Below are 56,241 nucleotides of genomic sequence, written 5' to 3'. Positions count from 1 at the left end.
GCCGTACTCGGCCGGGGAGCGGGTGGCCATCACCAGCCGGACCACGTAGTCGGCGACCAGCTGGTGCACCGAGACCTGGTCGGCCGCGGCCTGCAGCGCGGCCAGCCGCGCCGGGTCGAGCACCGCCCTGGGAACGGGAGGGGCCACGCTCATCCGGTGGAGGATCTCCAGTTCCTCGTGGGCGGTGGGGTGGATGACGCGGATCCTGAACAGGAACCGGTCGCGCTGGACCTCGGGGAGCGGATAGACGCCCTCCGACTCGATCGGGTTCTGGGTGGCCAGCACGATGAACGGCTTCGGCAGCGGGTGGGTCCGCCCGGCCAGCGTCACCTGGCGCTCGGCCATGACCTCCAGCAGCGCCGACTGCACCTTGGCCGGGGCGCGGTTGATCTCGTCGGCGAGCAGGAAGTTGACGAACACCGGCCCGAGCTCGACGTCGAAGGCCTCGCGGGAGGGATGGTAGACCCGGGTTCCCACGATGTCGCTGGGAACGAGGTCCGGGGTGAACTGGATGCGGGCGAAGTCGCCGCCGACCACCGTGGCCAGCGTCGAGGCCGCCAGGGTCTTGGCGACGCCCGGCACGCCCTCGAGCAGGCAGTGACCGCGCGCGAGCAACGCCACGAGCAGCCGCTCCACCATGTGCTCCTGGCCCACGATGACCCGCCGGACCTCGGCCAGGGCCTCGCGCAGCAGTCCGGTGTCGATCTCGCTCGGTAGTTCTTCGGCGACGGTCATGTTGATATTCCACCAAATGAAATGCCGGGTCGCACGGCTGGTCGGGTGCGCATTTCCTGTTCGTACCCACAACGGTGTGTCCGCGGACGGGGCCCGATCCCCGCCGTGTGCTTTCATGGCAGGCGTGGCCAGTCCGCTCCAGTACGGTGATCCGCCCCAGCTGGGGCCCTTCGTCCTGCGGGGCCGCCTGAGGGTGGGGCCCGCGGGGCTGGTCTACCTCGGGCAGGCGCCCGACGGCAGGGCGGTCTCGGTCGCGGTGCTCACCAAGGGGGCCGCGACCGACCCGGCCGCCCGCGACCGGTTCGTCACCGGCATCCGCGAGGCGGCGGCGAGCCGCTCCGGCGTGCGCGGCTGGATGGCCAGGGCCGCGCGCGGCCGTACGGCGGTGGCCGACGCGCCGCCGCAGGTGCTGGCCATGGACGGCGGGAGCGCGCCGTGGGTGGCCACGCCGTACGAACCGGACAGGGCGGGAGCCGAGCGGTTCCTGGAGCCGGTGCTGGTGAGCGGCACGCTGATCGGCGAGCGGCACGGCCCGGACTTCGCGCCGCACTGGGTGAGCGACCGCTCCCCTGCGCTGCCCGCCCCGCCCCGGGCCGCGCCGCCGCCCGTCGAGCCCCGCCGGTCGGTGGTCGTCGCCGGGGCCGCGCTGACCGTGCTGCTGGTGCTGCTGGCCGTGATGGTCTGGCTGCTGCTGCACCGGGAGGAGGAGGGGGCGCCGCCGCCGAGACCGCTGCCGCAGACGACGTTCGTGCCGACCCCGCCGCCGGTCCCGGCGACCACGGAGCCGGGGCGGCCGACCCCCTCGCCGTCTCCCTCGGGCGGCGGGACGGGAAGTCCGGGCCCGAGACAGGGCGACGAGGACGACGGCGCCCCCATCTGACCTTCCGCGCGGCGGGTGACTAGCGGCAGACCCGGGCGTCGGCGATCCTCACCGGGAGGACGGGCTTGCCGTCCACCGGCGGCGTGGGGCCGTCCGGGGAGGGCTGGATGCCGCCGGCGGCGATGCGGTCCAGGGTGGCGAGCCCGGCGGCGTCGACGGTCCCGAAGACCGTGTAGTTGGGGGCCAGCCCGGAGTCGCCGTAGACCAGGAAGAACTGGCTGCCGTTGGTGTCGGGGCCGGCGTTGGCCATGGCCAGCACCCCGCGCGCGTACGTCTTGCGCGTCCCGGTGGTGTCGCCCGGCCACGGCGGCAGATCGGTGGGCAGCTCGTCCTTGTAGCGGTAGCCCGGCCCGCCCTCACCGGTGAACTTGGGGTCGCCGCACTGCAGTACCTTCAGCCGGTCGTAGGCGGTCAGCCGGTGGCACGCGGTGACGTCGTAGAACCCGTGCTGGATCAGGTGCACGAAGCTCTGCACCGTGCACGGCGCCTTGGCCGCGTCGAGGGTGAGCCCGATGGTGCCGTGGTTGGTCTTCAGGACCGCGGAGGTCCGCCGGGTGGGAGTGCGGCGCGGGTCCGGCGGCAGCGGCACCTTGCGGGCGGCCGGGTCGTCGGGGGTCTCGGTGTACTGGCACGGCCCCTTCGTCGTCCTCGGAGGCCTGTCCCCGGCCGCGTCCGTGGCCGCCGAGACGGGCGCGGCTCCCAACGCGGTCAGCGAACACACCGTCACCGTCGCCACCGCGGCGCGTGCCGCGAGGCGTAACAACGAGCTGTCAGACATGCTGCTCTCCCTGGGGGGTGATCAACGGGCTCCCTGTGGTCTAATCGATCTGACCGGTGCCGTCAAGAGCGCGGCGCGCGGCCGTGCCGTGCGGCCGGAGACGGGCCGCGCGCGCCGCCGGGATTCCGCCGCGAACCGCCGGCCGTCGCCGTGCGTGGCGGACCGGGGGGCGGGCAGGGCACGGATAGGGGCACGGACAGGCCGGGGGACGGGTTTCCGGATGACTGAAACGGCTCTACGCTAACGAATCAGACCAGAGCGACCCCGTGGGCGCGGGCTGGAATGAGGACGCATGGAGTCAGCGCTGTCGGTGCGCTTGTTCGGGCCGCTCGAGGTCACCGACGCCGGTGGCCGCCCGGTGGAGATCGGCACCCCCAAGCAGCGGGCCGTACTGGCCATGCTGGCGCTCGATCCGGGACGGATCGTCTCCCTGGACCGGCTGATGGACGAACTGTGGGAGGGGGAGGCCCCCTCCAGCGCCACGGGAACGCTCCAGGCCTACATCTCGCTGCTGCGGCGGGCGCTGGAGCCCGAACGCGCGCCCCGCGCGCCGTCCAAGGTCCTGCTGACCCGCGCGCCCGGCTACCTGCTGGCCGTCGCGCCGGTCCAGGTCGATCTCGTCCGCTTCCGCACCTGGGCCGAGGACGGCCGCCGCGAGCTCGCCCAGGGCCGGTACGGCGCCGCGATCCGGCTCCTGGAGCAGGCGCTGACCACCTGGCGCGGGGAACCGCTGGCGGAGTTCACCGGATACGAGTTCGCCCAGCCGGTCGTCGCCCGTCTCACCGAGCTGCGCGCCCAGGCCGTCGAGGACCTGTTCGAGGCGAGGCTCGCGCTCGGCGACGGCGGGGCCTGCGTCGCCGACCTGGAGGGCCTGGTCGAGGCCCACCCCTACCGGGAGCGCCTGTGGGGGCTGCTGGTGCGGGCCCTGTACCGGGCGGGACGGCAGGCCGACGCCCTCGCCGCGCTGCGCAGGGTGCGCGCCGTACTCGCCGAGGAGCTCGGCATCGAGCCCGGCGCCGAGCTGCGCAGGCTGGAGCAGGCGGTGTTCGACCAGTCGCCCGAGCTCGACCCGGCGGTCCCGGTCCCGGTCGCCGAGCGCGATGCGCCCGAGACGGCGCGGGGCGAGTACCGCGGCGACCTGGTCGCCAGGCAGGCGCAGATGCGCCGGATCGGGGAGCGGCTGGCCGGCGTACGGCGGGGCAGGGGCGGGGTGCTGCTCGTCACCGGGGAGGCCGGGGTCGGTAAGACCAGGTTGGCCCAGGCCGCCGCGGAGGAGGCGGCGGCACGCGGGCTGGCCGTCGCCTGGGGCCGCTGCGCCGAGGACACCGGCGCTCCCGCGTTCTGGCCGTGGCTGCAGGTGCTGCGCGACCTGGAAGGCGCGGTGGGCACGGTAGGCGCGGTGGGCGCGGTGGGCGCCCGGACCGCGACCCCGGCCGGTTCGCCCGCCGGTACGGCCGTCGCGGGCGCGCTGCGGATGCTCACCGGTCAGGAACTGCCCGCGAACGACGATCCGGGAGCGGCCCTGTTCGAGCTGCACGAGCGGGTCGTCGCGGGCCTGACGTCCGGAGACGTCCCCGCGCTGGTCGTGCTGGACGACCTGCACTGGGCCGACGCGTCCTCGCTGCGCCTGCTCGCCTTCGCCGCCGCCGAGCTGTCCCGCAGGCCGATGCTGGTGCTGGTGACCATGCGGCCCGAGCCCGGCGACGAACCCGAGCAGCTGAACGCCACCCTCGCCACCCTGTCGCGCGAGCCCACGACGGAGCGGATGCCGCTGCGGCCGTTCACCCGCGAGGAGGTCTCCTCCTACCTGTCCCGGCACGACCTGGCCGGTGCCGGTCCCGACCTGGCGGGGGTGCTGCACGAGCGGTCCGGCGGCAACCCCTTCTATCTCGGCGAGCTGCTGCGGCTGCTGGGCAGCGAGCACCGGCTCGACGGCACCGCCCTCGGGATTCCCGAAGGGGTGCGGGAGGTGGTGGGCAGACGCCTGGCGAGGCTGCCCGAGCCCACCGGGGAGCTGCTGCGCTCGGCCGCCGTGCTCGGCCGCGACATCGGTTTCGACGCGCTGGAGGCGATGACGGGGACACCGGCCGAGGAGGTCCTGTTCCGGCTGGAACCGGCCGTCGTGACCGGGCTGGTCGTCGAGGTCCCCGGCGGTTTCGACTACCGCTTCTCCCACGCGCTGGTGCGCGACACCCTCTACGCCGGGCTGGGGCGCCTGGAACAGGCCAGGCTCCACCTGCGGGCCGGTGAGGCGCTGGAGTCCCTGCCCGGCGGGGAGAACACGGCCAGGCTCACGAGCCTGGCCCACCACTTCGCGATGGCGGCCAGGGTCGGCGGCGCCGCCAAGGCCGTGCGCTACGCCGCCGCGGCCGCCGGGGAGGCGACCGCGCGCCGCGCCTACGACGAGGCGGTCCGCCTCTGGGAGCGGGCGCTGGCGCTGGCCCCCGAGGACCGCTGCGAACTGCTCATCGGGTACGGCAGGGCCCTGCGCGACGTGGGCGACCTGCAGCGGGCGCGCGAGGCGCTGGAGGAGGCGATCGACCTGGCGGCACGGACCGGGAACCGGTCGGCCATGGTCGAGGCGGTCGCCGTGTTCGGCTGCCTGAGCGTCTGGAACTGGCAGCCCTACGGCGTGGTGGACACCCGGATGGTCGCGTTCCTGGACGATCTGCTGAGGGAGCCGCTCGACGCCGCGGACCGGGTCGTGGTGCTCGGCACCCTCGCCGTCGAGGTCAACTACGGTCCCCGGCGGGCCGAGGGCGAGCGGATGGCGGCCGAGGCGGTCGAGCTCGCCCGGGAGATCGGCGACCCCGTGCTCCTGGCCCGCGCGCTCAACAACTACCTGGTCTCCGCCTGGGTGGCCGAGTGTGAGGACGAGCGCCGCCAGGCGGCCGAGGAGATGCTCGCGCTGCCGGACCTGCCCGCTCCGACGGAGATCGTGGCACGGGTGTTCCGCATGATCGCGCTGTTCAGGCTGGGCGAGCTGCAGGAGTGGGAGCGCGACCTCGAGCGCGCCGAGCGCCTGCTGCAGGAGGTCCGCAGGCCCGAGCTGGAGGCGATGGTGCGGGTCGCGGAGGCCTCCAGGCGCGTCCTGGACCGCGACTGGGAGCGGGCCGAACGGCTGACGGAGGAGTACGGCGGCCTGCTCGACAAGTCCACCATGTGGGGGATGGAGTACGCCCGCCAGATGACGCTGTTCGCCTGCCGCAGGGGACAGGGCCGGGTCCCGGAGATCCTGCCCGGACTGGTGGCCGCCGCGGGCATGCCGTACATGGAGCCGCTGCGTCCCGTCGCGGTCCTGGCCGCGCTCGACGCGGGGGATCCCGAGCTGGCCCGCACGCTGATGCGGCGCTGGGGGACCGTGATCCGCGACGACTGGTCGGCGGAGTTCGTCACCGTCGTGTGGGCCCACGTCTCGGTCAGGCTGGGCGTTCCCGAGCCCGGCGCCCTGTACGACCGGCTCGCGCCCTACGGCGACCGGCTCATCGGTAACGGCTCGGGGATGCTCGGCTGGGGAACGGTCCACCTGGTCCTGGCCGAGTTGTGCCGGGCGATGGGGGACCCGGTCCGGAGCAGGGAGCACGCGGAGGCGGCGCACCGGGCGCATCTGCGGCTCGGCCTCGCGCACTGGGCGGGCGAGAGCGCCCGGCTGCTGGCCGAACTGGACGACGCCCCCGCGGGTGTCCGGAGTGACATGAAGCGCGACGGCGGGGGAAGGGAGGCCGTTGACAGGTGAGATGAGGTGATTTCGAAATGCCGGTACAGGAAGAACTGCCGTCGACCCTGCGCCGTTCCTCGGAGAAGGCGCAGAAAACGTGGATCAAGGCCCACGACTCCGCCGTGGAGACCTACGGTGAGGGACAGCGGGCGCACCGCACGGCTTTCGCCGCGCTGAAGCACTCCTTCGAGAAGGTCGGCGACCACTGGGAGCCGAAGGGCCGCAAGGGGCCCTCCGACGCTCAGGCGGCCAAGCGGACCCCGAAGGCGGGCAAGACCGCCGGGGGAGTCGACGCCAACGCGTCCAAGCAGCATCTGTACGACGTGGCCAGGCGCCTGGAGATCGAGGGGCGCTCGTCGATGACGAAGGACGAGCTGGTCGAGGCCATCAGGAAGGCCAACCGGCGGGCGACCGCGAAGAAGACCTCTTCGAAGGGGGCTTCGAAGGGAGCGGGGAAGAAGTCGGACAGGGTCACCGCGGCGTCCAGGTGACCCCTCGCCGCGTCACCGGCCGGTTCCGTCCCGGTTTCCGGCCGGGACGCGGTTTCCCCGTTCTCCGGCGTTCTCCGGCCGGCAGGTGACCTCGTCCTCGGGGTCCTCGGGGTCCTCGGGGCTCTCGGGGCTCTCGGGGCTCTCGGGGGTTCTCCGGGTCCTCCGGCCGGGGACGGCCGCGCCCCGGGGACCGGCGGTTGTTCAGGAGACCTTCCTTCTTGCGGAGATCTTTTCCCTATGGGCTATAAGGCGCTTCATGTCGGATATGGACACGTGTGTGCCGGGTATCCGGCACGCCGGAAGTGACCCGCCGTACGGAAGGAAGCGTCGACCATGACGGACGTGTCGAGCAAGGGGGCGCAGCGGGATGACGAGCGCCCGGTGCTGACCAATCGGCAGGGACACCAGGTCTACGACAATCAGAACCAGCGCACGGTCGGGGCCCGGGGCCCGGCGACGCTGGAGAACTACCAGTTCCTGGAGAAGATCAGCCACTTCGACCGGGAACGCATCCCCGAGCGGGTGGTCCACGCCAGGGGTGTCACCGCCTACGGATACTTCGAGGCGTACGGCAAGCTGGGCGAGGAGCCGATCGGCCGCTACACCAGGGCGAAGCTGTTCCAGGAGGCGGGCAAACGGACCGACCTCGCCGTGCGCTTCTCCACGGTGATCGGGGGCAGGGACTCCTCCGAGGCGGCGCGTGACCCGCGCGGGTTCGCGGTGAAGTTCTACACGGAGGACGGCAACTGGGACCTCGTCGGCAACAACCTGGCCGTCTTCTTCATCAGGGACGCCATCAAGTTCCCCGATGTGATCCACTCGCTCAAGCCCGATCCGGTGACGTTCCGGCAGGAGCCGGGGCGGATCTTCGACTTCATGTCGCAGACGCCGGAGAGCATGCACATGCTGGTCAACCTCTTCAGCCCGCGAGGCATCCCGGCCGACTACCGGCACATGCAGGGCTTCGGGGTCAACACCTACAAGTGGGTGAACGATCAGGGCGTGACCCATCTGGTGAAGTACCACTGGATGCCGAAGCAGGGCGTGCGGAGCATGACCGCCGAGGACGCTGCGGTCGTACAGGGGCGGGAGCTCGGGCACGCGACCAAGGACCTGCACGAGGCGATCGACCGGGGCAACTTCCCCGAGTGGGAGTTCCTGGTGCAGATCATGACCGACGACGAGCATCTCGAGCTGGACTTCGACCCGCTGGACGACACCAAGGTGTGGCCGGAGAACGAGTTCCCGCCGCTGCCGATCGGCCGGATGGTCCTCGACCGCAACGTGGCCAACAACTTCGCGGAGAACGAGCAGATCTCCTTCGGCACCGGTGTCCTGGTCGACGGGCTCGACTTCTCCGACGACAAGATGCTGGTCGGGCGGACGTTCTCCTACAGCGACACCCAGCGTCACCGGGTGGGGCCGAACTACCTGCAGCTGCCGGTCAACCAGGCCAAGCACGCCGAGATCCGGACCAACCAGCGCGACGGCCAGATGGCCTACCTCGTCGACGGCACCGGAGAGAGCCCGCACGTGAACTACGAGCCGTCCATCACCGGAGGGCTGCGCGAGGGGCACTACCCCACCCACGACGAGCAGGGGCCGATCATCTCGGGGCGGCTGACCCGCAGGCGCATCCCCAGGACCAACGACTACCGGCAGGCCGGGCAGCGCTACCTGCTGATGGAGCAGTGGGAGCGCGACGACCTCGTGCTCAACCTCGTCACCCTGCTGTCGCAGGCGGCGCGCCCCGTGCAGGAGCGCATGGTCTGGCACTTCCTGCTGGTCGAGGACGAACTCGGCGGGCGTGTCGGCGAGGGGCTCGGGATCGCTCCCGAGGACGTCGCCCACCTGGAGCCGCTGGCGGGCCAGGACCTGACCGATGAGGATCGTGAGCGGCTGTCCAACCTGGGCAAGAACGGGCCGCGCGACGTGTCCGGGCTGAAGATGACCCACTGCGTCCCCGACGGGCGGGCACGGATGGCGGCCGCGGGCTGACTCTCCGTCCCACGGAGAACGGGCGGGCCCGGACCGGCTGGGGGGCACGGTCCGGGCCGCCGGAAGAAGATCGGAGGGGCCCCGGTCCCTCCGCTTCCGCCGCCCTTCGCCGGTGCGCGCATGCCCGCTTGTCCGCTCGGAAGGGAAACCCCAGGTCAAAACGCCCTGATTTTTCGCCCGAAAAGGTATGAATGTACTTTCTGCGGGCACCCGATCCAGAAGCCGAGCCGCCAACCGTCGAGCCTCTTCACCGCCATTGGATCGCCTATGTCTATTCAGGGCAACGTCATCCCCATCATTCACTGGTCACGCCGCTCCTCCTGTCTCACCGAGGATCCCGAGCTCTTCTTTCCCGTCTCCGCGGAGGGGCCGGGGCGTGAGCAGTACGAGCGGGCCAAGGCCGTGTGCCGCCGCTGCCCGGTGCAGCGGCGCTGCCTGGAGTACGCCCTGAACACCCACCAGATGTACGGAGTGTGGGGCGGGACCACCCCTGACGAGCGCAGGGTGGCCATGTCGGAGATGAGACGCAGGGCCAGATGATCTCCACGCGGACCGGAACGCTCCCGGGCGGCCCGGTCCGGCCGGAGCCGTGCCCGGCCGCCGGAGGGCCGCCGGAGCCCGCCGGGGCGGCGATCCCGGCGATCCCGGCGATCCCGGCGGACCTCGCGGAACTCAGGCGGATATCCGGTGGACGGGGCGGCCGTGGTGGCGGTGCGCGGCGACCGCCTCGGCGAAGGCCGAGGTGAAGCCGTCCAGGTCTCCGCCGTCGCCCGCGCCGTCGGTGACCACCCCCTGCGGCGAGCCCGCCTCGACTCCCACCGCCTCCAGCAGTCCCGTCCCGGCGCCCAGGGCGCCGACGGCCTTGCCGTGCTTGAACGCCTCGGAGACGAAGTGCAGGGCGTCGCCGTCCTCGGACAGCGTCTGGACGCTCTGCTTGCCGCCGGGGACCAGCACCGCGTCGTACAGCACCGAGGCCACGGTGGGCAGCGCGCGGGTGACCTCCAGCTGCTCGCCGTTCTCCCCGCGGACGAGGCCGTCCCGCGCGGCGAGCACCTCGCAGGTGGCGCCCAGCCCGTTGAGCGCGTCGCGCACGGTCCTGGCCTGGGCGACGTCCACGCCGTCCGCGGCGAGGATGGCGATCTTCCTGGTGGCGACGCTCCGTACCGGGTCGTTGTCCTGGCTGAGGGCGGGGGAGCTGCGGCCGTGGTTGGGCGTGGCGGGCCGGCCCGGAGGCTCGACGCCGATGCCCTCGGCGACCAGTACGGCCAGCTCGTGGTCGACGTTGTTGATGTTGCGGACCACGCCCTCGCGGACGTGGACGTGCTCGACCTTGCCCAGCTCGAAGCGGAAGGCGGCGACGATGTGCTCCTTCTCCCAGTCGGCCATGCTGTTCCAGAACAGGGTGGCCTGACTGTAGTGGTCGGCGAAGCTCTCGCTGCGCTTGCGGATCTTGTCGCCGTCCACCCGCTCCTGGTAGTGCGTGTAGGCGCCCTCGCCGCCGGGCGCCGGGTAGCCGCCGCTCAGGGAGTTGGGGTTGTAGCTCGTACGGCCCCTGGCGATGACCGACTGGTGGTAACCGTCGCGCTGGTTGTTGCGCACCTCGGCGATCGGCCGGTTGACCGGGATCTGCGGGAAGTTGGGCCCGCCGAGCCTGATCAGCTGGGTGTCGAGGTAGGAGAACAGCCGGGCCTGCAGCAGCGGGTCGTTGCTGAAGTCGATGCCCGGGACGACGTTGCCGATGCAGAAGGCGACCTGCTCGGTCTCGGCGAAGAAGTTGTCGGGGTTGCGGTCCAGCACCAGGCGCCCGACGGGCCGCACCGGCACCTGCTCCTCAGGAATGATCTTGGTGGCGTCGAGCAGGTCGAAGTCGAACGAGCGCTCGTCCTCCTCGGGCACGAGCTGCACGCCCAGCTCCCACTCGGGGAAGTCGCCGTCCGCGATCGCCTCCCACAGGTCCCTGCGGTTGAAGTCGGGGTCCTTGCCCGCGATCTTCTGGGTCTCGTCCCAGACCAGCGAGTGCACGCCGAGCCTGGGCTTCCAGTGGAACTTCACGAACGTGCCCCGCCCCGAGGCGTTCACGAGACGGAAGGTGTGCACACCGAAGCCCTGCATCATCCGGTAGCTGCGGGGCAGCGCCCGGTCCGACATCAGCCACATCATCATGTGGGTGGTCTCCGGCTGGAGCTGTACGAAGTCCCACAGCGTGTCGTGCGCGGAGGACGCCTGCGGGATCTCGTTGTGCGGCTCGGGCTTCACCGCGTGCACGAAGTCGGGGAACTTCACGCCGTCCTGGATGAAGAAGACCGGCATGTTGTTGCCGACGAGGTCGAAGTTGCCCTGCCGGGTGTAGAACTTGGTGGCGAAGCCGCGCACGTCCCGCACGGTGTCCGCCGAGCCGCGCGACCCGGCGACGGTGGAGAAGCGGACGAACACCGGGGTCCGCAGGTCCGGCGAGGTGAGGAACTCCGCGGTGGTGCGGTCGGCCAGCGAGTCGTCGTAGGCCTCGAAGTAGCCGTAGGCCCCCGCGCCGCGGGCGTGCACGACCCGCTCGGGGATCCGTTCGTGGTCGAAGTGGGTGATCTTCTCTCTGAAGTGGAAGTCCTCCATCAGCGTCGGGCCACGCTCGCCCGCCTTGAGTGAGTTGTCGGTGTCGTCCACCCGGATGCCCTGGTCGGTGGTCAGGGCGGTGTCCTGGTAGTCGACCCGGACCTCGTCCAGTTGCCGGTCCTTGTCCGTACGGTTGTCGCCGGTCATGAGTCCTCCCGTTGAGGCGCCGGGCCTGAGATGCCTCGGCGCAGGGCGGCTATACCCGACAAATCCCACCAAAGCGGTAAAGCGTCGGCATTTCCTTGTTTTTTGCGGTGGCTTTGACGGGGGTCCCCGGGCCGCCCCGGCGGCCGTTCACGGCCAGGTCCCGGCCCCGGTCGCCACCTCGCGCAACCGGGCCGGCCCGCCGGTCTCCGGGGAGAGCGGAGGGGTGTCCATGCCCGCCGACGCGCGAAGACCCTCCAGCAGCTCCCGCAGGGCGTCGACCGCCGTGTGACGGGGCTGCCAGCCCAGCTCGGCGCGGGCGCGCGTGACGTCCATGACCGGCATCCTGAGCACCAGGTCGACCAGCCCCGGGGACGCCGGGACCAGGCGAAGGTGCCAGGCCGCGGCGGCGGCGCTCCTGAGCGCCCAGCCGGAGACCGGCACCAGGCGGGCGCCGAGCAACTCGGCCAGCACCGGCGGATCGATCACGGGATCGGCGGCGACGTTGAAGGCGCCCGGCACCGGGCGGGTGACCGCCAGACGGTAGGCCTCGCCGATGTCGTCGGCGTGGACCGCCTGGAACCTGAGGCCCGGCGTGTCGGGGACGAAGGGGATCAGGGCGGACCGTACCAGCCGCTGGGGCACGAGGGGGCCGCCGAAGAGCCGACGCTGCTCGGTCGCGGCCTCCCGCTTGAAGACGAAGCCGGGGCGGAGCCGTACGACCTGGGTGGCGGGGTTGTCCCGCTCGAATATGTCGAGCAGCCGTTCCACGTACGCCTTCTCCCTGCCGTAGGCGGCGCCCGGCCAGCCGTCGGTGGGCCAGTCCTCGCCGACGGGCCGGTCCTTCGGCCCCGAGGAGTAGGCGCCCACGGAGGAGGCGTACACCAGGACGGGGACGTGCTGCCCGGCCACCGCCTCGAAGACGCGGGAGCTGCCCAGGACGTTGGTCCGCCAGGTCGTCGCCGGATCACGTGTCGGCTGGAACAGCCATGCCAGGTGCACGACCGCGTCGGCCCCGGCGAAGTGCGACGCCAGGTCCCCCGTCGTGACGTCCACGGTGCGCCAGGTGGTCTTGGCGGGACGCCAGTCGGGGCGCCTGCGGGCCAGGCCGAGGACGGAGGTGACGTTCTGGTCGGCCACGAGGGCGGACACCACGCTCGTGCCCACGTTTCCGGTGGCGCCGACGACTACTACGCGCATGTGTACCGCCTGCCCCGGGCGGGGCGGGCGAACCCTGGCCCGGATATGGCTTTGCCGTACGGTGGCCTGACATGACACGGCCTGACACGGCACGGGGCGGGCCGGCGCGGTGCGGCGGGGCCGGAGGGCGGCCGATCCTCGCCGGAGCGGGCACAAAGGATCATGCTTCGAAACTTTGTGAAGTGTGAAGGTTTTTGCCCTTTTGCTTATTAAAGTTCCGGTGATGGGGGCAACAAGTGCGGACGCACGAGTATGGAGTGAACTACGGATTTCCTCCGCGCCGAAGGTGTCGGTCTCGATATCGCCGAATCTGACGGCGCTGGCCGTGATAGCGGATGCGCTGGCCGGACGGCGGCGGGGGCTGCCGGAACCGTGGCGGAACGTGGTGCGGGAGGCGGTGAGCGTCCCGGGCAGGGAGGCCGTCCGCCCGCTGGGGGCCAGGGGCTACTCGGTCGTGCCCGACAGCGTGGTGCCGCAGGCTCCGATCGGGGACGTCTCGGTGGAGTCGCAGGTGGCCATGCTGCGCGAGGTGCCCGAGGAGCGCCTGATCGCCGACCTCGAGCAGGCGTTCGGCGATGATCGGGTGCCGGAGCACTGGCGCCCCGCGGCGGACCGGCCGCGGCGATGGCTCGCCGGGTACGCCTCGGCGCTGGAGGACGTGTGGGGGACGGTCGGCCCGCTGTGGGAGCGGGCCGGGCCGCTGCTCGACCGGGAGGTCGAACGCGTCGGGACGGCGGTGGTCCGAGGCGGCCTGGACGTGCTGCTGAGCTCGCTGAGCGAGCGGATCAGGTACGGCGAGGACGGGTTGCTGATCGGCGACCTGGAGGCGAGCCGGTACGACCTCGGCGACCGCCGTATGATCCTGGTCCCGATGCTGGCCGGGCGCGACGCCGTGATCGTGAACCTGGACCATCCGGATGTGGTGTGGATCGCCTACCCGGTGCCGGGGGCCGAGGCCCTGTGGCGGGGATCGGGAGTGCGGGCGAGCGACGAGCTGTCGGCGCTGGTGGGGCCGGTCCGCGCGGCGCTGCTGCACTCCCTGGGACGGCCGATGACGATGAGCGCGCTGGCGGCCGGGGCGGGGATGGTGCCCAGCGCGATCACCTACCACTGCGAACGGCTGGTCGCGGCCGGGCTGGTCAGACGCGAACGGCGGGGACGCGAGGTGTGGATCGTCCGCACCCGCAGGGGTGACGAACTGCTGGACCTGTTCCGGTCCGCCGGCCCCGTGTGACGGGGAGAGCAGGCGGGCGGTTGGTCACCGGCGCCGCGCCGTGCGAGCCTTGGCCCATGGCTACTGCGCGCTGGAAAGGCGAGGTCATCGCGGAAAGCGACGACACCGTGATCGTGGAGGGCAACCACTACTTCCCGATCGACTCGGTCCCCTCCCGATACCTGAGGCCGTCCGAGACGACCACGTCCTGCCACTGGAAGGGGACGGCGAACTACTACACGCTGCACGTCGGGGGCGAGGACAACCCCGACGCCGTCTGGTACTACGCGGACCCTGAACCGGAGGCGGCCCAGATCAAGGGACGGGTGGCCTTCTGGAAGGGCGTCGAGGTCACCGGCTGAACCGGCCGGGGGCGGCCGCCGGGCCGCCCCCGCGCACCGGCGGCCACGACCACCGTCCCCGCCCGGGGAGCGTTCCCCGGGCGGCCCGGCGGGCGGCCGATCAGCCGACCAGGTCGGCCTCGACCTCATGGCCGTACAGCCAGGCGTTCTGCGTGAGCGGGTCGCCGTCGGCGAAGGCCGCGTCGCGCTCACGCTGGGCGGGGCCGTCCGGCAGATGGTTCTGCACCTCGCGGCCCCGGCTCATCAGCTGGACCTGGGACGCCCTGGGCCGGCGGATCTCCTCGTAGCGCAGCAGCGCGGCAGCCGCGGTGCGGGGCGTGGCCTCCTCCAGGCACCGCGCCAGGACCGACGCGTCCTCGATCGCCTGGCAGGCCCCCTGCCCGAGGAAGGGCAGCATCGCGTGGGCGGCGTCCCCGAGCAGGGTGATCCGGCCGTCGGTCCAGCGCTCCAGGGGACTGCGGTCGTACAGGGCCCAGCGTTTGGTCCCGGCCGCGGCGCCGATCAGCCGCCCGAGCACCGGGTCCCAGGTCTCGAACTCCCGGGCCAGGTCCTCGAGCCGCCCGTCGGCCGTCCACGACTCGAGCCGCCAGTCCTCGGAGGGCACGATCGCGACGACGTTGACCAGCCGCCCCCCGCTGATCGGATAGTGCACGAAGTGCCTGCCGGGCCCCAGCCAGATCGTCTGCACCGGCCGGACCATCAGCTCGGGCGCCTCGTCGGCCGGGACCAGGCACCGGTAGGCGCACAGGCCGGAGAAGCGCGGCGGGGCCTCGGTCACGATCGAGGGCCGCACGGTGGAGTGGATCCCGTCGGCGCCGACGACCACGTCCGCGAGCACCGTGCTCTCCTGCGCACCCTCCTGGCCGCCGGCGAAGGTCAGCTCGACCTCCCGCTCGTCCTGCCGCAGCCCGGTCAGCCGCCGGTTCAGCCGCACGGCGTCCGGCGGCAGCGCCTCCACCAGCATGGCGAGCAGGTCGGCCCGGTGCGCGACGTAGCAGTCGACGCCGTAGAGACGACGGCACTCGGCCCCCATCCGCTGGGAGAACAGCACCCGCCCGTCCTGCCAGCGCCGCAGCTCCCAGGCGGCCTCCAGCCGTACGGCGAAGTCGGCCAGCCGATCGCCGAGACCGGCCCGCGTCAGGGGGCGGACCATGTTGGGGGCGACGATGATGCCGGCTCCGACCTCCCGCAGCTCGGCGGCCTGCTCGTAGACGACGGCCTCGATGCCCGCCTGTCTCAGCAGCAGCGCGGTGGCCAGGCCGCCGAGGCCTCCGCCGATGATGGCGACTCTCACGCGTCGTTCCCTTCCGCCCGCTCCGGCCGTACCAGGCGGCCGACGGCGCCGTCGATCCTGAAACGCGCGGGCCCGTCGTCGAAGAACAGCGGTAACTCGTCGTTGTGCCAGTTACGCACGGGCACCAGGCCCGGCTCCAGCAGCTCGAACCCGTCGAACAGCGCGAGCACCTCGTCATGCGTGCGGAAGGTGCTCTGGACGGGGGTGCCGGTCGTCGCGACCGCCAGCTGGGTGCGTACCTCGGGGATGCTGTCGGCCATCAGGTGGGAGATCACCAGGTGGCTGCCCTCCGCCATCCTGCGGGCGAACGCGGCGACGATGCCCGCGGGGTCCTCGTCGTCGGTGACGAAGTGCAGCACCCCGGCCATCAGCAGGCCGACCGGCTGGGAGAAGTCGATCAGCCGGACGACCTCGGGGTCGTCCAGGACTGCGCCGGGCCTGCGGATGTCCGCCAGGACGCTCGCCACGTGCTTGTCACCGGCCAGCAGCACCTCGGCGTGCAGGCTCACGACGGGGTCGTGGTCGACGTACACCACCGGGGCCGTCGGATCGGCCTCGTGCGCGACCTGGTGCACGCTGGGGGCGGTCGGCATGCCGGTGCCCAGTTCGATGAACTGCCGGACGCCCAGTTTTGCCAGGAGCCGGACGGCTCTGATCAGGAAGTCACGGTTGGCCCTGGCGGCCGGACGGGCGTCGGGGGCCACCGTCAGCAGCCGTTCGGCGAAGGCACGGTCGACCGCGAGGTTGTCCTTTCCCCCCAGGAGGTAGTCGTAGACGCGAGCGGAACTGGGCACGCTCGGATCGACCCCCGGGGGGACACGTTCCAACTCCGTCACCGCGACTCCTCCGTCGACGAAGGCCAGCGCGTTGATCATACTGGGCAGTCCTCTACGTAGGGAGGCATATACGGACCCACCGTCCGTTCTCGGGTGTCGTTTCCGGCGGGAGACGGGCTTCCCTTTTCCGGGCTGTTCGGGCCGGGAGTACGGCCGTGCCCACCGCAGGCGGCGGCACGGCCGTACGGGGAGGAACGGGGCCGGGACGTCGGTGCGCCTCGGCCCGGATATCGACGATCCGGGACCGGGACACGCGGGTGGGGGAGGCGCTTCCCGCGAGCCCCGGAGCCCGGAGGGGGGTGGAGCCGACTTCGGTCATGACGTGATCTCTGTGGAACGTGCGTACGGCGTTCGCCGGTACCGGGGCGGCGCGGGCGGTGGTGCCTCGTCTTCCGGCACTCGTGCGTGATTCCTGAGCTGTCGGCGGACGTCGTGGGGGACCTGCCTTCCATCGGGTCCGCACCGGGGTTGCGGCCTTCGGCGGTCGGGGGCGTGACGAGGATCCGGGCCGTGACGGAACGGGATCGGCACCGTGTGCGCGCCGGAGTCCGTCGTTCCCCGTCGGGAGACGGCGCCGGTGAGGTCTACGTCGCAGACCAGCGCATTTATGTATAGGAAACTTTCCTTAAAGAAAAGATAATCCGGTCACCGGGGACCGTCAACATCCGGCCGGGGGCCGTATGGAAACCGTCTCTCCGATGGTTCCGGACCGTCTTTCGGCGGGACACTCCCTGAGCCGGATCCGCCCGGGGCCTCTGCGGCGGAGGGGGCGGGACCGCGCCGAAGACCGTTCAGGGCCGGATCCGGTAGTGGTAGGTGTGCGAGTGGGTGAAACCCGCCCGGGTGTAGAGCCGGACGGCGGCCTCGTTGTCCCTCTCCACCTGGAGGTACAGCCGCGCGGCCCCCTGGTCGCGCGCCCAGCGGGCGCCGGCTCCGAGCACGGCGGTCGCCACGCCCCGGCGCCGCTCCCCCGGGGCGGTCGCCATGCAGAAGACGCCCGCCCACCCACGCTCGGCCACGAACAGTCCCATTCCGCGGGGCCGGCCGTCGAGGACGACGCTCAGGAAGGCGGCGGGGGAGGCGATGCGGGAGAGGACCTCCTCGCCCACGGCCGCGCTGTCGTCGTGACCGTCCAGCTCGGCGAAGACGCCGAGCCAGGGGCCGGGGGTCCCGGTCAGGCCGACCTGGACGGACGCCGCCGCCCGGACGGACGCCGCCGCGGCGACGTCCTCGGTCGCGGCCGTGAGAACGGAGGTTTCACCGGTGCGCCGGTAACCCCGGGAGGCCAGGGAGGCGTCCAACTCACCGTGGTACTCCGCCGGGCTGACCTGAATCCGTGTCGGCATGTCGCGTTCGCCGTAGAAGCGCTCGACCCGCTCGACGCCGCCGACGTACGGAACCGGCGGCAGCGCGGAGTTGCAGCGCTGCCGGCCCACGCCCGGACTGTGCCGGAGCAGCCAGCCTCCGCACTCCTCGGTGATCGACGCGGGCCACGCGGCGGCGGCCCGCCGTTCGATCTGCCGGATCGACGGGGGCGGCTCCTGCCGGTGCGCCGCTTCGACGGCCATCACTTCGTACGATCCCCCGTCCCATCAGCCGTCCGCTCCACCACCCGCTCCTCCGTTCCCACGCGGAGCGGGCGCGGGGCCGGGCAGGACGGTCCGCGGCGCGTTACGGCTGGACCGGCCCTGGTCGGCCCGGGTGGCACAGGCCAGGGTAGCGGCTGTCACACCGGGGGCGGACCGGACAATGACCGTATTACGGTCACCCGTTTTGGGGCATTCCCATTGCGGGGAAAGGGAGGCCGGCGAGATGAAAATCATCAGCATACCGGCCTTACCTGGGACGTTACTAAAAAGCTGCCCATATTGTGAAGTTATAGAAAACTGTAGGGTACAAACCCACCCTCGCTCGGTGTCAGCTTTGGTCCAGTCCAGGCTGCCAGGTTCGGAACCGGTCGCCCGCAACGGCGTCGCACAGCGCCGGCTTTCGCCGGCCCCGTCGACACCGGACGCGATCGACAGGGCCGGCCGGGCACGACCCCCCGAAGGCCAAGGAGGCCATTGTGGACGCCGAGAACACCCCCGTCGAGGAATTCGACGAAGAGAATGACGCCAGGGGCATCAGCCGCAAGACGCTGCTGAAGGCCGCCATCATAGGCGCCCCGATCCCGCTGCTCATGGGCCAGGTCCCCGCCCTGGCCCGTGACGCGCGGCAGGAGGGCAAGCTGCTCGACCCCACGCCGTTCTGTGGCAGCAGCGACCCCGCGACGATCGCTCAGACGGAGGGGCCGTACTTCAAGCCCGGCTCTCCGCTGCGTGACACGCTGCCCGGCTCCGGCACCGCGCTGACCGTGAGCGGTTACGTGTTCAACCGCTCGTGCCAGCCGGTCGCCAACGCGCTGATGGACTTCTGGCAGGCCGACAACGCCGGTAACTACGACAACAGCGGCTTCACCTTCCGCGGGCACCAGTTCACCAACGCCCAGGGTTTCTACAAGCTGACCACGATCGTGCCCGGCCTGTACCCCGGCCGTACCCGGCACATCCACGTGAAGGTGCAGGCCCCCGGCAAGGGAATCCTGACCACCCAGCTGTACTTCCCGGGTGAGCCGCGCAACAGCAGCGACACGATCTACGACTCGCGTCTGCTGATGAACGTCAAGACGGTCGGTTCCGGAAGGGAGGGGACGTACGACTTCGTGCTCAACTTCACCGGCACGCCGACGCCGACCCCCACCGTCACCCCCACGAACACGCCGACCAACACGCCCACCTCGAACCCCGGTGGCACCTGGGCGGCGGGTACGAGCTACAAGGCCGGTGACGTCGTCTCCTACGGTGGCTCCAACTACCGGTGCGTCCAGGCGCACACGGCCTACCCCGGCTGGGAGCCGCCGAACGTCCCCGCTCTGTGGCAGCGCATCTGACGCGCCTGCCCTTCGGCACCGGCATCCGCTGACCGCGGGTGCCGGAAGCTCCGGTCTGCGCACCGTGGGGCCGGTGCCACGCGGACCGGAACGCGGGGCGGCACGCCGCCCCGCCGCGACACCGGCCCCTGCTTCGCCGTACGGAACCTCGCCGCCATCGTGCCCCGCGGACGCTCATCCGCGATCCGCGCGTGCTCATCCCGGTGGCCGGGCCGCTCATCCCGGTGGCCGGGCGAGGAGACGGACCGGCGGGCAGGGGCCGGTGTCATATACGCCGACGGAGACGTCGGGCGCCGGTATGACACCGGGCCGGTCTGTGCCGCTTTCATGCCGCTTACGTGCGGTTCCCCGTGTCGTTCGTGCGCCGGGTGAGACGCGTGGCCCCTCAGACGGTTCGAACCTCTCTGCCGAGGAACTGTCGGAGGTATGGATGAACTCACGCGCATCGACATGTACTGGCGGGCGGCGAACTATCTGTCGGTGGGGCAGATCTACCTGCTGGACAATCCGCTGCTGAGTGAGCCGCTGGCTCCGGAGCACATCAAGCCGAGGCTGCTGGGGCACTGGGGCACGACGCCGGGCCTGAACTTCTGTTTCGTGCATCTGAACCGGGTCATCGCCGAGCGTGATCAGGACATGATGTACGTGGCGGGTCCGGGGCACGGCGGGCCGGCGGCGGTGGCGCACGCCTGGCTGGAGGGGTCCTACAGCGAGACCTACCCGCACGTCAGCCGGGACGCGGTGGGGATGCGGCGGTTGTTCCGGCAGTTCTCCTTTCCCGGCGGGGTGCCCAGTCATGTGGCGCCCGAGACGCCCGGTTCGATTCACGAGGGCGGTGAGCTGGGCTACAGCCTGGCGCACGCGTTCGGGGCGGCGTTCGACAACCCTCACCTGGTGGTGGCGTGTGTGGTGGGGGACGGGGAGGCCGAGACGGGGCCGCTGGCCGCCTCCTGGCACTCGAACAAGTTCCTGGATCCGGTCCGGGACGGGGTGGTGCTGCCGATCCTGCACCTGAACGGCTACAAGATCGCCAACCCCACGGTTCTGGCCCGCATCCCCGAGGCCGAGCTGGTCAAGCTCCTGGAGGGCTACGGGTACCGGGTGCATGCGGTGGCCGGGGACGATCCGGCGGTGATGCACCCTTTGATGGCCGAGACCCTGGATACCGTCTTCGACGAGATCGCCGACTACAAGGCCGGCAGGGACGGCCGCCTGCCGATGATCGTGCTGCGGACGCCGAAGGGGTGGACGGGCCCGAAGGTGGTGGACGGGGTGGCGGTGGAGGGCACCTGGCGGGCTCATCAGGTGCCGCTGGCGGGGGTGCGCGACAACGCCGAGCACCGGGCGATGCTGGCCGGGTGGATGGAGTCGTACCGGCCGCGGGAGTTGTTCGACGCCGCCGGGCGGCCGGTGCCGGAGATCACCGCGACGGTTCCGGCGGGGCCGCGGCGGATGAGCGCCAATCCGCACGCCAACGGCGGGTCGCTGCTGAAGCCGTTGGCGCTGCCGGACTTCCGGGAGTACGCGGTGCAGGTGAAGGCCCCGGCGGGCGAGTCGTCGGAGCCGACCCGGGTGCTGGGGGTGTGGCTGCGGGATGTGATCGCGGCCAATCCGGAGACGTTCCGGCTGCTGGGGCCGGACGAGACGGCGTCGAATCGGTTGTCGGCGGTGTTCGAGGTCACCGATCGGGCGTGGAACGCCGAGGTCTTGCCGGTCGATGAGCATCTGGCCCGGGGTGGGCGGGTGATGGAGGTGCTCAGTGAGCATCTGTGCCAGGGGTGGCTGGAGGGGTATCTGCTGACCGGCCGGCACGGGCTGTTCAACTGCTACGAGGCCTTCATCCACATTGTGGATGCGATGTTCAACCAGCACGCCAAGTGGCTGGAGGCGTCGAAGAAGATCGCCTGGCGGCGCCCGGTGGCCTCGCTGAACTACCTGCTGTCGTCGCACGTGTGGCGTCAGGACCACAACGGCTTCTCCCACCAGGACCCGGGTTTCCTGGACGTGGTGGTCAACAAGAAGGCCGAGGTGGTGCGGGTGTATCTGCCGCCGGACGCCAACACGCTGCTGTCGACGGCCGATCACTGCCTGCGCTCGCGCGACTACGTGAACGTGATCGTGGCCGGCAAACAGCCGGTGCTGGATCTGTTCACCATGGACGAGGCGATCGCGCACTGCACCCGGGGGCTGGGCATCCTGCCGTGGGCCGGAACCGAGACCGGCGAGGGCGAGCCGGATGTGGTGCTGGCCTGCGCGGGGGACGTGCCGACGCTGGAGACGCTGGCCGCGGCCGCGCTGCTGCGCGAACACCTGCCCGAGCTGAAGGTCCGCGTCGTCAACGTGGTGGACCTGATGCGGCTGCAGCCGCCCACCGAGCACCCGCACGGGATGGCGGACGCGGAGTTCGACGCGTTGTTCACCACCGGCAAGCCGGTGATCTTCAACTTCCACGGTTACCCGTGGCTGATCCACCGGCTGACCTACCGGCGCCACGGTCACGACAACATCCACGTGCGGGGTTACAAGGAGGAGGGGACGACGACCACGCCGTTCGACATGGCGATGCTCAACGACATCGACCGCTTCCACCTGGTGATGGACGTGATCGACCGGGTTCCGGGGCTGGCGGTGCGGGCGGCGGGGGTGCGGCAGGAGATGGTGGACGCGCGGTTGCGGGCGCGGGCGTACACGCGGGAGTTCGGTGAGGACGTTCCCGGGATCCGCGACTGGACCTGGCCCTGCTGAACGACCGACCTCGGCCCCGCAGGGAGGGCGGGGGGCCGCGCCGGAGACCGGAACGAGGCCCCCGGTACGGACCGTCGCCGTTTGAGCCAGTCAAGATGGGTATGGAGGACGTCTGTGCAGCTCACGACCTAGGGGATGAGGACGGCCGGGTTCGGCTTCCACACCGAGGAGGTCCTGCCCGGGTGCACGGACCCACGCATGCGTGCGGTACCCGGCGGGCCCGCCCCGGTGCGGCGCGGGCCCGTCCCGGCGTCGGCAAGGCGTCCGGATCGTTCCCGTCACCCGGACAGGAGAAGACCATGAAGGCTCTCACCTGGCACGGCAAACGCGACGTACGGGTCGAGGAGGTTCAGGATCCCGCGATCAAGGAGCCGACCGACGCGATCGTCAGGCTGACCACCACCGCGATCTGCGGCTCCGACCTGCATCTCTACGAGGTCCTCGGTCCCTTCATCGCCGAGGGCGACATCCTCGGCCACGAGCCGATGGGCGTCGTCGAGGAGGTCGGCGCGGAGGTCACCCACATCAAACCGGGAGACCGGGTCGTCATCCCGTTCAACATCGCCTGTGGGCACTGCCACATGTGCGGGTTGCAGCTGTTCGCCCAGTGCGAGACCACCCAGGTCCGCGACCACGGCATGGGCGCCGCCCTGTTCGGCTACACCAAGCTGTACGGCGAGGTGCCGGGAGCCCAGGCCGAGTATCTCAGGGTTCCGCAGGCCCAGTTCGGTCCGATCAAGGTCCCGGAGGGGCCGCCGGACGAGAGGTTCGTCTACCTGTCGGACGTGCTGCCGACCGCCTGGCAGGCGGTCCGGTACGCCGACGTCCCCGACGGCGGAACCATCGCGATCTTCGGCCTGGGACCGATCGGCCAGATGGCCGCCAGGATCGCCAAGCACCTGGGCTACCGGGTGATCGGCGTCGACGGCATCCAGGAGCGGCTCGCCATGGCGCGCAGGCACGGCGCGGAGGTGCTGGACGCCTCGGTGACCCACAACGTGCCGGAGGCGGTCCGGGAGCTGACCGGCGGGCGGGGTCCCGACTCGGTCATCGACGCGGTCGGCATGGAGGCGCACGGCTCACCGGTCGCCAAGTTCGCCCAGACCGTCACCGGCGTCCTGCCGGACATGATCGCCGCCCCGCTGATGTCCGCCGCGGGCGTCGACCGGCTGGCGGCCCTGCAGCAGTCCATCGAGACGGTACGGCGCGGCGGCACGATCTCCGTCATCGGCGTGTACGGCGGCATGACGGACCCGCTGCCGATGCTGAGGATGTTCGACAAGGGCATCACGCTGCGGATGGGGCAGGCCCACGTCAAGAGGTGGATCGGCGACCTGATGCCGCTGGTCACCGACGACTCCGACCCCCTCGGGGTCATGGACCTGGCGACCCACCGGCTCCCGCTGGACCAGGCCCCGCACGGTTACGAGATCTTCCAGAAGAAGCAGGACGGGGCCGTCAAGGTCCTGCTCACCCCGTAGAACCACGTGTCCGGGCACGGGGACCGCGCCCCGGCCCGGAGCGGGAGACGGGCCCCGGCCGTTGACGGCCGGGGCCCGGACGGAGGTTCACGCCTCCATCGGCGGCTCCCACGGAGGCTCTGATGGCGGCTCTGTCGGTGGTTCTGTCGGTGGTTCTCAGGGGTGCTGCTCGGTGACGAGGAACGCCACCGCTCCTCCCTCGTCGATGTCGGCGTCCAGGGCCTTGTCGTCGAGCATGTCGGCGGCCGCCTGATCCAGGAAGATCCGCGCCCCCTCCGCCTCGACCACCTTGTCGTTCGTCTCCGGGCCGGGCACAACCGACAGCAGCAGCGAGCCCGTACCGTCGGGTTGCGACGAGATGCGGACGCCGGGGTCGGCCGAGTCCGCCACCTGGGAACTGAGATCCCGGATCACTTGAGCAGCGGTGTCCGTCAATGTGAGCATTGTGACTCCTTGTCGGGATCAGGGTTGGATTCTTCGCCCTTGCCCGCTCAGGACCCGCCCAATCGTGCTCCCCTCTGATATTTCCCGCACCCGCCGGAACCGCTTTCCGTACCCGCCGGAACCGGGGCCACGCGGCCGGGCCCGCCGGACGGATCCGCGGGACGGGTCATCGGGGGCGCAGCGCGCGGGCGGCCACCGCCACGAAGGCGGCCAGCAGGACGGGGACGAACAACGCGCGCGGCAGGCCGACCACTTCGGCGATGCCGCCGATCAACACCGGGCCGCAGAGAAAGCCCGCGTAGGACAGGCTCGCCACCCGGGCCAGCGCCTGTCCAGTCCTGGCCGGGTCGAGGCGCCCCGCCGCGGAGAAGACCTGCGGGACGATGCAGGACAGGCCCGCGCCGAAGCAGCCGAAGCCGGCGACCGCCGCCACGGGGTGACCGGCCAGCAGCGCGATCCCGAAACCGGCCGCGGCCAGCGCGCCGCAGCCGCGCACCAGCGTCACCGGTCCCAGCCGGGCCGCCAGCCGGTCTCCGGCCAGGCGGCCCGCGGTCATCGTCACCGAGAACGCGGCGTAGGCCGCCGCGGCGAATCCGGCGGAACTGCCGAGATCGTCGCGCAGATAGACCGAGCTCCAGTCCGCCGCAGCCCCTTCGCCGATCGCGCAGCAGCCGCCGAGCACGCCCAGCAGCAGCAGGCCGCGGGAGCCGGGGGAGGCGCCGGCCGGACCGCTCTCCCGCTCGCGGGCCGCGCCCCCGCCGAACGCCCAGCGGGCGGCCCACAGCGCCAGGATCGCGATGACGGCCGCCACGACGAGAAAGGTGGCGGCGGGGGTGAACCCGGCGTGCGCGAACAGCCCGCCCGCGGCGGCGCCGAGGAAACCGCCGACGCTGAACACCGCGTGGAAGGAGGACATGAGCGGTCTGCCCGCGGCCTGTTCTACCTCGACGGCGTTGGCGTTCATCGCCACGTCGAGCGTGCCGTGCACCGCGCCGAAGGCGAACAGGGCCAGCGCCAGTCCCGCCAGGTTCGGCATGTAGGCGGGAAGGACCAGGACCGCGCTCTGCGCGAACGCCATCGGCAGCATCACCCTGACGCTGCCGTGGCGGTCGATCAGCCGGCCGACCACCTGCATGCCGGTGAGAGCTCCGGCCGCGATGCCGAGCAGCGCGAGGCTGAGCCGGCCGTCGCCCAGCTCCAGCTCCTGCTTGATCGACGGGATCCGCGCCGTCCAGGTGCCGATCGCGACGCCGGAGAGCAGGAAGAGCAGGCAGACCGCGACCCGGCCGCGGACGAGCGCCGGTCTCCCCGAGGCGGTGACGTGCATGGGGGCCTCCAGTCGGATGACACGCCCGCGATGTGCTGGGAGGGCGGGGTCGGACGGTGTGTTTCAGACCGTGCGGACGACGACGCCCGCCGCCGTGAGGGCGTCGTGCTCGGCCTGGGGGATCGCGGTGTCGGTGACGACCATGTCGAGGCGGTCGACGGGGCAGACGGCACCGAAGGCGGTACGGGCGAACTTGCCGGAGTCGGCGGCGGCGATGACGCGCCTGGCCGAGGCGATCGCCGCCTGTTTGACGGCGACGTCGGCCAGGTCGTGGCTGGTGATCCCGTGCTCGGCGGACAGACCGCAGCAGCCGATGATCGCGGTGTCGAAGCGCAGGGACCGGATCGCGTTCTCGGTCATCGGGCCGATGAGGCTGAGCTCTCCGGGACGGACCTCGCCGCCGGGGAGCACGAGGCGGATCCGCGGGGCCGTGCCGAGCTCGTGGGCGGACTGCAGGGAGAGCGGCAGGACCGTCATGCGGCGGTCGTGGATCGCCCTGGCGATCTCCAGGCCGGTGGTGCCGCCGTCGAGCAGCACCGCCTCGCCGTCGGCGAGCAGCGCCGAGACCTCGGCGGCGATCCGGCGTTTCGCCTCGACCGCCTCGCGTTCGCGGACCCCGAACGGGGGTTCCTCCCCGCGCAGCAGCAGGCTCACCGCGCCGCCGCGCACCCTTCTCACCACGCCCTGCCGGGCCAGCTCGTCGAGATCGCGGCGGATGGTCATCTCCGAGACCGCGTGCTCGACGGCGAGCTCCGCCACCGAGACGGCGTCGCTGACGCGCAGCGCGGACATGATCGCCCGTATTCGATCAGAACCCTCCATATGTTCATATGAACATGATTGATGTTAGTTTGGCAATATGCGGGACAATGACCGCTATGCGTGCGAGTCGTCTGCTGTCACTGCTGCTGCTCCTGCAGACCCGGGGGCGGATGACGGCCCCGGAGCTGGCGGCGGAGCTGGAGGTGTCGATCCGCACGGTCTACCGGGACGTCGAGGCCCTGTCGTCCGCGGGCGTCCCGGTGTACGCCGACCGGGGGCCCGCGGGGGGATACCGGCTGCTGGACGGCTACCGCACCCGCCTGAACGGCCTGACCTCCGAGGAGGCGTCCTCGCTGTTCCTCGCGGGCCTGCCCGGTCCGGCCGCCGAGCTGGGGCTGGGGGAGGTGGTGGCCAACGCCGAGCTGAAGCTGCTCGCCGCGCTGCCGCCGGAACCGCGCTCCCACGCCGCCCGGATGCGCGAGCGCTTCCACCTGGACGTTCCCGGGTGGTACCGCGAGGCCGACGAGATCCCCTTCCTCGGCGACGTCGCCGAGGCGGTGTGGGAGCAGCGTCCGATGCGCATGACCTACCGCCGCTGGGGGCCGCGTGAGGTCGAACGCCTGGCGCACCCCTACGGCCTGGTTCTCAAGGGCGGGACCTGGTACCTCGTGGCCGCCGCGGACGGTGGAGCGCCGCGCACCTACCGGGTCTCACGGATCTCGGCCGCCGAGCTTCTCGACGGACGCTTCGAACGGCCCGGCGACTTCGACCTGGCCGCCTACTGGGAGGAGTACGCGGCGGGCTTCCGGGCGCGGATGCACACCGGCGAGGCCCTGGTGCGGGTGGCGCCCGGCGCGGAGGGGATGCTCCGTTACGCCGTGGGGGCGGAGATCCTCGACGCGGCCCTGGCCGAGGCGGGGCCGCCCGACGAGCACGGCTGGACCGTGGTGCGCCTGCCGACGGAGTCGACCAGGCACGCGCAGTGGCTGCTGCTGCGCCTGGGCGCCGACGTCGAGGTCCTGGAACCGCCCGAGCTGCGCGACCTGATGGCCGCCACGGCCGCGGAGCTCTCCGGGCTGTACGGCACCCCCCTCGATCGGGGCCACGCGGGAGGGTGAGAGCGGTCCCGGCCGTTCCGCCACACCGGTTGATCGATTGCCGGGGCCGGGGGCGCCGGGCACGATGACGAGATGTTCCTCCTCGCCTTCATCGGCTCGTGCTTCCTGGTCGCCATGATCCCCGGCGCCGGCACCGCGGTGATCCTGAGACAGACCCTGCGCGCGGGACGGGGGTCCGGCATGCTGCTGATCGGCCTTGACTTCCTCGGTTGATTTACAATGTAAAGGCGTCTGGCCTGGATCCGGCGAAATCCCCGAGAACACCGGCCAGCGCCTGCGGCACGGAGGTCGCGGGACGGCCGAGCAGCCGCTCGAGGTCGCCGCTCTGGGCCTCCAGCGCGCCCGCCCGCACCTGGGCGTTGAGCCAGCGCAGGGGACCGGCGCTCTCGTCCGGTCCCTCGCGGTAGGCGACCGCGGTGCCGGAGATCTCGGTGAGGGCCCGGGCGAGCCGGGGGTAGGTCCACAGCGGGCCGGTCAGGTCGTAGCCGCGCCCCAGATGTCCCTCACCGGTCAGCGCGTTGGCCGCGGCCTCGGCCAGGTCGGTCCTGAAGGCGGTGTTGAGGCCACGCCCGCCGGTGACGTCGACCAGCTCGCCCGCGGCCACGGCGGAGCGGAGCGCGGGGTTGAGGAACGCCTCGCTGTAGTAGGGGTTCCGCAGCACGATGTACGGCAGGCCGCTGCCGGCGATGGCCTTCTCGGTGGCGTGATGAGCCTCGGTGACGCCCTCGCCCGAGGTGTCCGCGCCCAGGAAACTGGTGTAGGCGACGGCACCGACACCCGCGCTCACGGCCGCCTCGACGGCGGCCAGGTGCTGCGAGACGCGGCGGCCCGGGTCCAGCTCCGGGGAGGAGATCAGCAGCAGCCTGCGGGCGCCGTCGAACGCCTCGCGCAGGCTTCCCGGGTCGTCGTAGTCGCCGCGGCGCACCTCGACCCCGCGCGCCGCGAGATCGGCGGCGGCGACGGGATCGCGTACGGCGGCCACGATCGGTTCGCGCGGCGCCCGGGCGAGCAGGTGGCCGATGACCAGGCGTCCGAGGGCGCCGGTCGCGGCGGATATCACGATCACGGGGTTCTCCAGGTGGCGGGAGGGATGACCGAACCTATCGGGGAGGTCCAGTCCGCCCAACAGGTTTTCCGCGGGCGCTCCGCGCCGGTACCGCCGCTCGGAGCCTTGCTCGCCGGTGTCCTCCGGTGCCCGACGGCGGGCGGGTAGGGTGATCCCCGCATCCCCGCATCCCCGGCGCCCTGCGGATGCAGACGCGTCGGCTCCCGGCTCCTTCGGCGCCTACGTCGTCACCGACACCCCCGACGAGCTCTTCGCCAGGGCGTCCGCCGCGGGGGCGCGGCCGGTTCGAGAGCCGTACGACACCGACTACGGATCACGCGACTTCACGGTCCTCGACCCCGAGGGCAACCGCCGGTCGTTCGGCACCTATCGGGGGCACCCCCGCGCGGACCGGTAGCGCCTCGCCTGGGACCGGCATCCCCCGCCCGGGGGATGCCGGTGGAACCCCGTTCCGGTGGGATGTGGCCGCCCGCGGCCGAATCCTACGGTGAAGGAAATTCCCCCCTTCCACCGTGAGGAGCGACCATGGGTTCGCACAACAGCGTCACCGAACTCAACGAGTTGTTCGTCGAGGCGATGAACGCCGGCGACCTCGACCTGGCAGTGTCCTGCTGGGACGAGAACACCGTCTTCCAGACCGCGCCGGGAACGGAGCCCGTCCGCGGGCTGCCCGCCCTGCGGGAGGCGCTCCAGCAGTTCATCGACACCAAGCCCCACCTGACGGTCGAGGAGCTGCACCGGGTCGAGGCGGGCGACGTCGCCCTGGTCGCGCTCAGGTGGCACCTGGTCGGGACCGGGCCGGACGGGGAGCCGATCGAGATGGGCGCCGTGGACAGCAACGTCTTCTGCCGTCAGGCCGACGGCACGTGGCGCATCCGCATCGACAACCCGTTCCACTCCCAGCACATCGGCTTCTGAGGTGACCGCGACCGAAGCCGTGACCGAGCGGCTCACGCTGAGCGCGCCTCAGCCCCTGCTCATCGGCGGCCGGGAGATCCCGGCCGGCCGGTCGTTCCCCGCCGTCGACCCCAGCACCGGCCGTGTCTGGGCGCAGATCGCGGAGGGTACGGCCGACGACGTGGACCGCGCGGTCACGGCCGCCCGGAGCGCGTTCGAGACCTGGCGGCAGACCTCGCTCGACACCCGGCAGGCCCTGCTGTGGGCCGTGGCCGAGCGGCTGACCCAGGACGCGGGGCGGTGGCCGGCCCTGCTCGCCACCGAGAACGGCCGGGCCGTCCGTGAGGGCGGGCTGATCGACGTGCCGACGGCCGCGGAGATCTTCCGCTTCTTCTCCGGCGTCGTCCGTGACCTGCACGGGCGGACCCTGCCCTGCGGGCCGGGCGCCCACGTCTCCACCACGCAGCGTCCGATCGGCGTCGTCGCCGCGATCGTCCCGTGGAACTCGCCGCTGATCTCGGTCGCGCACAAGCTGGCGCCCGCCCTGGCGGCGGGCAACACAGTCGTGGTGAAGCCGTCCGAACTCGCCTCGGTCAGCACGGTCGAGTTCGTCCGGCTCGTACAGGACCTGTTCCCGCCCGGCGTCGTCAACGTCGTCACCGGGTTCGGTCACGACGCCGGGCGCGCGCTGGTGTCGCACCCGGGCGTCGACAAGGTGAGCTTCACCGGGGGCACCCAGACCGGGCGCCGCATCCTCGGCGACGTCTCGGACCGGCTGGTCCCCGCCCTCATGGAACTGGGCGGGAAGGGGGCCATGGTGGTGTGCCCGGACGCCGACCTGGACACCGTGACCGAGGACGTGCTCACCGGCATCTTCGCCGCCAACGGCGAGGTGTGCTTCGCCTCCTCACGGCTCATGGTGCACCGCGACCGGTACGACGAGCTGCTGGAGCGGGTCACCGCACGCGCCGACGCGATCGTCGTCGGCGACGCCCTCGACCCGGCGACCCAGCTCGGCCCGCTGGTGACGGCCCAGCACCGCGACGCGGTCGCCGCACGGGTCCAGGCCGCGCTGGCCGAGGGAGCCGAACTCCGGGCCGGCGGGCACGTGCCCGAGATGCCCGGGGAGCTGGCCGGCGGCAGCTACTATCGCCCCACCGTCCTGGCCTCCCCCGGCGGGACGACCAGCGCCTCGTGCGAGGAGTTCTTCGGCCCCGTTCTCACCGTCGAGGCGTGGACCTCCGAGGACGAGGTGGTCGAACGGGTCAACCGGGTCGCGTTCGGGCTGGCCAACGGGGTGTGGAGCGCCGACCTCGCCCAGGCGTACCGGCTCGCGGACCGTCTCGACTCCGGGATGGTCTGGGTCAACACCTGGTTCGCGACACCGCTCGGCCAGCCGCAGGGCGGCATCAAGGCCAGCGGTTTCGGCCGAGAGGGAGCCACCGCGACCCTCCTCGAGTACACCGCGACCAAAGTCGTCCACGCCAGCCTCGACACCGCGCGCCCTCCGATGTGGACCTGAGGGCACCAGTACCCCGACGACCAGGAAGAGACAGGCATCATGCACTTCGAACTCGACGAACACAGCCGGCAGCTGGCCGAGCTGGGCGCTCGGCTCGCCGCCGAGTTCGCCCCCCACGCCCGGGAACACGACCGTGACCGCAGCATCGCCACGGAGAACTTCGCGAAGCTGCGCGAGGCCGGGCTGTACGGCGTCGCGCTCCCGCGCGACCTCGGCGGTCTGGGGGCCCGGACCACCCAGTGGCTCGCCACCGTCGAGGCGCTCGCCAAGGGCGACGCCTCGACCGCGCTGGGCTTCAACATGCACTACGTGGCGACACGGATCATCGCCACACTCGACGCCGTACCGGCCGACGTGAAGAAGCGGGTCGCCGACCTGGTGGTGCGGGACGGCGCGCTGATCTGCGCGCCGCTCTCCGAGCCGTCCGCGTCGAGCCTGCTGCCGGCCACCTACATGCCGACCCTCTCGGCGCGCCGGGTGCCCGGCGGCCTCGAGATCAGCGGCACGAAGATGTTCGCGTCCCTGTGGGAGGCCAGTGACTACGCCTTCATGTTCGCCCACCCGGAGTGGGCGGACGACCCGACCCACGTGGTCGGCTTCCTGATGCCGACACGCCAGGACGGCGCGATCACGGTCACCGACGACTGGGACACCCTGGGCATGCGTTCGACCCGCAGCAACCAGGTGCGGATCACCGGTGCGTTCGTGCCCGACGAACTGATCCTGTGCGAGTTCGACGACTTCCTGGGCAACTGGATCGTGGCTCAGGCGCACATCGCCTGGGGCGGATACACGGGCTGCTACCTGGGCGTCGCCGAGGGGATGGCGGAGTGGCTGCAGGGCGCCCTGGGGACCCGTACGGCCAAGGGCCATGCCCAGCCGATGGGTTACCACCCGACGATCAGCAGCGCGATGGGACACATCGCCGCCCAGGTCGAGGCGGCCCGGCTGATGATGTACCACGCGGCGTGGGAGGCCGACGAGAACAGCGGGCCGAGCCTGCAGACCTGCGCCGCGTTCCTGCGGGCGAAGCTGATGGTCGGCACGGTGATCCACACGATCTCCACGCTCGGCACCACCGCCGGTGGGCTCAGCTCGCTGATGCGTGCGCGGGGCTACGAGCTGATGCTGCGTGACGCCATGACCGGTCCGATCATGCCGCCCAACGCGCTGGCGTGCGCGGAGATGGCCGGTCTGATCTCGATGGGGCTCGATCCGGGCCAGGCACCGGCACTGCGCACGGCGTCATGACCCCGACCACCTCGTGTGAGCCGTTCCTGGAGCCGACGCCGATGCCGATGCCCGCCCCCGACGCCTTCCGGTCGGCGTGCGCCCAGTTCCCCACCGGGGTCGTGGTCGTCACCACGGCCGCGGACGGGAAGCCGTACGGCAGCACCGTCAACGCCTTCACCTCCCTCACCCTGGAACCGCCCCAGGTGCTGGTCTGCCTGGCGGCGACGTCTCGCACGTGGTCGGCGATCGAACGGTCCGGAGTGTTCGCGGTGAACGTGCTCGCCTCCGACCAGGCGTCCACGGCCCGGTTGTTCGCCTCGAAGGATCCCGACAAGTTCGCGCACGTGGACCACGTCCCCGGCGCGGTCGGGGCTCCGCTGCTGACCGGGACCACGGCGCGGTTCGAGTGCGAGCTCGCCGGGACGCTGCGCAACAACTCGCACTGGATGCTGATCGGGCGCGTGGTCTCGCTGGCCTCCGATCCGAGTCGTGAACCGTTGCTCTTCGTCCGCGGACGCCTGACCGGATGACGGCTCCGTGCCGGCCGGCGGCCCGCCCGCTCGCGCAAGCGGGTGGGCCGCCGGCGCTTCGGAGCCGTCATCAGGCGGGAACCGGCCGACGCGAACGACGCCCCGCCCGGGTACCGCCACCGGTCCGACCTGCGCCGGGTCCGCTCAGCGGACCCGGCGGTTGGCGTCCGGCGCCGTCTTCCTGGAGGGTGGGGGCGGAGCTAGTCTGGGCGGACGCCTCGGTGCGGGACTGCCCGGCCGAGCGCATCCAGAGTGGAGCACGTCATGGGGAATCCCCTCATTGATCCGGTCCGGTCGTTGCCGCCCACGATCGTCGCCGAACTGGTCACCTCACCCTCCGTCGAACGACTGCTGAACCGCTTCCTCGACGAGGCGCCGAGCCGCCTCGCCTCCTTCGCCGCCGGCGTCTACGTGCACGATCACGCCACCGGGCGCCCCGCCGCCGCGGAGGTGCGGGGCCTGGGCAACTACTACGTGCGCAGTTACGAACGTCACGGCCGCGACCGAGATCCCGTCGTCCAGAACGCCCTGCGCGAGCGCAGGGTCTGTGACAGCGACTCACTGATGCCGCGGGAGGAGTGGCTGAGACTCCCGGTCGTGAACGACGTGTTCGCCCCCCACGCCATGGCGCGGGTACTGTGCGCCCCGTTCGTCGTCGGCGACGAGGTGGCCGGCACGCTGAACCTGGCCCGGCGGGACGGCCAGCCGGAGTTCACCGAGGAGGACCGCGTCGCGGCCCACATGGCGGCCACGGTGCTCGGCATCGCCGTGTCCGCGGTACGTGAGCGCGGCTCGGTCGAGCGCGAGCGCACCCAGCTGGCCGAGGCGCTGGACCGGTGCGGCACCCCGGTGGTGCTGACCGACCTGGGGCTGGCGCGGCGTCACCTCAACGCGCCCGCGGCCGCCCTGTTCGACCGGCTCGGGGAGGCCCGCCCGGAGGTCGAACGGCTGCTCGACTGCGACGACGAGGGAGCGGTGGCCTCCTGGAGTTCCGACGGCGGCCAGGGGGCCGGACTGCGGCTCACGATCACCTCACAGCGGCTGCCGAGCCAGCCGGACGTGATCATGTCGGTCATCGCCGCGCGGAACGAGGCGTCGCGCGCGATCTCGCCGACCCGCCTGGCGCTGCTCACCCCGCGCGAGATCGAGATCGCCACGCGTGCGCTCACCGGCCGCCGGGACGGCGAGATCGCAGCCGATCTGTTCATCAGCCAGCACACGGTCAAGCACCATCTCAAGTCGATCTACGCGAAACTCGGCGTGCACACGCGCGCGGAACTGCTCGACCGGCTGCTGCTGTGACCCCTGTCTCGGATCCGAGAGCCTTCCTCACACCGGCGGCGCCCTCCCTCAAAGGGGGCGCCGCCGTCATGAGGCCTCAGGGGGCGTCCGCCCCCGTCACGAGGCGGGGTGAGCGGCGACCAGGGCGGTGTCGGCGCCCACCTCGCCGATCCTCCCCGCGCCGCCCGGGTCGCCGAGGGGCCGGTCACGGCCCGGCAGCGGCTGCCCGAAGAAAACGAGGGAGTCCTCCAGGTGGGCGTTCAACGTCTCGTCCCTGCGGGCGACACGGTCCACGACGATCGCCGAGACGGGGCACTCGACCTCGCAGGCGCCGCAGTCGATGCACTCGTTGACGTTGATGTAGCTCTTCCGTTCGCCGACGTAGATGCAGTCGACGGGGCAGACCTCGACGCAGGAGCGGTCGAGGACGTCGATGCAGCCGGCGCCGATCACGTAACCCATGGTTGTCCTTTCCGGGGTGGGGGGGTGCCCGCGAGGGCGGGGGTCAGGGGCCGTCGGTGGAATGGCCGGGGAACAGGCTGAGCCCGGGATCGAGGTCGACGGCCACGTGGTTCACGGCGGTGGCGACCTCACCGAAACCGACGGACATCAGCTTCACCTTGCCCTCGTAGCCGGCGAGGTCGCCGGCGGCGTACACGCGGGGCAGGTTGGTCCGCATCGACCGGTCGACGGCGACCGACCTCGCCCGGAGTTCGAGGCCCCAGTCCCGCAGCGGGCCCAGGTCGCTGACGAAGCCGAGCGCGGCGATCACGTGGTCGGCCGCGACCACCGTCTCGTCACCGGATCCCGACCGCAGCGTCACCTTCGCGAGGCGGCCGGCGGCCGGGTCTCCGGCGAACGCGACCACGCGGGTGTCGGTGTGGATCCGGGTCCGCCCGGCCCGGACGCGCGCAAGGGTGCCCGCGTGCCCGCGGAAGGCGGCCCGGCGGTGCACGAGGGTGACGGACCGGGCGATCGGATCGAGCGCGTCCGCCCAGTCCAGGGCGCTGTCGCCGCCGCCCACGATGACCACGTCCCGATCGGCGTGCACCCCGGGGTCCGTCACGAAGTACGACAGGGCCGTGCCGAGCCACTCCTGGCCGCATTCCAGGGGACGCGGGGTCGGGGTGCCGATGCCGGAGGTCAGCACGACGGCGCGGGCGTGGACGACCGTGCCGTCGTCCAGCGTCACGACGGGCTCGCCGCCGCGGTGCTCGAGCGTCACCGCCTGCCGGCCCAGAAGGTACGCCGGGGCGAAGGCCGACGCCTGCTCCACGAGGGCGGAGACGAAGTCGCGGCCCCTGATCGCGGGGATCGCGGCGACGTCGCGGATCTCCTTCTCCGGATACAGGGCCGTCACCTGGCCGCCGGCCTGCGGCAGGACGTCGACGACGACGGTGGCGAGGCCGCGGAAACCGGCGCAGTAGGCGCCGTACAGGCCTGCCGGTCCGGCACCGACGATAAGGACGTCGGCCGACACGGCCGACACGGTCTCGGACGTGGTCACCACGGGCCTCCTGGGGGTTGGGCGGTGCGCTTCGCCGTCGAATGTAGGAACGGACACCCCGCGCGGTCCTCCCGCCGGGACCGCTCACCGGAACCGCCGGCGAAATTCCTCCGCTGTCCGCGCCGCGGGCCGCCGCGTTCCGCTGGCCGAACCGGACTCCTTGTTCACGCCCGCGGCCGGATGGTCTGCTCTCGGCACCGGCTACGGCGATCCCGATCGCGGCCGGAGACGCCGGAGACGCCGCCGTGAGGACCCGTGGAGCAGAGACATGACCGAGACCGTGAACTCCCAGCCCGTGCCCGCCCAGACGAGGTCCACCGCGGACGGGCCGGTCCGGAGACACCGCGCGGGCAGGTTGCCGGGCCGCCAGGACTGGTCGAGCTGGCCGCACTACCGGGCCGCCGAGGCGGGCTTCCGGGGGTACTGGTACCCCGTCTGCTTCTCCTCACAGGTCGGAGAGAGACCCCGTGCCGTCACCCTGCTCGGCGAGCGCCTGTTCGTCATCCGCGACAGGGGCAGGATCTACGGCATGAAGGACCGGTGCCCCCACCGGGGGGTGCCGCTGAGCCTCGGCGACAAGCAGTTCCCCGGTACGGTCTCGTGCGTCTACCACGGCTGGACCTTCGACCTGGAGACAGGTGAGCTCAAGGCCGCGATCACCGACGGGCCGCTCTCCCCGATCTGCGGCAAGGTCACCCAGCCGACCTACGACGTCGAGGAGCGCCTCGGCCTGGTCTGGGTGTACGTCGGCGACGGCGAGGAACCGCACCCGATCGACGAGCAACTGCCCGAGGAACTGGTCGGCAACCCGGCGGTCGTGGGCCAGCGGATCCAGGCGCGCACCGGCAACTGGCGCTTCGCCTGCGAGAACGGCTACGACGAGGGGCACGCCAAGTACCTCCACCGCACGGCGCTGTGGCGGCTGTTCAAGCCGATGCCGGTCTGGAACACCACCAAGATCGTCAAGCGTGGCCGCTGGATCTACCGGGTGCAGCGGGAGCAGCACTGGGAGGCGGACTTCCCGGGGCTCGGCAGGTGGTCGGGAACGGCCTGGTACAAGGCCCGTCCCCCGAAGAAGGTCGAGAACATCGGCAACACCGCCTCGCACCGCGCGGTCAACCCGACGATCGCGGCCCAGGAGTTCCCCGGCTTCGCCTCCGTCAGCATGCCGGGCGTTCTGCGGATCGCGTATCCGACCTTCATCCACTACGAGTTCTACGTGCCGGTGGACGCCGGCAACCACCTGTACGTCGGCATGATGGCCGCCTTCGAGAAAGGCGTCAGGACGCTGCCGTTCTACGCCAAGTACCTCGGCGCGGTGCGGTGGCTCTTCCACGGTCAGTTCTCCGGACAGGACAAGTGGATGGTCGAGGTCACCGACGCGCCGCCGGAGAAGCTCTACCGTCCCGACGACTCGCTCCTGCAGTGGCGCAAGCTCGCCGAGGACACCACCGAGGAACGGCTGGAGCGGCTGCGCGCCCAGGGCATCGAGCCCGCCGACGCCACCGCGGACTGAGCCGCGGTCCCACAAGGAACGGAGCCAGACAACCCGATGTCCGACATCGTGCTCGGGGTGGGGGCGTCCCACTCAACCCTGATGAACACCCACTGGGACCAGGTCGTGCACACCGACCGCGCCGAGGCCTTCCGCGCCGCCCTGGGCACCGCCCGGCGGCGCGTCGCGGAGGCACGCCCGGACACGGTGGTGATCGTCGGGTCGAACCACTTCCGCGGGTTCTGGCTCGACCTGATCCCCGCCTTCACCGTGGGCGTCGGCGAGGTCGTCGCCGCCGGCGAGGCGGGGACGCCCAAGGGCCCGCAGCGGACGGATCCCGCGTTCGCGCAGGCCCTGGCGGCCGACCTCGTCGAGGCCGGCACCGAGGTGGCGATCTCGGCCCGGCTGCAGATCGATCACGGGCAGTCACACGCGATCCAGTACCTGCTCGACGGGCTGGACGTGCCGGTGGTGCCGCTGGTCGTCAACGTCTTCGCCAGGCCGCTGCCCACGCTGGCGCGCTGCGTCCGGCTCGGCGAGAACCTCGCCGCGGCCGTCGGGCGGATCGCGGGGGACCGGCGCGTGGTCGTGATCGCCTCGGGTGGGCTGTCCCACCGGCTTCCCTGGCCGAGCGACTGGACGGATCCCCAGGGCGACGACGAGGCCTTCCTCGTGGACGCCTGGATCAACGGGCGGGGCGAGTGGGAGCGTTACGACAGGCGGCGCCGGGAGATCATCGTGGCCGCCCGCCCGACGATCTCCCCCGAGTTCGACCGGGCGTTCCTCGACGACCTCGAGCACGGCCGCCTGCGCCGCTACGCGTCGATGACGACCGCCGAGGTGGAGTCCGCGGCCGGGAACGGCGGCCAGGAGCTGCGCACCTGGCTGGTGATGGCGGCCGCCCTCGGTTTCACGCCGGGCACCCCGCTGGTCTACGCGCCCATGCCCGAGTGGCTCACCGGGATGGGCGTGGCCGTACTCGATCCCGCCTCCGCCGCGACCCCAGGAGACCACCGATGACCACCGTGCCCGCCCGGCTCCCCTCGGCCCCGGCCGGCGCCGCGCCCGAGAGCCGGTTCGCCGACGTCGGCGATGTCACGTACCACTTCCACGAGCTCGGCGAGGGCCCTGACACGATCTTCCTGCACGGCGGCGGCCCCGGGTGCACCGGCTGGAGCGACTTCGGCCCCGTCGCGCCGTACTTCTCCGCCGACCGGCACTGCCTGATCGTGGACATCCTCCAGTACGGCAGATCCAGCAAATGCCGTATCAGCGGGCCGATGTGGGACTTCCACGCCGCCAAGACCGTCGCGCTCATGGACACCCTCGGCGTGGAACGAGCCGACTTCATCTGCAACTCCTGGGGCGGCACCATCGCGCTGTGCCTGGCGGCCCGGTATCCCGACCGCGTCCGCTCCCTCGTGGTGACCGGCAGCATGCCGGTCTTCTACGGGCCGCTCGCGCCCCTGCCCGAACGCGGCCACCGCGGCCGCTCCGCCCGCGACGTCTACTACGGCGGCGAAGGGCCCACCCGCGAGAAGATGCGAAACCTGATCACCCGGCTGGAGTGGTACGACGCCGGCCGCCTGCCCGAGGAGACCGTCGACATGCGATGGCGGCAGAGCCTCGACCCGGGAGAGCGGGAGCTCGCCGCGATGTCGGACTCACCGCGCGGCGACTGGCAGGACCTCACCGACGAGCTCGGGCGGATCGAGGCGCCGGTGCTCTTCGTGTGGGGACGCGAGGACGCCTTTCTCACCCCGGACTACCCGCTCATGCTGTCGCGGATGGTCAGGCGCGGAAACCTGCACGTCATGGACCACGTCTCCCACCACCTGCAGGAGGAGAGGCCCGCCGCCTACCACGCGGTCGTCGACGGGTTCCTCCGCTCCGCCGGCCACCCGTGACCCGGCCCGTCCCGGAAGGGCCCCGCGTGACCCGGCCCGTCCGGGAGAGCCCCGCCGTCCCGGCCCGTCCGGGGAGAGTCCCCACGGGCGAGCCGCTGATCCTCCCCGCGGCGCCTGCCCCGGCCCGCGCGCCGCGGAAGGCGCCCGCCCGGAACGGCACCCGGGCGCACCACGTCAACCGGAACCGCCGAACGCCGGGAACCGCCCGGCCCCTCGACCACTGGAGCACCCCATGACCTCCACCGCCCTCGTTCACACCGTCTGGACCGAACTGGCCGGCCTCGACTTCCAGGTCACCACCGTCGACGCCGGAGGGGTGCCGACCCGCTCCCTCCGGGCGGGTACCGGCGAACCGGTGATCTTTCTCCACGGCACCAGCGGCCACCTGGAGGCCTTCGCCCGCAACATCGGCGATCACGCCGGGCGGTACGCCTGTCACGCCGTCGACATGCTCGGTCACGGATACACCGGCAAGCCGGACTTTCCCTATGAGATCCCCCGCTACCGCGATCACCTGCTCGCCTACATGGACGCCGTGGGAATCGAGGCCGCCCACATCGTCGGGGAGTCGCTCGGCGGATGGGTCGGCGCCCGTACGGCGATCGACGCGCCGGAGCGGGTCGCCTCCCTCCAACTGCTCTGCGCCGGGGGAACCGTGGCCAACCCGCGGGTCATGGAGCGCATCCGCACCTCCACCCGGCAGGCGGTCGCCAGGGACGACGCCGAGCTGACCCGGGCGCGGATGCGGCTGCTGATGGCCGACGCCGAGGACGCGACCGAGGAACTGGTCGCGATCAGGCACGCCATCTACCACCGGCCCGACTTCGTCGCCAACATCGACAACCTGCTGTGCCTGCAGGACATGGAGGTCCGGCTGCGCAACATCCTTCGCCCGGAGGAGCTCGCCCGGATCACCGCGCCCACCCTGATCGTGTGGGGCCGTGACAACCCGTTCGGCGAGGTCCCGGAGGCGGCCGCGATGCACGAGGCCGTCGCGGGTTCGGAGCTGGTGCTGTTCGACGAGTGCGGCCACTGGCCCCAGCACGAGCAGGCCGCGCGGTACAACGAGCTGAGCCTCGCCTTCCTCGCCAAGCACCCGGCGTCCGGGTGAGGAACGGGCCCGGGCGGCGGGCGGTCAGCCCGTCGCCTGGAGCGCGCGGGAGACGCCGAGCGCCGCGGTGCGCAGCGCGACCGTGAACCGGCCGTGGTTCGCGTGGTTCAGCCGGAAGGTGGGCGCCGTGATCGACAGCGCGCCGGCCAGCGCGCCGGTGTCCCCGAAGACGGGTACGGCCACGCTCGTGTAGCCGAGCCTGGTCTCCTCGACCTCGACCGCGAGGCTTTCGGCCCGGATCCTGTCGAGCTGGGCCCGGAGCAGTCCGGGCTGGGTGACCGTCCGGTGGGTCAGGGGGGTGAGGCCGCGCCTGAGGACCTCGTGGAAGAGCGCCGGGGCCGAGAAGGCGAGGATCACCTTCCCGGTGGCGGTGCAGAACAGGGGAAGCCGCCCGGCGACCCGGGACTGCTTGCTCACCCCCCGGTGCACCATGAGCTTTTCGACGTACAGCACCTCGAGGCCGTCGTGGATGGCGAAGTGGACCGTCTCCTGCGTGGCCAGCAGCAGGTCCTCCATGTAGGGCAGGGCCGCCTCACGCAGGATCCGCTGCCGGGGCACCCGCTGGCCGATCTCGAAGAGCCGCAGGCCGAGGCGGTAGCGGTTCCCGGCCCGCTCCAGCACCCCCCAGCCGAGCAGTTCCTGGGCGAGCCGGTGCACGCTGGCCTTCGCCACCCCGGTGCGCCGGACGAGCTCCGCGAGCGAGAGGGCGTCGTCCTCCGCGGTGAAGGCCTCGATGATCAGACGCGCCTTGCCCAGGACGGAGTTCATCGCCTCGGCGTTGCCGGTTCCCGCCGGAGCGGCGGACGTCGTCGACTCAGGACGGGCGGACGAGAGCACTGTCATGACAGGGACCTCCCAGATGGTTCGGAGACCTGTGAAGAGTTTGGTGCGTTCCACGGAAGAACACCAGGCCTCCGGAGCCGGTCCTCACACCTGATCCGGCCCGCGGGCACGGACGCCCGCCGGGGCGCCCGCCGCTCCCGGCGGTCATATCCCCACCTCCGACCGGGACCGGGTGACCGTGGTGACGGCGGTGCGGATCAGGTGGCGGGTGAGCCGTTCCATCTCCCGGACGTCGGCGGTGTTCATCCCCATGGAGAAGTCGATCTCGAACGGCGCGTCGGTGACCTTGGGCATGCCGATCCGCACGGTCGGGATTCCCCGGCTCCGCAGGATGTTGGCGTCGGTGGCGCCGCTGTTGCCGCGGATCACCTCGTGCGGGCGCCCCTCCAGGGCCTCCCAGGCGGCCGTGGCACTGCGGACCACCCAGCTCCGCGGGTCGGAGGCTGTGCCGGGGATGGCGAGCACCATCTCGAACGTCACCGCGGTACCGGGCAGTTCCGCGCGGATCCTCTCGATCGCGGCGCCGAACTCCCGTTTGGCCTCCATGGGAGTCGTGCGCGGGCTCAGGCGCAGGTCCACGAGCAGCCTGCACGCCGCCGGGGTGACGGCCGCCATGCGCGGCCAGCCGCCCTCCACGGCGGCGACGATGCCCTGGGGGGCGACCGTCTCGCCGGTGTGCCGGTCGGCGTACTCGGCGAACCACTCCTCAAGCCGCACGGCGACCTCACCTGCCCGGGCGATCGCGTTCTCGTACGGCAGGCGGTGCCGTGAGCCGACATAGGTGTGGACACCGTGGACGGTGACCTCGAACCAGGCCAGCCCCACCTCCTCCCGGGAGACCGTCCAGCCGGGCTTGGCGATCACCGCGAAGTCCGCCCAGATCCCCTGTTCGAGGAGGAACGAACACCCGACGCCCTGCCCGATGTTGCGCCGCTCCCCGCCGGGCGGCGCGTTGGTGGGCATGCCGCCGGCCCCGAAGGCGACCAGCAGGTCCCCGGTCAGCGGCAGCCCGGCGCGGTGGACGGCCTCGGCGGCCATCAGCACGCAGGCGGCGTGGCCCTTCGGGTTGCCGGCGCCGAGCCCGATCACCAGGTCGCCCTGGACGCGGGCGGACGGCCGCATGTCGGGGCGGAGTTCGGGACCGATCCACGGGACGTCCTCGTCCTCGCGGCCGGTGGTCAGCGTGTCGATCGGCGCGTACAACATGAGGTCGGGGCCGCTGCCGTCGCCGCGCAGCCGTCCCCACACGTTGGCCTGCCGGTCGTCGAGCGGCTGCGTCGCCGCCGTGACGCCGGTGGCCGTGAGGGTGTCCCTGATGTGCTCGGCGAGGGGGCGTTCGCCGCCGGTCGGGCTGGGGATGTCCACCAGGCCGCAGAGCAGTTCTCGCAGCCGGGCCGCGGTGACGTGCCGCCAGGCCGCCGCGACCTGGTCGCGGCGGTGGCGGTCGAGTCCGGCCAGTCCGTCCGGAGTGCTCACTGATTGATCCGGTGGACCTGGGTGTTGGCGGTCCGGGCGAGCAGGCGCCACAGCGGCGGTACCGCCGCCGCGAGGGTGCCGCAGACCAGCAGGATCAGCAGAACGCGTGGCATGGGATCTCCTCGGGTGTCGCTCTCCCCTCCCGTCAGGCGGGGGAGCTTCGGCCATGCCGTGATGATCGGCCGGGCGGAGGGGTCTTGCCCATGGAAACGTCCCGCTCAGCGAAACGGCGTCCGGGCCGGTCGCGTCCACGGACACGGCGCCCGTCCGTGCCGGTCGGCTTCGCGCCCGCCGGCCGACCGCCCGGGCTCCGGCGATCCCGGGGTGCTCACCGGGCGGGGCGCAGGGCGGCGGCCGCGGCGGCCATGAACGCGGCCAGGAGGACGGGGATGCCCAGGGCTGCGGGCAGGCCGACGAGCTCGGCGGCACCGCCGATGATGGCGGGCCCGGCGACGAGACCGGCGTAGCCGATGGTGGCCACCTGGGCGATGGCCTCTCCCGAGCGGGCCGGGTCGTGGTTGCCCGCTGCGGAGAAGACCTGGGGAACGATGGCGGCCAGGCCGAGGCCGAACAGGGCGAAGCCGGCGACGGCGACGGGAACCCGGCCGGCGAGCAGCGCCGCGCCCAGTCCCGCGGCGGCCAGGAGCCCGGAGTGGCGGACCAGGCGGACGGGACCCAGGAGCAGGGCCAGGCGGTCTCCGGCGAAGCGGCCGACGGTCATGGCGATCGAGAAGGCGGCGAAACCGGCGGCGGCGACGCCCTGCGAGGCGCCGAGGTCCTCGAAGAGATAGACGGCCGTCCAGTCGACGGCCGCCCCCTCGCCGACGAGCCCGGCGAAGGCGACGACGCCGATCAGGACGATCCATCCGGACCAGCGGGCACGGGTGGTCCCGCGGTGGGGCCGCCCGGCGGGCGGAGCGCCGGGCAGGAGGCGGCGCGCGACCCACGGGGAGGCCAGGGCCAGGGGAAGGCCGGTGGCTGCCAGGGTGATCCCCGCGCCGAGGCCGAGCCAGGCGAACAGGCCGCCGACGCCCGCGCCGATCAGGCCACCGACGCTGTACATGCCGTGGAAGGAGGACATGAGGGGGCGGCCGTGGGCCCGTTCGACCTCGACGCCGTGGGCGTTCATGGAGACGTCGAGCGAGGCGTTGACGAGGCCGTACAGGAAGAGGGAGACGACGAGGAGGGGGAGGGTGGGGGCGTAGCCGGGCGGGATGACGGCCAGGCAGGTGGCGACGGCGGCCGGGGCGATGACGCGGGCGCTGCCGAGACGGTCGGTGAGGCGCCCGGCGAAGCGCATGCCGACGACGAGCCCGGTGGTGAGGGCGAGCAGGCCGTAGGCGAGCTGCCCGTTGCCGAGATGGAGATCGTTCTTGACGGCCGGGATCCGGGCGGCCCAGGCGCCGGAGACGGTGCCCAGCAGCACGAAGAAGAAGGACACGGCTCTGCGGGCGTCGACGGCCCGCTGGGTGGTCGTCGTGCCGTTCATGGCGCCCCCGGATCTCCGCTCTCGGGGCGTATTCAACCACGGGCGCCCACAGTGGACTCCTCAGTGGACGGAGAAGCCTCCGTCCACGCAGACGGTCTGGCCGGTGAGATAGGCGCAGGCCTGGCTCGCGAGCAGTACGGCGACGCCCGCGAAGTCCTCGGGGACGCCGTTGCGGCCGGTCATGGAGCGGGCGGCGAGGGCCTCGACGCGGCCGGGGACGGCCTGGGCCGGTTCGGTGAGGGGGGTCAGCACGAAGCCGGGGACGACGGTGTTGCTGCAGACGCCCCGGGCCGACCAGGCCTCGGCCTGGGAGCGGCTCAGCCCGGCGATGGCGGCCTTGGAGACGCCGTAGGCGCCGCTGTCGCCGAAGGCGCTGATGGACTGCTGGGAGCCGATGTTGATGATGCGGCCCCAGCCGCGCTCGGCCATGCGGGGGCCGAAGTGCTGACCGAGGAGGTAGGGGGCGGTGATGTTGACGGCCATGGTCCGCTCGTAGTCGTCGGATGTGAGCCGCTCCATGGGCAGGCGGATGTTGTTGGCGGCGTCGTTGACGAGGATGTCGACGTCGCCGAAGAAGGTGGGAGCCTCCTCGCAGACGCGGGTGACGTCGGCGCGGTCGCCGAGGTCGGCGCTGACGGAGGCGGCGCGGACGCCGTGGGAGCGGAGCCCCTGGACGGCCCGGGCCAGTTCGGGTTCGCGGCGGGCGACGATGACGACGCTCGCGCCCGCGCGGCCGAGGGCTTCGGCGATGGCGTACCCGATGCCGGAGCTGCCGCCGGTGACGAGCGCGACGCGACCGGTGAGGGCGAAGAGGCTGTCGAGGTATGTGGACGACATGCCGAGAAAACCTATCATCCCACCTTTCGGGGGGCGCTGTTCTCCGTGGTAGCTCGCGGGTGGAGGGCGGTGGTCGCGGCCTCGATCTTCCGCATCACCCCGAGCAGGTCGCGCAGGGTCGGGGTGTCGAGGCAGTCGAGCAGGCGCCGGAAGTCGTTCAGGCCCGCGTCGGTGATCTGGTCGATGAGGGCGCGTCCGGCGGAGGTGAGCTCGACGCGGCGGACGCGGCGGTCGTTGGGGTCCTCGCGGCGGCTGACCAGGCCGTGACCGACGAGGCGGTCGACGATGCCGGTGACGGTGCCGAGGCCGACCCCGAGGTGGTGGGCGAGGTCCTGGCCCGAGGCGGAGTCCTGGTAGGACAGGATCACCACCACCTTGAGCTGGCGCATCGTGAGGTTGGAGTCGAAGAGGGGAGACGAGGGACGTTGCTGGGCGAGGAATCGTCCAAGATTCCGCTGCATCTCACCGATCCGGCCGATCAGCTGGTCGCGTTCGTCGTCCACACTCACCTCTCGCTTCCTGAGAAGGTTATCAGGATTGCAAAGCGGCGTTAAATATTCGTATAAGGCGAAGTGTTAGTCTGAGGGGAACTTATTGTGACATCCCCTTAGGAGTCCGCCCCCATGACCGCCCTGGCCAGGTTGAGTCTTGCCAACCGCAGCCTCGTCGTGATGATTGCGGTCGTGTTGAGCGCGTTCGGCGCCTTCGCGATCCCCTCGCTCAAACAACAGTTGCTGCCCTCGCTTTCGTTCCCGGGAGCCTTCGTGATCGCCCCCTACCTGGGGGCCTCTCCGGAGATCGTCGAGGAACAGGTCACCAAGCCGATCGAGGACAGCTTCCAGGGCATCGAGGGGGTCACCGAGGTGACCTCCACCTCCCGTGAGGGGATGTCGCAGGTCCAGGTGTCCTTCGAGTACGGCACGGACATCGACGCCTCGGTGAGCAAGATGCAGCAGGCCGTGGCGCGGATCGGCGGCCAGCTGCCCGACGGGGTGGATCCGCAGGTCCTGGCGGGCAGCACCGACGACATCCCGGTGCTGGTGCTGGCGGTCGACGCGGGCGGCGACGAGCGGGCCATGGCCGACAAGCTCCAGCGGATCATGGTGCCGGAGCTGCAGGGCATCGACGGCGTGCGCGAGGCCGCCGTGACCGGCACGCGGGACGAGACCGTGGTCATCACCCCGGACGCCAAGAAGCTCGCCAAGAAGGGCCTGGCGCCGACGGCGGTGGCCGACGCGCTGCGCGCCAACGGCCAGCCCATCCCGGCCGGCAGCCTGACCGAGGACAAGACCTCCCTGACGGTCCAGGTCGGCAGCCGGATCGGCTCGATCGAGGATCTCAGGAACCTGTACCTGCCGCCCGCCGCCGCCCCGGCGCAGGCGCCGCAGCAGGCCCAGCAGCAGGCGGCGCAGGGCCGTACCGCCATGGCGGCGCAGGGCATGCAGGGCGCCCAGGCGGCCCGGCCGCAGGCACCGCCCCCGGCCCCCAAGCCGGTCAAGCTCGGTGACGTCGCCGAGGTCGAGCGGTCGCTCGCGGACGCCACCTCGCTGACGCGCACCAACGGCAAGCCGAGCCTGGGCGTCTCGGTGACCATGACGCCCGACGGCAACGCGGTGGCGATCTCCCACGCGGTGCGCGAGAAGCTGCCCGAGATGCAGAAGGCCGTCGGCTCCGCCTCCGAGATCACCGTGGTCTTCGACCAGGCCCCGTACGTCGAGCGCTCGATCGAGGACCTGACCACCGAGGGCCTGCTGGGCCTGGCCTTCGCGGTGCTGGTCATCCTGATCTTCCTGCTGTCGGTGCGCTCCACGCTGGTGACGGCGATGTCGATCCCGCTGTCGGTGGTCATCGCCCTGATCGCGCTGTGGCTGGGCGACTACTCGCTGAACATGCTGACCCTGGGCGCGCTGACCATCGCGGTCGGCCGCGTGGTCGACGACTCGATCGTGGTCCTGGAGAACATCAAGCGGCACCTGGGGTACGGCGAGGCCAAGCGGCATGCCGTACTGGCGGGTGTGCGCGAGGTGAGCGGCGCCGTGACGGCCTCGACGCTGACGACCGTGGCGGTGTTCCTGCCCATCGCGGTGGTCGGCGGGATGGTGGGGCAGCTGTTCGCGCCGTTCGCGATCACGGTGACGGTCGCGCTGCTGGCGTCGCTGCTGGTCTCGCTCACCATCATCCCGGTGCTGGCCTACTGGTTCCTGAAGGCCCCCGTGCTCAGCGCGGAGGAGGCCCGCGCGGTGCGGGAGGAGGCCGAGGCCAAGGAACTGCGCAGCCCGCTGCAGCGGATCTACCTGCCGGTGCTGCGCTTCGCGACCAAGCGGCGGCTGATCACGGTCCTGGTCGGCATAGTGATCTTCGTGGGGACGATGGGCCTGGCCGGGCGGCTGGAGACCAACTTCCTCGACTCCTCGGGGCAGAACACCGTCTCCGTGACCCAGAAGATGCCTGCCGGCACCGACCTGGCCACGACGGACGCGGCGGCCAAGCAGGTCGAGCAGGTGCTCGCCTCCCTCAAGGACGTGGAGTCCTACCAGGTCAACGTGGGCTCCGGCGGCGGTTTCATGAACGCGACCGGCGGCGGCGGGGACCGTGCCACCTACTCGATCACGGTGACCGAGGGAGTGGACACCCCCGCGCTGGAGGACACGCTGCGCAAGCGGGTCGCGGCGCTGACGGACGCCGGTGAGATCACCGTCGGCGGCTCCCAGGGAGGCCCCGGCGGCGGCTCGACCAACCAGCTCCAGGTGATCGTCCAGGCGCCGGACACCGCGACGCTGCGCAGCGCGGCCGAGACGGTGCGCGAGGCGGTGGCGGGCATGGACGGCCTGCGGGACGTCTCCTCCAACCTGGAGGCCAGCGCCAAGCGCGTCGAGGTCCAGGTCGACCGGAGGAAGGCGGCCGCCAAGGGGCTGACCGAGGCGCAGATCGGGCAGTTCGTGGCGCAGCGGTTCCGCGGCGCGCCGCTGGGCCAGGTCACCCTGGACGGACGGGCCAGCGACCTGATCCTGCGCGGCGGCGACGCCCCCGACGACGTGGCGGCGATCGGCGACCTGAAGCTGCCCACCGCGACCGGGACGGTCAAGCTGTCGGACGTGGCCAAGGTGGCCAAGGTGGACGGCCCGACGCAGGTGACCCGGATCGACGGCGAGCGCAGCGCGACGGTCTCGGGCACGGCCACCGCCAGCGACCTGGGCAGGATCACGACGGCGCTGACCACCAAGCTGGAGGGGCTGTCGCTGCCCGCGGGCGCGACCTACACCATCGGCGGCGTGAGCGCCGACCAGGGCGAGGCGTTCGGCCAGCTCGGCCTGGCGATGCTCGCGGCCATCGCGATCGTCTTCATGATCATGGTGGCGACGTTCCGCAGCTTCGCCCAGCCGCTGGTGCTGCTGGTCTCGGTGCCGTTCGCCGCGACCGGCGCCATCGGGCTGCTGCTGGCCACCGGCACCCCGCTGGGCGTGCCCGCCCTGATCGGCATGCTGATGCTGATCGGCATCGTGGTGACCAACGCCATCGTGCTCATCGACCTGATCAACCAGTACCGCGAGCAGGGCCTGGGCGTGGTCGAGGCGGTGATCGAGGGCGGTCGCCGCAGGCTGCGGCCGATCCTGATGACCGCGGTCGCGACCATCTTCGCGCTGATCCCGATGGCGCTGGGCCTGACCGGTTCCGGCGGGTTCATCTCCCAGCCGCTGGCGATCGTGGTCATCGGCGGCCTGCTGTCGTCGACGCTGCTGACGCTGGTGCTGGTGCCGACGCTGTACGTGATGCTCGAGCGGACCAAGGAGCGCTTCCGCCGCAAGCCCAAGGCGGGCAGGCACGAGGCCGAGGCGAGGACCCAGGACGACGACCGGCTGGCACCGGTCAGCTAGCCCGTCCCGGAGACCGGAGACCGGTCACGCCGTATCCGCCGGACGATCCCCATCCGCCGGACGATCCCCGGATGAACCGCGGTGATCCGTCCGGCGCGCGGCGGGCGACGACGGGCCACCGCCGGAGAGCGCGAGTCACGCCCTCCGGCGGTGGCCCGTCGTCATGTGGCCCGCCGTCCGGCGGGCCCGTGGGAGGGGCTCCGAGATCGGGTACCCCGGGCGGGCCGTGGCCGCCGGTCGCAATAGACTGAGGCAACGTGACTGCCAAGCCCCGCGTTCCCAATGTCCTGGCCACCCGCTACGCCTCGGCGGAGCTGGCCCGTCTGTGGTCTCCCGAATACAAGGTGGTGGCCGAGCGCCGCCTGTGGCTGGCGGTTCTGGCCGCGCAGGCGCAGCTGGGGGTCGCGGTGCCGCAGGAGGCCGTGGCCGACTACGAGAAGGTCGTCGAGCAGGTCGACCTGGCCTCCATCGCCGAGCGGGAGCGGGTCACCCGCCACGACGTCAAGGCCCGCATCGAGGAGTTCAACGCGCTGGCCGGGCACGAGCACGTGCACAAGGGCATGACGTCGCGGGACCTGACCGAGAACGTCGAGCAGCTGCAGATCCGCGACAGCCTCGTCCTGGTCCGCGACCGGTGCGTGGCGCTGCTGGCGCGCCTCGGCGCGCTGGCGGCCGAGCACTCCGGCACGGTGATGGCCGGACGCTCGCACAACGTGGCCGCGCAGTCGACCACGCTGGGCAAGCGGTTCGCGTCGGCGGCCGACGAGCTGCTGGTGGCCTTCGCCCGGCTGGAGGAGCTCATCGCCCGCTACCCGCTGCGCGGGATCAAGGGCCCCGTCGGCACCGCCCAGGACATGCTGGACCTGCTCGGCGGCGACCGGGCGAAGCTGGCGCTGCTGGAGGACCGGGTCGCCGAGCACCTGGGGTTCGCGCACCGGCTGACCAGCGTCGGCCAGGTCTATCCCCGCTCGCTGGACTACGAGGTGGTCACCGCGCTGGTGCAGCTGGCCGCCGCCCCCTCCTCGCTGGCCAAGACCATCCGGCTGATGGCCGGTCACGAGCTGGTGACCGAGGGCTTCGCCGAGGGACAGGTCGGCTCCTCGGCGATGCCGCACAAGATGAACACCCGCTCCTGCGAGCGCGTCAACGGGCTGACGGTGGTGCTGCGGGGATACGCCTCCATGGCGGGCGAACTGGCCGGAGACCAGTGGAACGAGGGCGACGTGTCCTGCTCCGTGGTCCGGCGGGTGGCCCTGCCGGACGCCTTCTTCGCCTTCGACGGCCTGGTCGAGACGATGCTGACGGTGCTGGAGGAGTTCGGCGCCTTCCCCGCGGTCATCGCCGCCGAGCTGGACCGCTACCTTCCGTTCCTGGCCACGACCAAGATGCTGATGGCCGCGGTCCGGGCCGGCATGGGCAGGGAGAGCGCCCACGAGCTGATCAAGGAGTACGCGGTCGCCTCGGCGCTGGCGATGCGCGAGCGGGGCGCGGGCAACGAGCTGGTCGAGCGGCTGGCGGCCGACGGGCGCTTCCCCCTGGACCAGGCCGCGTTGCGGGCGCTGCTGGACGAGCGGATCTCGTTCACCGGGGCGGCTGCCGACCAGGTGGAGGCGGTCGTGGCGCGGATCGGTGAGATCGCCGACCGCCATCCGGCCGCGGCCCGCTACACCCCGGGCGCGATCCTGTGAGAGCGGCATGGAGCTGACCTCCGCCGATGACGTGACCGCCGCCTGCCAGGACGACTCGCTGGTCGTCTGGGCGGCGCAGGGGATGCCGGGCGGGGTGCGCGCGTGGGCGCTGGGCGAGGCGGTCGCGGTCGCCAGCCCGGACCTGAACCGCCGCGACCGGCTGGCGGTGTGCGGGCCCGCCGCCCAGGTGGCAGCCCTGGTGCGGCAGGTGATGCCCGAGGTGGGCCCCTCGTACCGCGTGCAGGGCGATCGGGCGCTGATCGCGGAACTGGCCGGGCGGATGACCGGGGCGGGGCCGGTGCGGCCGTTCGAGTGGATGGACACCGTCCGGCCGCCCGAGCCCGAGGAGACCGTCGCCGGGACGGAGGCGGAGGAGATCGGATGGCTGCGTGACGCCGACGGGGAGGTGACCGCCCTGCTGGCCGAGGCCGCCCCGTCCGCGTGGGCGGTTCCCGGCCTGCCGGGGATCCGCCGCTGGGCGGGGGTGCGCTCGTCCGGAGGGGTCCTGGTGGCCACCGCGGCCGACGCCTGGTCCTGCCCGGGGGTGGGGTTCGTCGCCGGGGTGGCCACCACCCGGAGCAGACGCGGCCAGGGGTACGGCGGGCGGGTGTGCCGGTTCGTCTTCGGCGCGCTGATCGCCGTGCACGGCCGGGTCGCGCTGGTGGTCGACACCGACAACCACGCCGCGATCGCCGTCTACGAGCGGCTGGGAATGCGCTGCCGGCCGGTCGCCGCCCTGGCGCTGCACGCCTGAGGATTTCAAGGCCGTTTCGTGAAATCGGCCGTTTCTTCGCCCGGGGTGGGCCGGGCAGGATTCGGCCGTACCCGCCCTACCCGCCCTACCCGCCCTACCCGCCGTACCGGAGCCGGAGTCGGAGGCGCGCCCGGGACGCCGGGGTGGGATCAGCCGCCGAACCAGCCCGGCGCGTCGAGCCGGAAGATCTCGGCCGGGGTGACCCGGCGCAGGTCGGCCTCCAGCGCGCGCAGGCGCTCCTCACCCAGGACCCGCGCCCAGCGGGCGCGCAGGTCGTCGAAGACGCGTGCCGACCGGACCAGGCTGTCGACGCCGCGCTCGGTGAGCCGTACGACCTTGCGCCTGGCGTCATGGGGGTCGTAACCGCGTTCCACATAGCCCAGGCGCTCCAGGGCCGCGATCGTCTTGCCCGCCGCCTGCTTGGAGATCCCCAGCCGCCGACCCAGTTCGACGGCGGTCGTGCCGTCCAGGCCGATCGCCTGCATGACGAAGCCGTGCATCGGCCGTAGGTCGGGGTGCCCCTGGCAGGCGAGCTCGGCGTGGAGCTCGTCGATGAGGACCCGGAAGCCCGTGAGGAGGAGAAGCGGGAGCTCGAAGCCGGGAGGATCACTGGGCACGATCGGCGACCTGGTTCACTGTTCGACAACTGGGTTGCCCACTTTAGGAGGTCTCCCCGGCGCTGTCATCCGCCCGCCCGGAGCGCCGGAGCCTGTCGTCCGGCCCGCCCGGAGGTGCCCGAGCGCGACACCGGGGGCCGCGGGACGACATCGGGGGCCGCCGGGACGGCGGCGGATGACGGCGGACGGCGCCGAATACGGCGCCGAATACGGTGCAGCGCGGGCGCCGTCCCCCCGGGCCGGGCCGGATGTCCCTATCCTCTGCTGTCTTGGCTTCCTCCTTCTCCCGAAGGCGGCGTCTCCACGCTCGAGGAGTTTTGATGACCTTCACCGGTACTCCGAGGCCGCGTCCGCGCTGGTACCACGCCCAGACGGAGCTGGACGACTTCGCGATCGTCACCTACCGCGTCCCCGCCGGAGCCCTCGCCAGGCTGCTGCCGCCCGGCGTCGTGCCCACCGAGTTCGCCTTCGCCGACGGCGGGCCCGCGGCGCTGGTGTCCGCGGTCGCCTTCCGCGACCGGGATTTCCACTTCCGTTTCTGCCCGAGGGTGGCGATCGACTGCGGCCAGATCAACTACCGGGCCTACGTCACGGTGGGAGGCCGCCAGGGGGTCTGGTTCTTCGGCACGATCCTGGACCATCCGCTGGCCGTCGTGCCCCGGTGGGTGTGGGGAATGCCCTGGCGCCGCGCGCGGATCGAGATCGAGGCGGACTGGGACGGCGCCCCGGCGCGCTGGCGGCTGGCCGCGGGCGACGCCCGCTGTGAGGCGGAGGAAGCGGGCGCACCGCACTCACGCGTCGACGGTTTCACCGGCGAGGAGCACTGGATGTCCGTGCTCACCCACCCCACCGTCGGCTGGTACCGCCGCCGTGGTGGCGGAATCGGCGTCTACGGCGTCTGGCATCCCCCGATGCGGCCCCGGCACCTCACCGCGATCTCGGCGCGTTTCGGCGTCTTCGAACGGCTCGGCCTGACCTCACCGGAGTCGGTCCCCCATTCGATCCTGGCCCAGCGGCACCTGCACTTCGACATCCACACCCCGCCGCGCCGTCTCCCCGGCGGGCAGGGGCCCTTTCGGCGCGGTCACGGCAGGCCGGTTCCGCGCTTGTAGTTGTTCCAGGCGGTGACGCAGATGCCGTACCGCCAGTCGTCCGGCCGCAGGTGACGGCAGGCGTAGGCGGAGCTGAGCCGGTCCTCGAAGCCGGAGGAGCCGGTGCCGGTCTGGCCGCCGCCCGTGGCGGTCGAGGAGCGGGTGCTCTCCGCGCCGGTCCTGCCGCCCGTGCCGGGAGAGACGGGGGAGTCGGCGTTTCCGGTGCCCGTGCCGGAACCGGGGGAGGGGCTGTCGTCTCCCTCCGGCCGGGTGTCCGGTCTGTTCCCGCCTTCGGTGCGGGGCGCCGCGGGCTGAGGTTCCGCTCTTTCCGCCCTTTCCGGTCGTTCCGGCCTCCGCGTCCGCGGCCGGTCCGCTCCGCCGGGGCGGCTCCGCCCGGCGTGCGCGGCCCGTGGACTCCCCTGCGCCCGGGACGTCTCGACGCGCTCGTCCCTCTGGTGGTCCCGCGCCTCGTGTGCCTCGTGTGCCGGTCGGTCTCCGCGTTCCTTGTGCTCCTTGCGGTCCTTGGCGGCGCGGCGCCGGCGGGCGTGCTCGGCCGGTGACGACGCCCGGTCCGGAGCGGGCCGCGCCGAGGGCGCCGGATCGGCGATGGGCGTGCTCGCCGCCGCGGGGGCCTCGTCGCGTTCGTCCGTCCGCGACGGAGCCGGAAGCGCGGCCCGCCCGCCGGACGTGGACAGCGGCGTCCACCCGGAGGTCCAGACGCCCACTCCGGCCGCCGCGAGGAATCCGACGATCAGCACGGGCCGCAGGAGACGGTCGCGGGGAAGCTCCGGCCACGACCGCTGCGCCGGGCTCCGCGGACGCCGCGGGGGGCACGTGCGGGCAGGGGTGACGTCGAGGCCGATCCACGACCCGTACGAGAAGGGGTCCTCGGCGGTGCCGTAGGGAGGGTCCGGGGGCGGATCGGGTGGGGCCGGGGAGGGTGACGGATCGGGTGGTGTGGTGGGGGAGGAGGAGAGGGAGGGCCGATCGGCCGGCTCGTCGTACGGCCGCCGGCCCCGGCGGGCCGTGCCGGGGGGCCGGTCATGAGTGGGGTCGTACTCACCGTGCATCTCGCCTCCCGCTCCATGTCTTCCCTGATCAGCGTGCCCGAGATCACGCGGCGTATGTCGCTCGTGACAAGGATGTCCTACTGACCTGTTATCAGAAACGGCGTCCAAATCCTTGGAAACGCGCTTAAAGCCCGCCGGTCATTGCCCGCGCTGTACCCACGTCTCCGGGAAGGCGGTGCCGTCCCACGCCGGAGGGCTCGCCGCGGGCGAGGCTCCCCCCGGCCTGGCCGGACGGCCTCTATCAGGAAATTGCCGTGTTTATGTGTTTCCTTCACTTTCGGGGGCATACGCCTGGCAGCCGAGCAAGAAGGAGTGTGGACCATGGCAGTCACCGGCATCATCACCGCCATTGTCATCGGGGCGATCATTGGTGCCCTGGGCAGGCTGGTCGTACCCGGACGGCAGAGCATCCCCATCTGGCTGACCATCGTGATCGGCATCGTCGCAGCCCTCGTCGGCACCGCGATCGCCGGCGCGCTGGGCGTCGCCGACACCAGGGGGATCGACTGGATCGAACTGCTCATCCAGATCGGTCTCGCCGCGGTGGGCGTGATCGCGGCGGTGAGCCTGTACGGCAGGCGCGGTCTGCGGTAGTCGGTCCGCACCGGCCCCCGCCCCATGGCAGGCGGGCGGGCGAACGATCTTTCGGCGGCCTCGTCCCGGGAAAGTCCGGGGCGAGGCCACCGTTGTGTCCGGGCTCTCCCGGCCTCGGCCGGAGCCGCCCGGGGCGGGTTATCGTGACATGAGACGTACGGGCCCGGGGAGGGGCGCGGAGGCATGAGGATCACGCTGGTCCAGGGGGACATCACCCGGCAGGAGGTGGACGCCGTCGTCAACGCCGCCAACTCGTCACTGCTGGGAGGCGGCGGCGTCGACGGGGCGATCCACCGGCGCGGCGGTCCCGCGATCCTCGCGGAGTGCCGGAAACTGCGGGCCTCGCACTACGGCCGCGGCCTGCCGACCGGCCAGGCCGTCGCGACCACGGCGGGGGAGTTGCCGGCCCGCTGGGTCATCCACACCGTCGGGCCCGTCTTCTCCAGGGCGCTGGACCGCTCCGAGCTGCTGGCCTCCTGCTACCGGGAGTCGCTGCGGGTCGCCGACGAGCTGGAGGCGGCCAGTGTCGCGTTCCCGGCGGTCTCGGCCGGGATCTACGGCTGGCCGGTGGACGACGCCGCCCGGATCGCGATCGGCACCGTGCGCGCCACGCCCACCCGGGTGACGGACGTGCGGTTCGTCCTGCTGCAGCCGGACGTGTACGCCGTCTTCGAGCGCGTCCTGACCGGCCCGCCGTAGAACATCGGCCCGCCGCGGAACGGGGAACCGTCGTGGGGGTGGGCCGTCACTCTCCCCGCATCTCGGCCAGGGCCGCCTCGAAGGCGTCCATGACCCGCTCGACGCGGTCCAGCCCGGCCGAGGGCAGCCAGGCCATCACGCGGGCCACCCCGGCCTTCTCACACGCCTCCAGCACCGCGGGGTCCGCGGGGGCCGACAGGACCACCACCTCGACCGATCTCCCGGCGTCCTCGGCCCGGCGCCGCAGCTCCCGCGCCCGCTCCAGGACGCCTGGACCGTAGTTCGGCAGCCAGCCGTCGCCGTACGCCAGCACCCGGTCGAGCACCCGCGGACCGGTGCCGCCGATCAGCACCGGGGGATGGGGGCGCTGGGCCGGTTTCGGCCACGACCAGATCGGATCGAAGGAGACGAACTCGCCGTGGTACTCGGCCTCCTCGTGGGTCCAGATCCGCTGCATCGCCTCGATGTGCTCCTTCATCACCGCGAAGCGGCGCGACGGATCCACCCCGTGGTTGCGGATCTCGGGCTCGTTCCAGCCCGCTCCCACGCCGAACTCGAAGCGTCCGCCGGTGAGGTCGTCGACGCTCGCCACGGTCTTGGCGAGGCTGATCGGATGGTGCTGGGGGACCAGGCACACCCCGGTTCCCACCCGCAGCCGGGTCGTGGCCAGGCCCGCGGCCGTGCACGCGACGAGCGGGTCATAGGTGTGCCAGTACTTGCGCGGCAGCACGCCGCCGTCGGGGGGAACGGGTGGTGTCTCCCCGGCCTGGATGTGGGTGTGCTCGGTGAAGAACAGCGCCTTGTGGCCCCGCTGCTCGACCAGCTGAGCGAGCGCGCCGGGACCCACCGCGTCGTGCGTTGCGAAGTAGCCGAAACCAGAGTCCATCGCCCCAACGTATCCCGGAGCATCCCACAGGCGGCGGCGACCCTCACATGTCTCGTTTCGGCCGCCCCGGTACGGCGGAAACGGTGTGGCCCGCCACCGAAGCGGCGGGCCACACCGTGCCCGATCGGCCGGTCGTCTTCACCTGAAGCGGCGGAGTCTGAGGCTGTTGCTGACCACGAACACCGAGGAGAACGCCATCGCGGCCCCGGCGATCATCGGGTTGAGCAGCCCGAGCGCGGCCAGCGGCAACGCCGCCACGTTGTAGGCGAACGCCCAGAACAGATTGCCCTTGATCGTGGCCAGCGTCCGGCGCGACAACCGGATCGCGTCGGCCGCCACCCGCAGATCACCGCGGACCAGGGTCAGGTCGGCCGCCTCGATCGCCGCGTCGGTGCCGGTGCCCATCGCCAGCCCCAGATCGGCCTGGGCCAGGGCGGCGGCGTCGTTGACGCCGTCGCCGACCATGGCCACCGTCCGGCCCTGTTCCTGCAGCCGTTTGACCACCTCGACCTTGTCGGCGGGCAGCACCCCGGCGATGACCTCCTCGATGCCGACCTCGGCGGCCACCGCCCGGGCCACCGTCTCGTTGTCGCCGGTCAGCAGCACCGGCCTCAGTCCCAGGGCGCGCAGCTCGGTGATCGCGGCGGCGCTGGTGGGCTTGACGGTGTCGGCCACCGTCAGCACCGCCCGGGCCCGGCCGTCCCAGCCGGC

General features: G+C 72.0%; 50 protein-coding genes (1 of these 50 only partly in view). 28 read left to right on the top strand and 22 right to left on the bottom strand.

All coding sequences use genetic code 11. The features are described from left to right. Positions 1-735, bottom strand: the 5' portion of a protein-coding gene (locus tag AB0N02_RS42520; protein ID WP_363959604.1) for an AAA family ATPase. The gene continues 270 nt to the left of window position 1, outside the view; 735 of the gene's 1,005 nt are visible here — the first part of the coding sequence; its start codon is at positions 733-735; the stop codon falls past the left edge of the window. Positions 736-850: 115 nt separating this feature from the next. Between AB0N02_RS42520 and AB0N02_RS42515 the strand changes: the two genes are divergently transcribed. Further along, a complete protein-coding gene (locus tag AB0N02_RS42515) occupies positions 851-1,615 on the top strand; it encodes a hypothetical protein (RefSeq protein ID WP_363959601.1) in 765 nt (254 codons plus the stop codon). A 19-nt stretch (positions 1,616-1,634) separates the two neighbouring features. Here the strand turns inward: AB0N02_RS42515 and AB0N02_RS42510 are convergent, their stop codons facing one another. After that, entirely contained in the window at positions 1,635-2,393 is a 759-nt protein-coding gene (locus AB0N02_RS42510) for a peptidylprolyl isomerase (protein WP_363959598.1), read from the bottom strand. Between the two features lie 292 nt (positions 2,394-2,685). Here AB0N02_RS42510 and AB0N02_RS42505 point away from each other — a divergent pair, with 292 nt between their 5' ends. The 4 genes from AB0N02_RS42505 to AB0N02_RS42490 all read left to right on the top strand — a co-directional run bounded on the left by AB0N02_RS42505 (position 2,686) and on the right by AB0N02_RS42490 (position 9,140). Next, on the top strand, positions 2,686-6,129 hold the full coding sequence (locus AB0N02_RS42505; protein ID WP_363959595.1) for a BTAD domain-containing putative transcriptional regulator: 3,444 nt from the start codon (positions 2,686-2,688) through the stop codon (positions 6,127-6,129). A gap of 17 nt (positions 6,130-6,146) precedes the next feature. Continuing rightward, positions 6,147-6,602 carry a ChaB family protein gene (locus AB0N02_RS42500; protein WP_363959592.1) on the top strand — a complete coding sequence of 152 codons (456 nt, stop codon included), beginning with the start codon at positions 6,147-6,149 and terminating at the stop codon, positions 6,600-6,602. Positions 6,603-6,935: 333 nt separating this feature from the next. After that, entirely contained in the window at positions 6,936-8,600 is a 1,665-nt protein-coding gene (locus tag AB0N02_RS42495) for a catalase (protein ID WP_363959589.1), read from the top strand. A gap of 267 nt (positions 8,601-8,867) precedes the next feature. After that, on the top strand, positions 8,868-9,140 hold the full coding sequence (locus tag AB0N02_RS42490) for a WhiB family transcriptional regulator (RefSeq protein WP_363959586.1): 273 nt from the start codon (positions 8,868-8,870) through the stop codon (positions 9,138-9,140). Positions 9,141-9,272: 132 nt separating this feature from the next. Here AB0N02_RS42490 and AB0N02_RS42485 read toward each other — a convergent pair whose 3' ends face one another. Both AB0N02_RS42485 and AB0N02_RS42480 read right to left on the bottom strand, forming a co-directional pair. Next, positions 9,273-11,354 (bottom strand): catalase, encoded by a 2,082-nt coding sequence (locus AB0N02_RS42485; RefSeq protein ID WP_363959583.1) that lies wholly within the window; start codon positions 11,352-11,354, stop codon positions 9,273-9,275. 147 nt (positions 11,355-11,501) lie between these two features. After that, complete coding sequence (locus AB0N02_RS42480; protein ID WP_363959580.1) at positions 11,502-12,551, bottom strand: NAD-dependent epimerase/dehydratase family protein; 1,050 nt, start codon at positions 12,549-12,551, stop codon at positions 11,502-11,504. Positions 12,552-12,876: 325 nt separating this feature from the next. Here AB0N02_RS42480 and AB0N02_RS42475 point away from each other — a divergent pair, with 325 nt between their 5' ends. Both AB0N02_RS42475 and AB0N02_RS42470 read left to right on the top strand, forming a co-directional pair. Next, positions 12,877-13,785, top strand: coding sequence for a hypothetical protein (locus AB0N02_RS42475; RefSeq protein WP_363959577.1), 909 nt, complete (start codon positions 12,877-12,879; stop codon positions 13,783-13,785). A gap of 56 nt (positions 13,786-13,841) precedes the next feature. Beyond that, the gene (locus AB0N02_RS42470; protein ID WP_363959574.1) at positions 13,842-14,126 is read left to right on the top strand and encodes a DUF427 domain-containing protein; all 285 of its coding nucleotides are present in this window, start codon (positions 13,842-13,844) and stop codon (positions 14,124-14,126) included. Positions 14,127-14,226: 100 nt separating this feature from the next. Here the strand turns inward: AB0N02_RS42470 and AB0N02_RS42465 are convergent, their stop codons facing one another. The 3 genes from AB0N02_RS42465 to AB0N02_RS42455 form a co-directional block, all read right to left on the bottom strand. Then, a complete protein-coding gene (locus AB0N02_RS42465) occupies positions 14,227-15,420 on the bottom strand; it encodes an FAD-dependent monooxygenase (RefSeq protein WP_363959571.1) in 1,194 nt (397 codons plus the stop codon). Beyond that, positions 15,417-16,295, bottom strand: a complete 879-nt coding sequence (locus tag AB0N02_RS42460) for an SAM-dependent methyltransferase (protein WP_363959568.1) — start codon at positions 16,293-16,295, stop codon at positions 15,417-15,419. Before AB0N02_RS42460 ends, AB0N02_RS42465 begins: the two co-directional genes overlap by 4 nt. 752 nt (positions 16,296-17,047) lie before the next feature. After that, the gene (locus AB0N02_RS42455; RefSeq protein ID WP_363959565.1) at positions 17,048-17,824 is read right to left on the bottom strand and encodes a GNAT family N-acetyltransferase; all 777 of its coding nucleotides are present in this window, start codon (positions 17,822-17,824) and stop codon (positions 17,048-17,050) included. Between the two features lie 497 nt (positions 17,825-18,321). Between AB0N02_RS42455 and AB0N02_RS42450 the strand changes: the two genes are divergently transcribed. The 3 genes from AB0N02_RS42450 (at position 18,322) to AB0N02_RS42440 (ending at position 23,411) form a co-directional block, all read left to right on the top strand. After that, positions 18,322-19,185, top strand: a complete 864-nt coding sequence (locus tag AB0N02_RS42450) for a carbohydrate-binding protein (protein ID WP_363959562.1) — start codon at positions 18,322-18,324, stop codon at positions 19,183-19,185. Between the two features lie 426 nt (positions 19,186-19,611). Beyond that, complete coding sequence (locus AB0N02_RS42445) at positions 19,612-21,930, top strand: phosphoketolase family protein (RefSeq protein WP_363959559.1); 2,319 nt, start codon at positions 19,612-19,614, stop codon at positions 21,928-21,930. A gap of 299 nt (positions 21,931-22,229) precedes the next feature. Continuing rightward, on the top strand, positions 22,230-23,411 hold the full coding sequence (locus tag AB0N02_RS42440) for a zinc-dependent alcohol dehydrogenase (RefSeq protein WP_363959556.1): 1,182 nt from the start codon (positions 22,230-22,232) through the stop codon (positions 23,409-23,411). Between the two features lie 156 nt (positions 23,412-23,567). Here AB0N02_RS42440 and AB0N02_RS42435 read toward each other — a convergent pair whose 3' ends face one another. The 3 genes from AB0N02_RS42435 to AB0N02_RS42425 form a co-directional block, all read right to left on the bottom strand. Further along, a complete protein-coding gene (locus AB0N02_RS42435) occupies positions 23,568-23,855 on the bottom strand; it encodes a Fe-S cluster assembly protein HesB (protein ID WP_363959554.1) in 288 nt (95 codons plus the stop codon). 166 nt (positions 23,856-24,021) lie between these two features. After that, the gene (locus tag AB0N02_RS42430) at positions 24,022-25,182 is read right to left on the bottom strand and encodes an MFS transporter (RefSeq protein ID WP_363959551.1); all 1,161 of its coding nucleotides are present in this window, start codon (positions 25,180-25,182) and stop codon (positions 24,022-24,024) included. A gap of 63 nt (positions 25,183-25,245) precedes the next feature. Beyond that, complete coding sequence (locus tag AB0N02_RS42425; protein ID WP_363959548.1) at positions 25,246-26,004, bottom strand: DeoR/GlpR family DNA-binding transcription regulator; 759 nt, start codon at positions 26,002-26,004, stop codon at positions 25,246-25,248. 56 nt (positions 26,005-26,060) lie between these two features. On the opposite strand from AB0N02_RS42425, the gene AB0N02_RS42420 reads away from it, so the two are divergent. Continuing rightward, positions 26,061-27,062 carry a YafY family protein gene (locus AB0N02_RS42420; RefSeq protein ID WP_363959545.1) on the top strand — a complete coding sequence of 334 codons (1,002 nt, stop codon included), beginning with the start codon at positions 26,061-26,063 and terminating at the stop codon, positions 27,060-27,062. Between the two features lie 72 nt (positions 27,063-27,134). After that, on the top strand, positions 27,135-27,275 hold the full coding sequence (locus AB0N02_RS42415; RefSeq protein ID WP_363959543.1) for a hypothetical protein: 141 nt from the start codon (positions 27,135-27,137) through the stop codon (positions 27,273-27,275). A 1-nt stretch (position 27,276) separates the two neighbouring features. Here the strand turns inward: AB0N02_RS42415 and AB0N02_RS42410 are convergent, their stop codons facing one another. Next, complete coding sequence (locus AB0N02_RS42410; RefSeq protein ID WP_363959540.1) at positions 27,277-28,128, bottom strand: NAD(P)H-binding protein; 852 nt, start codon at positions 28,126-28,128, stop codon at positions 27,277-27,279. Between the two features lie 148 nt (positions 28,129-28,276). Here AB0N02_RS42410 and AB0N02_RS42405 point away from each other — a divergent pair, with 148 nt between their 5' ends. The 6 genes from AB0N02_RS42405 (at position 28,277) to AB0N02_RS42380 (ending at position 33,612) form a co-directional block, all read left to right on the top strand. After that, positions 28,277-28,525 (top strand): VOC family protein, encoded by a 249-nt coding sequence (locus AB0N02_RS42405; protein ID WP_363959538.1) that lies wholly within the window; start codon positions 28,277-28,279, stop codon positions 28,523-28,525. Between the two features lie 128 nt (positions 28,526-28,653). Further along, positions 28,654-29,046: a nuclear transport factor 2 family protein gene (locus AB0N02_RS42400; protein ID WP_363959535.1), complete on the top strand. Its 393-nt coding sequence runs from the start codon at positions 28,654-28,656 to the stop codon at positions 29,044-29,046. Position 29,047: 1 nt separating this feature from the next. After that, positions 29,048-30,547, top strand: coding sequence for an aldehyde dehydrogenase family protein (locus tag AB0N02_RS42395; protein WP_363959532.1), 1,500 nt, complete (start codon positions 29,048-29,050; stop codon positions 30,545-30,547). A 39-nt stretch (positions 30,548-30,586) separates the two neighbouring features. Continuing rightward, positions 30,587-31,798 carry an acyl-CoA dehydrogenase family protein gene (locus AB0N02_RS42390; protein ID WP_363959529.1) on the top strand — a complete coding sequence of 404 codons (1,212 nt, stop codon included), beginning with the start codon at positions 30,587-30,589 and terminating at the stop codon, positions 31,796-31,798. Then, on the top strand, positions 31,795-32,310 hold the full coding sequence (locus tag AB0N02_RS42385) for a flavin reductase family protein (protein ID WP_363959526.1): 516 nt from the start codon (positions 31,795-31,797) through the stop codon (positions 32,308-32,310). Before AB0N02_RS42390 ends, AB0N02_RS42385 begins: the two co-directional genes overlap by 4 nt. A 264-nt stretch (positions 32,311-32,574) precedes the next feature. Further along, entirely contained in the window at positions 32,575-33,612 is a 1,038-nt protein-coding gene (locus AB0N02_RS42380; RefSeq protein ID WP_363959523.1) for a LuxR C-terminal-related transcriptional regulator, read from the top strand. A gap of 96 nt (positions 33,613-33,708) precedes the next feature. Here AB0N02_RS42380 and AB0N02_RS42375 read toward each other — a convergent pair whose 3' ends face one another. Beyond that, a complete protein-coding gene (locus tag AB0N02_RS42375) occupies positions 33,709-34,053 on the bottom strand; it encodes a ferredoxin family protein (protein WP_363959520.1) in 345 nt (114 codons plus the stop codon). 43 nt (positions 34,054-34,096) lie between these two features. Then, complete coding sequence (locus tag AB0N02_RS42370) at positions 34,097-35,098, bottom strand: NAD(P)/FAD-dependent oxidoreductase (protein ID WP_363959517.1); 1,002 nt, start codon at positions 35,096-35,098, stop codon at positions 34,097-34,099. Between the two features lie 268 nt (positions 35,099-35,366). Between AB0N02_RS42370 and AB0N02_RS42365 the strand changes: the two genes are divergently transcribed. The 4 genes from AB0N02_RS42365 to AB0N02_RS42350 all read left to right on the top strand — a co-directional run bounded on the left by AB0N02_RS42365 (position 35,367) and on the right by AB0N02_RS42350 (position 39,611). After that, positions 35,367-36,614, top strand: coding sequence for a Rieske 2Fe-2S domain-containing protein (locus AB0N02_RS42365; protein ID WP_363959514.1), 1,248 nt, complete (start codon positions 35,367-35,369; stop codon positions 36,612-36,614). 36 nt (positions 36,615-36,650) lie between these two features. Beyond that, positions 36,651-37,613 carry a hypothetical protein gene (locus AB0N02_RS42360; protein ID WP_363959511.1) on the top strand — a complete coding sequence of 321 codons (963 nt, stop codon included), beginning with the start codon at positions 36,651-36,653 and terminating at the stop codon, positions 37,611-37,613. After that, positions 37,610-38,500, top strand: a complete 891-nt coding sequence (locus tag AB0N02_RS42355) for an alpha/beta hydrolase (protein ID WP_363959508.1) — start codon at positions 37,610-37,612, stop codon at positions 38,498-38,500. The genes AB0N02_RS42360 and AB0N02_RS42355 overlap by 4 nt, the downstream gene beginning before the upstream one ends. 232 nt (positions 38,501-38,732) lie before the next feature. After that, the gene (locus AB0N02_RS42350; RefSeq protein WP_363959505.1) at positions 38,733-39,611 is read left to right on the top strand and encodes an alpha/beta fold hydrolase; all 879 of its coding nucleotides are present in this window, start codon (positions 38,733-38,735) and stop codon (positions 39,609-39,611) included. 24 nt (positions 39,612-39,635) lie between these two features. Here the strand turns inward: AB0N02_RS42350 and AB0N02_RS42345 are convergent, their stop codons facing one another. The 5 genes from AB0N02_RS42345 to AB0N02_RS42325 form a co-directional block, all read right to left on the bottom strand. Next, positions 39,636-40,454, bottom strand: coding sequence for an IclR family transcriptional regulator (locus AB0N02_RS42345; RefSeq protein ID WP_363959502.1), 819 nt, complete (start codon positions 40,452-40,454; stop codon positions 39,636-39,638). A 144-nt stretch (positions 40,455-40,598) separates the two neighbouring features. Beyond that, positions 40,599-41,930: a hypothetical protein gene (locus AB0N02_RS42340; RefSeq protein ID WP_363959499.1), complete on the bottom strand. Its 1,332-nt coding sequence runs from the start codon at positions 41,928-41,930 to the stop codon at positions 40,599-40,601. Positions 41,931-42,258: 328 nt separating this feature from the next. Continuing rightward, complete coding sequence (locus AB0N02_RS42335; RefSeq protein ID WP_363959496.1) at positions 42,259-43,419, bottom strand: MFS transporter; 1,161 nt, start codon at positions 43,417-43,419, stop codon at positions 42,259-42,261. Positions 43,420-43,479: 60 nt separating this feature from the next. After that, positions 43,480-44,256 (bottom strand): SDR family oxidoreductase, encoded by a 777-nt coding sequence (locus AB0N02_RS42330; RefSeq protein ID WP_363959493.1) that lies wholly within the window; start codon positions 44,254-44,256, stop codon positions 43,480-43,482. A 14-nt stretch (positions 44,257-44,270) separates the two neighbouring features. After that, on the bottom strand, positions 44,271-44,765 hold the full coding sequence (locus tag AB0N02_RS42325; protein WP_363959490.1) for a MarR family transcriptional regulator: 495 nt from the start codon (positions 44,763-44,765) through the stop codon (positions 44,271-44,273). 114 nt (positions 44,766-44,879) lie between these two features. On the opposite strand from AB0N02_RS42325, the gene AB0N02_RS42320 reads away from it, so the two are divergent. From AB0N02_RS42320 to AB0N02_RS42310, 3 genes are all read left to right on the top strand, one after another. Continuing rightward, positions 44,880-48,131 carry an efflux RND transporter permease subunit gene (locus tag AB0N02_RS42320; protein ID WP_363959487.1) on the top strand — a complete coding sequence of 1,084 codons (3,252 nt, stop codon included), beginning with the start codon at positions 44,880-44,882 and terminating at the stop codon, positions 48,129-48,131. A gap of 257 nt (positions 48,132-48,388) precedes the next feature. After that, the gene (purB, locus tag AB0N02_RS42315; protein WP_363959484.1) at positions 48,389-49,819 is read left to right on the top strand and encodes an adenylosuccinate lyase; all 1,431 of its coding nucleotides are present in this window, start codon (positions 48,389-48,391) and stop codon (positions 49,817-49,819) included. Positions 49,820-49,826: 7 nt separating this feature from the next. Beyond that, positions 49,827-50,573, top strand: a complete 747-nt coding sequence (locus tag AB0N02_RS42310) for a GNAT family N-acetyltransferase (RefSeq protein ID WP_363959481.1) — start codon at positions 49,827-49,829, stop codon at positions 50,571-50,573. A 149-nt stretch (positions 50,574-50,722) separates the two neighbouring features. Here the strand turns inward: AB0N02_RS42310 and AB0N02_RS42305 are convergent, their stop codons facing one another. Further along, a complete protein-coding gene (locus AB0N02_RS42305; protein ID WP_363959478.1) occupies positions 50,723-51,190 on the bottom strand; it encodes a MarR family winged helix-turn-helix transcriptional regulator in 468 nt (155 codons plus the stop codon). A 320-nt stretch (positions 51,191-51,510) separates the two neighbouring features. Between AB0N02_RS42305 and AB0N02_RS42300 the strand changes: the two genes are divergently transcribed. Continuing rightward, positions 51,511-52,302, top strand: a complete 792-nt coding sequence (locus AB0N02_RS42300; protein WP_363959476.1) for a DUF2071 domain-containing protein — start codon at positions 51,511-51,513, stop codon at positions 52,300-52,302. Here the strand turns inward: AB0N02_RS42300 and AB0N02_RS42295 are convergent. Further along, a complete protein-coding gene (locus AB0N02_RS42295; RefSeq protein ID WP_363959473.1) occupies positions 52,275-53,039 on the bottom strand; it encodes a hypothetical protein in 765 nt (254 codons plus the stop codon). The two genes, AB0N02_RS42300 and AB0N02_RS42295, sit on opposite strands and share 28 nt — an antisense overlap. Before the next feature lie 633 nt (positions 53,040-53,672). Here AB0N02_RS42295 and AB0N02_RS42290 point away from each other — a divergent pair. Both AB0N02_RS42290 and AB0N02_RS42285 read left to right on the top strand, forming a co-directional pair. Beyond that, positions 53,673-53,945 carry a GlsB/YeaQ/YmgE family stress response membrane protein gene (locus AB0N02_RS42290; protein ID WP_363959470.1) on the top strand — a complete coding sequence of 91 codons (273 nt, stop codon included), beginning with the start codon at positions 53,673-53,675 and terminating at the stop codon, positions 53,943-53,945. A 183-nt stretch (positions 53,946-54,128) separates the two neighbouring features. Next, a complete protein-coding gene (locus AB0N02_RS42285) occupies positions 54,129-54,644 on the top strand; it encodes an O-acetyl-ADP-ribose deacetylase (protein ID WP_363959467.1) in 516 nt (171 codons plus the stop codon). Between the two features lie 46 nt (positions 54,645-54,690). Here AB0N02_RS42285 and AB0N02_RS42280 read toward each other — a convergent pair whose 3' ends face one another. Together AB0N02_RS42280 and AB0N02_RS42275 are read right to left on the bottom strand one after the other, a co-directional pair. Further along, entirely contained in the window at positions 54,691-55,530 is an 840-nt protein-coding gene (locus AB0N02_RS42280) for an LLM class F420-dependent oxidoreductase (protein WP_363959464.1), read from the bottom strand. A 138-nt stretch (positions 55,531-55,668) separates the two neighbouring features. After that, a partial coding sequence (locus tag AB0N02_RS42275; protein ID WP_363959462.1) for an HAD-IC family P-type ATPase occupies positions 55,669-56,241 on the bottom strand: 573 nt, incomplete at its 5' end.

This window comes from Streptosporangium sp. NPDC051022 (assembly GCF_040683035.1).
Lineage (GTDB): Bacteria > Actinomycetota > Actinomycetes > Streptosporangiales > Streptosporangiaceae > Streptosporangium.
Note: the sequence above shows the minus strand (reverse complement) of the source record. Positions and strands in the feature narration are given on the sequence as shown.

Bases quoted from the DNA above. Each gene is read 5' to 3' on its own strand.
- AB0N02_RS42515 (WP_363959601.1), top strand. From the start codon at position 851: ATGGCAGGCGTGGCCAGTCCGCTCCAGTACGGTGATCCGCCCCAGCTG.
- AB0N02_RS42510 (WP_363959598.1), bottom strand. From the start codon at position 2,393: ATGTCTGACAGCTCGTTGTTACGCCTCGCGGCACGCGCCGCGGTGGCG.
- AB0N02_RS42505 (WP_363959595.1), top strand. From the start codon at position 2,686: ATGGAGTCAGCGCTGTCGGTGCGCTTGTTCGGGCCGCTCGAGGTCACC.
- AB0N02_RS42500 (WP_363959592.1), top strand. From the start codon at position 6,147: ATGCCGGTACAGGAAGAACTGCCGTCGACCCTGCGCCGTTCCTCGGAG.
- AB0N02_RS42495 (WP_363959589.1), top strand. From the start codon at position 6,936: ATGACGGACGTGTCGAGCAAGGGGGCGCAGCGGGATGACGAGCGCCCG.
- AB0N02_RS42490 (WP_363959586.1), top strand. From the start codon at position 8,868: ATGTCTATTCAGGGCAACGTCATCCCCATCATTCACTGGTCACGCCGC.
- AB0N02_RS42485 (WP_363959583.1), bottom strand. From the start codon at position 11,354: ATGACCGGCGACAACCGTACGGACAAGGACCGGCAACTGGACGAGGTC.
- AB0N02_RS42480 (WP_363959580.1), bottom strand. From the start codon at position 12,551: ATGCGCGTAGTAGTCGTCGGCGCCACCGGAAACGTGGGCACGAGCGTG.
- AB0N02_RS42470 (WP_363959574.1), top strand. From the start codon at position 13,842: ATGGCTACTGCGCGCTGGAAAGGCGAGGTCATCGCGGAAAGCGACGAC.
- AB0N02_RS42460 (WP_363959568.1), bottom strand. From the start codon at position 16,295: ATGATCAACGCGCTGGCCTTCGTCGACGGAGGAGTCGCGGTGACGGAG.
- AB0N02_RS42455 (WP_363959565.1), bottom strand. From the start codon at position 17,824: ATGGCCGTCGAAGCGGCGCACCGGCAGGAGCCGCCCCCGTCGATCCGG.
- AB0N02_RS42445 (WP_363959559.1), top strand. From the start codon at position 19,612: ATGGATGAACTCACGCGCATCGACATGTACTGGCGGGCGGCGAACTAT.
- AB0N02_RS42440 (WP_363959556.1), top strand. From the start codon at position 22,230: ATGAAGGCTCTCACCTGGCACGGCAAACGCGACGTACGGGTCGAGGAG.
- AB0N02_RS42435 (WP_363959554.1), bottom strand. From the start codon at position 23,855: ATGCTCACATTGACGGACACCGCTGCTCAAGTGATCCGGGATCTCAGT.
- AB0N02_RS42430 (WP_363959551.1), bottom strand. From the start codon at position 25,182: ATGCACGTCACCGCCTCGGGGAGACCGGCGCTCGTCCGCGGCCGGGTC.
- AB0N02_RS42425 (WP_363959548.1), bottom strand. From the start codon at position 26,004: ATGGAGGGTTCTGATCGAATACGGGCGATCATGTCCGCGCTGCGCGTC.
- AB0N02_RS42420 (WP_363959545.1), top strand. From the start codon at position 26,061: ATGCGTGCGAGTCGTCTGCTGTCACTGCTGCTGCTCCTGCAGACCCGG.
- AB0N02_RS42415 (WP_363959543.1), top strand. From the start codon at position 27,135: ATGTTCCTCCTCGCCTTCATCGGCTCGTGCTTCCTGGTCGCCATGATC.
- AB0N02_RS42400 (WP_363959535.1), top strand. From the start codon at position 28,654: ATGGGTTCGCACAACAGCGTCACCGAACTCAACGAGTTGTTCGTCGAG.
- AB0N02_RS42390 (WP_363959529.1), top strand. From the start codon at position 30,587: ATGCACTTCGAACTCGACGAACACAGCCGGCAGCTGGCCGAGCTGGGC.
- AB0N02_RS42385 (WP_363959526.1), top strand. From the start codon at position 31,795: ATGACCCCGACCACCTCGTGTGAGCCGTTCCTGGAGCCGACGCCGATG.
- AB0N02_RS42380 (WP_363959523.1), top strand. From the start codon at position 32,575: ATGGGGAATCCCCTCATTGATCCGGTCCGGTCGTTGCCGCCCACGATC.
- AB0N02_RS42375 (WP_363959520.1), bottom strand. From the start codon at position 34,053: ATGGGTTACGTGATCGGCGCCGGCTGCATCGACGTCCTCGACCGCTCC.
- AB0N02_RS42365 (WP_363959514.1), top strand. From the start codon at position 35,367: ATGACCGAGACCGTGAACTCCCAGCCCGTGCCCGCCCAGACGAGGTCC.
- AB0N02_RS42360 (WP_363959511.1), top strand. From the start codon at position 36,651: ATGTCCGACATCGTGCTCGGGGTGGGGGCGTCCCACTCAACCCTGATG.
- AB0N02_RS42355 (WP_363959508.1), top strand. From the start codon at position 37,610: ATGACCACCGTGCCCGCCCGGCTCCCCTCGGCCCCGGCCGGCGCCGCG.
- AB0N02_RS42350 (WP_363959505.1), top strand. From the start codon at position 38,733: ATGACCTCCACCGCCCTCGTTCACACCGTCTGGACCGAACTGGCCGGC.
- AB0N02_RS42345 (WP_363959502.1), bottom strand. From the start codon at position 40,454: ATGACAGTGCTCTCGTCCGCCCGTCCTGAGTCGACGACGTCCGCCGCT.
- AB0N02_RS42335 (WP_363959496.1), bottom strand. From the start codon at position 43,419: ATGAACGGCACGACGACCACCCAGCGGGCCGTCGACGCCCGCAGAGCC.
- AB0N02_RS42330 (WP_363959493.1), bottom strand. From the start codon at position 44,256: ATGTCGTCCACATACCTCGACAGCCTCTTCGCCCTCACCGGTCGCGTC.
- AB0N02_RS42320 (WP_363959487.1), top strand. From the start codon at position 44,880: ATGACCGCCCTGGCCAGGTTGAGTCTTGCCAACCGCAGCCTCGTCGTG.
- AB0N02_RS42310 (WP_363959481.1), top strand. From the start codon at position 49,827: ATGGAGCTGACCTCCGCCGATGACGTGACCGCCGCCTGCCAGGACGAC.
- AB0N02_RS42300 (WP_363959476.1), top strand. From the start codon at position 51,511: ATGACCTTCACCGGTACTCCGAGGCCGCGTCCGCGCTGGTACCACGCC.
- AB0N02_RS42290 (WP_363959470.1), top strand. From the start codon at position 53,673: ATGGCAGTCACCGGCATCATCACCGCCATTGTCATCGGGGCGATCATT.
- AB0N02_RS42285 (WP_363959467.1), top strand. From the start codon at position 54,129: ATGAGGATCACGCTGGTCCAGGGGGACATCACCCGGCAGGAGGTGGAC.
- AB0N02_RS42280 (WP_363959464.1), bottom strand. From the start codon at position 55,530: ATGGACTCTGGTTTCGGCTACTTCGCAACGCACGACGCGGTGGGTCCC.